Origin of the sequence: Streptomyces sp. NPDC006235, from assembly GCF_040613735.1 — a bacterium.
GTDB lineage: Bacteria > Actinomycetota > Actinomycetes > Streptomycetales > Streptomycetaceae > Streptomyces.
In genome coordinates, this window is the sequence record NZ_JBEXSR010000038.1 from 57,672 (window position 1) to 100,428 (window position 42,757).

Consider the following 42,757-nt stretch of genomic DNA (forward strand, 5'->3'; position numbering starts at 1 on the left):
TCGCCGGGCAGACCGAACAGCAGGGTGTGCACGGGTGCGTAGGGCAGCATGACGCCCAGGTGGGGGCTGCCGGGGCAGACGCCGGGCGCGAGGCCCGCCTGCCCGGCCCGTCGGCGGAGCAGGACGATGGGGCGCCGGGGGCCGGTGAGGGCGGCCAGTTCGGGCGTGGAGAGCACGGCGATCCGCCGTACGGCGTCCAGGTCCGCGCACATCACCGCGAACGGCTTGCCGCCGCGCGCCTTGCGGCTGCGCAATGTCTCGACGGCCCGCGCGTCGGTCGCGTCGCACGCCAGATGGTAGCCGCCGAGGCCCTTGACGGCGACGATCCGCCCGGCGGCCAGCAGTGCGCGCGCCGCCGCGAGTGCGTCGGCGTCCCGCGCAGGGCGGACGTCGCTCCCCGGCGCCGGCAGCAGGCGCAGCCGGGGGCCGCAGCGGGGGCACGCCACCGGCTGGGCGTGGAAGCGGCGGTCGAGGGGATCGCCGTACTCCCGGGCGCAGTCGGCGCACATCGGGAAGCCGGCCATGGTCGTCACCGCCCGGTCGTACGGCATGCCCGTGGCGATGGTGAAGCGGGGCCCGCAGTGGGTGCAGGTGACGAACGGATGCCGGTGCCGGCGGTCGGCGGGATCGGTCAGGTCCCGCAGACAGTCCGCGCAGGTCGCCGTGTCGGGCGGGAGATGGGTGCGGCCGGGGGAGCGGTCGGTGGAGCGGATGGCGAAGCTGCCGTCGGCGCCGCTGACGGGCAGGTCCTCGACCCCGACGCCGGTGACGGTGGCCAGCGGCGGTGGCTGGGCGGCCAGCCGGTCGCAGAAGTCGGCGACCCGGTCCGGCGGTCCCTCCACCTCGATGAGGACTCCGCTCGCCGTGTTGCTCACGAACCCCGCGAGGGCGAGATCGGTGGCGAGGCGGTGCACGAAGGGCCGGAAGCCCACGCCCTGCACGGTGCCGCGCACGGTGACGCGGCGGCGCACCGCCTGTGTGGCGGGCGCTGTCACGAGACGAGGCCGGCTTCGGCGCCCTCAGGGGTGTGGGTGTGCGGGCGGGGCGCCAGCGGGGGCCGGTGCGCCGGCGCCCCGTCCCGTACGGCGAGCACGCGCTCCAGAATCGCGTCGACGCCGGCGCCGGTGCGGGCGCAGGACCGCAGCACCTCCACCCCGGGGTTGACCCGCTGGACGTGGGCGTCGAAGGCGGTCTCGTCGAACCCGGCGGGTCCGGCCAAGTCGGTCTTGGTCAGCACCACCAGCTGGGCGGACCCGAAGGCCGTCGGGTACTTCAACGGCTTGTCCTCGCCCTCCGTCACCGCCATGAGCACGATCCGCAGACTCTCGCCGAGGTCGTAGGACGCCGGGCAGACGAGGTTGCCGACGTTCTCCACGAACAGCAGCGAGGTGCCCCCGGGCAGCCAGCTCTCCACATGGCCGCGCAGCTGCCGCGCCTCCAGATGGCACAGCCCGTCCGTCAGCAGCTGCTTCACCGGGGCTCCCGAGCGGGCCAGCCGGTCGGCGTCGTTCTCGGTCGCCAGGTCGGCGGTGAGCGCCGCCACCGGAAGGCCCCGCTCCACCGCCCTGGCGAGCACCCGCCCGAGCAGCTCCGTCTTGCCGCTGCCCGGGCTGGACAGCAGATTGACCACGCTCACTCCGCGCCGGGCCAGCGTCTCGCGCAGGCCCGCGGCCAGACCGTCGTTCTTCGCCAGGACGGCCTGAGTGACCTCGTCCACGGAATCGCACATGGGCGCCGCTCCTCGCGGTCGGTGGGGAAATTCGGTCCGCCACCGATCCTCGGCGCCGTCTCTCACGGCGCCCGGCAGCCCGGCGGGGACAGGGCGGGGGATTCGTCCGGGCGGCTCAACGACGGCGTGGCCGCAGGGTCGGCCAGCAGCACCGGAACCATGGCGTGCAGGGCGGCGACGGCCCGCCCGACCGCCTCGCGCACCGTCGCGCTGATGCCCGGGGCGATGTCCTCGTCGGCGGGTGCCCGCAGCTCCGGCTCGCAGGCCAGGACGAGGACGCGCGGGAGCGGTTCGCCACCCAGGTGGGCGGCCAGGGCGAGGACCTTGGCCGGGTCCATGCCGTGCGCCTCGGGCGGGGCGCCGGCCGAGGCGCGGTCGGGCAGGTCCGGCTCGATCAGCGACAGGGTGCCCGGCTCGTGCCCGCGTACGGCGGCGTCGACCAGGACGGCCGTGTCGTAGCCGTCGAGCAGTGCGTACGCGAGGTCCATGCCGCGGATGCCGAAGTCCCGGACCCGCACCTCGGGCGGCAGCGGGCGCTGGTCCAGGGCGCGGATCACCTCGGGGCCGAAGGCGTCGTCCGCGAGGAAGATGTTGCCGACGCCCGCCACGAGCAGCCGCGCACTCATACCGCGCCTTCGGGGGCCAGCGGCCGGGCGGAGCCGGTCGGGTTCTTGCGGACGAAGGCGGACCGCAGCTCGTGGTACGGGGCCTGCGGATCGAAGAAGACGGCGCGCATGCGGGCGAGTTCGCTCCGCCGGTATTCGGCGAGGGGGCGCTGGAGCTCGTCCGCGTGACGTGCCGTGGCCTTGGCGGTGATCCGGCGTGCGAGATCCGGGTCGCCTGCCACCTCGGCGGCCAGGCGCTCGACCTCCCCGGTGAACTCCTGGGAGGGAACCGGCACCAGACGATCCACCAGCCCGATCCGCTCGGCCGTCGCGGCGCTCACCGGCGACGCCTCGCTCGTCAGCCGCTCGGCCGTCTCGGCTCCCACACGCTTCGGCAGCGAGTACGTCCAGAACTCCGAGCCGTACAGGCCCATGTTCCGGTAGTGCGGGTTGAGGATGCTGCCCGTGCGGCACCAGACCTCGTCGGCGGCCAGCGCCAGCATGACACCGCCGGCCGCCGCGTTGCCGCCGAGCGCCGCCACCACCAGCCGGTCGGTGGTACGCAGCACGGCCTCCACCAGGTCGTTCATGGCGACGAGGTTGGACCAGGACTCGCCCGCCGGGTCGCTCGACGCCTCGATGACGTTCAGGTGGATGCCGTTGGAGAAGAAGTCGCGGGCGCCGCCGAGCACCAGCACCGAGGTGGAGCGGGTGAGCGCGTACCGGTAGGCGGCGAGCAGCCTGCGGCAGTGGTTGGTGCTCATCGCCCCGCCCGGGAACGAGAAGGACAGGAAGCCGATGTCATCCCGCTGCCGGTAGCGGATGTCGGACCAGGTGGTGCGCTTCGGCGGCAGTTCGAGCGGGGCGGCGATCTCCGGCAGCCAGTACGGGCGGTCGTTCGAACCCGGCATGCCCGGGCCGCTGCCGGGCGGCGCCGGGAAGGAGGCGAGCACCGAGGCCGCCGGGCGGCGGAAGGGGGCCGGGTCACCGGAGTTCTTGCGGGGGCGCAGTTCCGGGATCCACACCGCGCCGTCCCGGGTGGCCCGGCACAGGGCGCCGGACCGGGTCGCGAGCAGCTCGCCCGGCCGGCCGCGCAGCCGGTCCTCGGGATGCCCGCCGTGCAGGAACACCTCCCGGCCGCAGAGTTCGTCCAGGACACCCGGCTGCGAATCGGCCCCGCGGAGCTTGCGCAGCACCGTTGCCGTGCTGTCGTTGTCCCAGTCGATCCGCCGCTGCTCCTGGCGGAAGAAGTCCCGCCACACGACCCGGATCCCGGGATCGCTCTGCGGCCGCGGCTTGAACGATCCGTCGGCGTACCGCCGCACGGCCAGCAGCACGGCGGCCACGGCGGCGTCGGACAGTTCGCCCCGGTACACGTCGCTCTTTCCGGCCGGCGGCACCGGGAAGGACCCCTCCGCCCAGATGTCCCCCGCGTCCATCGCCGCCTCGGCCTGGAGCACGGTCACGCCCCACTCGGGCGTCTCCTCGGCGATCGCCCAGTCCAGCGACGACGGGCCCCGGTCGCCGGGCGGCCCCGGGTGCACGACCAGACAGGCGTGCTCCCGCCACACGTCCTCCGGCAGGGCGGACTTCAGCATCGGGGCGACGATCAGTTCCGGGCACACCTCGCGTACGGCGGCCCGGACCGCGTCGGGCCCGTGGGAGGCGAGGACGACGTCCACGCGGTGCCCGTGGTCCGACAGTTCCGCGTACACGCGCTGGGACAGGCTGTTGAACGCGCTGGCGACGAGCAAGATGTCCATGACATCGCATGGTCGCCGGTACGGGGAGGCCCGAGAAGGACCACGGCGGCGTTTCGCCTGTGTTCGCGGGTCTCTTGCTCCATCCGGATCGCCCGCTGTCCGTTCTCGACGCCCGGGCGGGCTCTTCCCCGCTCGGCTAGGCTGTGCCGCCATGAATACCGGGACGGCATCGCGCCACACACGGATCGGTGACCCGGTGCTCTCCTGAGCGCCGTACGGGCCGGTGCGGGCCCGCTGCGGGAACGAGGGCCTCGCGCCGCCGCGCGGGCTCCGCCTCCGTCGTGTTGATCACAGGTTCGGCACATCAACCACGACAGGAGAACAGAACATGCCCGTCAAGACGCTGCAGATCCCCACCACGGACGGCCGGGCCGACGCCATCGCCGCCTACCCCGACGACGGCGAGCGGCACCCGGGGGTGCTGATGTACGCGGACGGCTTCGGCATCCGTCCCGTGCTGCGGGAGATGGCCCGCGAACTGGCCGGGCACGGCTACTACGTGCTCGTCCCCAACCTCTTCCACCGGCACGGCCCGGCACCGGTGATCGACCTGCCCGAGCACATCGGAGAAGAGGCCCGTCCCGCACTCATGGCCCAGGTGATGCCGTTGATCGAGGCGCACACCACCGAACGGGTCCTCAGCGACGCCGACGCCTACCTCGGATTCCTCGCCACCCGGCCCGAGGCCGGCGCCGGACCGGTCGCGGTGACCGGCTACTGCATAGGCGGCCTCCTCGCGGTGCGCACCGCCGCGGCCCACCCCGGCCGAGTGGCCGCCGTCGCCGCGTTCCACGCACCCGTGGGCGCGGACGGCCCCGACGCCCTCGCCGGGATCACCGCCGACGTCCACTTCGGCCACGCCGAGACCGACCTCACGCCCGAGGCCCTCGCCGAACTCAACCGGGCCCTGGACGCCGCCCGTGTCCGCCACACCTCCGAGATCTACCCCGGCACCGTCCACGGCTTCACCATGTCCGACACCGACGCCTTCGACCCCGCCGGACTGCAGCGCCACTGGGACCGCCTGCTGCCCCTCCTCGACCGCACCCTCGCCGACAGGTGAGGCTCCGGCGGCACGTTCAGCGGCCCTGATTGACGCGGCCCGTTTCACCGCGTACGCATGACTGCGCAGTCCGGCACGGACACCAGGACCCGGGGAGAGACGCATGACGCGAGAGGGAGGACGGGCCGCCGGCGCCGCGCCGCGCAGCGTGGACGTGGCCCGGCTGGCCGGCGTCTCGCAGAAGACGGTGTCGAGGGTCCTCAACGGGGAGCGGTACGTCTCCGAGGAGGTGCGCCGGCGGGTGCTGGAGGCGGCCGGGGAACTCGGCTACCGGCTCAACAGCGCGGCCCGGGCACTGGCCTCCGGGCGGACCCGCTCCATCGGCGTGGTCACGCTCGGGACCGCCCTCTACGGGCCCGCCTCGCTCCTGATCGGCGTCGAGCGGGCCGCGCGGGACGCTGGATACGCGCTCCGGGTCGTCAACACCCTGGAGGGCGACCCGCGAGGTGTCGTCGGCGCCGTGGAGTCGCTGCTGGAGCAGGGCGTGGACGGCATCGTCGTCTCCGAGCCCATCGACGAGGGAGCGGTCTCCCTCAGCGTCGACGTGCCGGTCCTCGTCCTCGGCGCGCCTGTGGCGTTCGGCGGCACCCGGACCGTCGCCACGGGCGTCGGCGCCGAACTCCTCGCGCGCACGGCCACCGAACACCTGCTGGGCCTCGGCCACAGGACGGTCCACCACGTCGCCGGCCCGGAACGGTGGTTCGCCGCCCGGGACCGCCTGGAGGGCTGGCGCGGCGCCCTCACCGCGCGGGGCGCCGAGCAGCCGGCCGTGCTCGTCGGCGACTGGTCGGCCGCCTCGGGCCACGAGGCGGGCCGCGCACTCGCCGCCGACGGTGACGTCACCGCCGTGTTCGCCGCCAACGACGACATGGCCATCGGCGTGATCCGCGCCCTGACGGAGGCCGGTCGGCGCGTGCCGGACGACGTCAGCGTGGTCGGCTTCGACGACATCCCCGTCGCCGCGTACGTGACCCCGCCGCTGACCACGGTGCGCCAGCCGTTCGACGCCGTGGCGCGAGAGGGGCTCCGGCTCCTCGTGCAGGCCATCGAGACGCCCGACGCGCAACCGCAACCGGCGAACGACCCCCCGGTCGAACTCGTGGTCCGGGCATCGACCGCGCCCCCGCCGCCCCGGTAGTCGCCGGGGCGGCAGGGGGCTCGTCCCCGCCCTCCCCCCGCCGTACCCTGGTCCTATGGGTGCGCAAGACGGCCCTACGCTCATCACCTCCGTCCAGCGGGCCATGCGGCTGCTGGAGGCGGTGAGCGCACACCAGAACGGCGCGCCGGCCAAGCAGCTGGCGCGTGAGACCGGCCTGCCTCTGGCCACCGCCTATCACCTGCTGCGGACGCTGGTGCACGACGGCTATGTGCGCAAGCTGGACGACGGCGGGTTCATCCTGGGCGACAAGCTGCAGAACCTCCGGACCACGGGCCGTGCGCAGGCGCTGCTCAGCCGCGTCCGGCCCACGCTCGCCGCGCTGCGGGACGAACTCGCGACCCCCGCCTATCTCACCTTCTACGAGGAGGGCGAGATCCGGGTCGCCGAGATCGTCGACGGCCCCGGCACGCCCCGCGTCGATCTCTGGGTGGGCTTCGAGGACGCGGGACACGCGACCGCCCTGGGCAAGTCCGTGCTCAGGGAACTGGACGAGGAGTCCCGCAAGGACTACCTCTCGCGCCACCACCTCGCCGACCTCACCCCGCGGACCGTCACCAGTCCGCCGGAACTGCTCCGCCGGCTGGAGACCTCGCCCCTGGCCCCGGCCGTCACAGACCTGGAGGAGTACGCCCTCGGCACGGTCTGCGTCGCCGTCCCCGTCTACAGCGGCGACACGCTCGGCTCCCTCGGCGTCTCCCTGCCGGCGAACCGGCTCTCCCGGCTGCCGGAGATCAGCACGCGGCTGCTGCCGGCCGCGAGCCGCGTGACGCGGAGCCTCTCGCTCACTATCTGAAAATCCGCTCCTTGCCGGTGCCCCACCCACCCCGTTTTTCTGGATGAAACAGACATTTCAGGGGTGCGTGCGTCGCCAGGCCGGCGCCCCGCTCACAGGTGAGGACCACGGATACCGACATGAGCCACACCCGAGACCTTGGTGACGACCACTGGGCCGTACGGCCGTTCAGCAAGCGGGTGGCCGGTGCCGGGGGCTCGGCGCGCAGACGCGTCCTCGCGCAGCTGGCCGCCGGTACGCCCGTCCTGCCGGTGCTGATCGTCACCGTCATCGTGCTCGTCGACCTCGCCGGCGGAGGCGGGATGATCTGGCTGCCCCTGCTCGCGGTCGGTCCCGCCCTCGCCGCCACGACCAACGGCCCCCGCGGAGTCCTCTGGGTCGGCCTGCTCGCCGTCGTGTCCGGCCTGACGCTCGGCATCCGGGACGGTATGCCGGGCGGGGAACTGACCGCCGTACTGGCGGCCCTGACGGCCGTCACCCTCGCGAGCGGCCTGGCCGGCGTGCTGCGGGTGCGCCGCGAGCGCGTGCTCGCGGCCGTTCGCTCGGTCGCGGAGACCGCCCAGCACGCGCTGCTCAAGCCCGTGCCGTCGACCGTCGGACCGTTCCAGGCGGCCGTCCGCTACAGCGCCGCCGCGGCCGAGGCCCGGATCGGCGGGGACCTCTACGCCCTGATACCCACACCGCACGGGGTGCGGCTGATCGTCGGCGATGTGCGCGGCAAGGGGCTGCCCGCCGTGGGGACCGCCGCGCTGGTGCTCGGCGTCTTCCGCGAGGCCGCCCACGACGAGCCCGACCTCCTCGCCGTGGTCGACCGGATCGAGCGGAGTCTGGCGCGCAACCTCGGTCACGACGACTTCGTCACCGCGGTGGTAGCCGGATATCCCCGGGACGGGCACCTGGAGGTGGTGAACTGCGGGCACGCGCCGCCGCTGCTGGTGCGCTCCTGCGGGAGCGTCACGCCGGTGGAGCCCGCTCATCCGTCCCCGCCGCTCGGGCTGCGCGCCCTCGCCGGTCACGGGCCCGGCCTGCATGTGCTGCCCTTCGCCGACGGTGACCAGCTGCTGCTCTACACCGACGGCGTCACCGAGGCCCGGGACCAGGGGCGGGCCTTCTACCAGCTCGCCGAAGGACTGGAGCGACACGTGTCCCACGAGCCGGCCCGCACCCTCGGCGCGCTCCACGACGAGCTGCTGGACCATGTGGGTGGCCGGCTGCACGACGACGCGGCCCTGCTCCTGATCCGCAAACCGGCCGCGTCCGAAACCGGCACGCCGGAGAAGGTGACCGCTCCCGAGGTGCGGAGCTGCCTGTGAGGGCAGGGCTGGTCACGGCGTGCCGCGCAGATCCTTGACCCGGCGGAGTTTGCCGAGGGAGCGCTCCAGGGTCTCCGGTTCGACGATCGACACGTCGACGGTGACACCGACGCCGTCCTTGACGTCCTTGGCGATCGCGCGTGCGGCGGCGTCGCGCAGACCGGCGGGCGTGCCGGGGCGGGTTTCGACGCGGACGGTCATGTGGTCCATCCGGCCGCGCCGGGTCAGCTCGATCTGGAAGTGCGGAGCGACGCCGGGCGTGCGCAGCACGATCTCCTCGATCTGACTGGGGAAGACGTTCACCCCGCGCAGGATGATCATGTCGTCGCAGCGGCCGGTGATCTTCTCGATGCGGCGGAAGGCGGGCCGGGCCGTGCCGGGCAGCAGCCGGGTCAGGTCGCGGGTGCGGTAGCGCACGACCGGCAGGGCCTCCTTGGTCAGCGATGTGAAGACCAGTTCGCCCTCCTCGCCGTCGGGCAGCACCTCGCCCGTGAGCGGGTCGACGACCTCGGGGTAGAAGTGGTCCTCCCACACGTGCAGGCCGTCCTTGGTCTCCACGCACTCCTGGGCCACACCCGGGCCGATGACCTCGGACAGGCCGTATATGTCCACGGCGTGGATGTCCAGGCGCTCCTCGATCTCGCGGCGCATCTCCTCCGTCCACGGCTCGGCACCGAAGATCCCGGCCCTCAGCGAGGTCGAGCGGGGGTCTACGCCCTGACGCTCGAACTCGTCGAGGAGCGTGAGCATGTAGGAGGGGGTGACCATGATGATCTCGGGCCGGAAGTCCTGGATGATCTGCACCTGGCGTGCGGTCATGCCTCCCGAGGCGGGGATGACGGTGCACCCCGCTCGCTCGGCCCCGTAGTGCGCGCCGAGACCGCCGGTGAACAGGCCGTAACCGTAGGAGATGTGCACCTTGTGCCCGGGCCGCCCGCCGGCGGCGCGGATCGAGCGGGCGACCAGGTCCGCCCACATCGACAGGTCGTTCTCCGTGTAGCCGACGACCGTGGGGCGGCCGGTGGTGCCGCTGGAGGCGTGGACGCGGCGCACCTGGTCCATGGGGACGGCGAACATGCCGAACGGATAGGTGTCGCGCAGATCCGCCTTGGTCGTGAAGGGGAAGCGGGACAGGTCCGCCAGGGTCCGGCAGTCGTCGGGTCCGACACCGGCCTCGTCGAACTTCCTCCGGTACGTCTCCACGTTGTCGTAGGCGTGGCGCAGGCTCCGGCGCAGCCGGTCGAGCTGGAGCTCGCGCAGCTCCTCGCGCGTCAGGCGCTCGGCGTCGTCCAGCAGCAGCATCACTTCGCACCACCCTGTAGCTCGATCGCATCATCCTGTGACCCGACCGACCATTCGGTCAGCTTCGGCATTGCCAAGTAATCCAGCCGCCCCGGGGCCTGTCAAGAGCCGGTGGGTCTTACCAAGGCGCGCGCGGTCGTTCTATGATGGACCGAACGAATGGTCGGTTGGGAAGTGGGACGGATGGACACGACACACTCCAGCCCCCCGGGGGCGGACGAGACCGAGCCGGTTCTCCGGGAGCACTTCGAGGCGACGATCGCGCGGGATCAGCGCATCGAGCCGCGTGACTGGATGCCGGAGGGCTACCGGAAGACGCTGGTGCGGCAGATCGCGCAGCACGCGCACTCGGAGATCATCGGCATGCAGCCGGAGGGCGAGTGGATCACGCGTGCGCCGTCGCTGCGCCGCAAGGCCATTCTGTTCGCGAAGGTCCAGGACGAGGCCGGGCACGGGCTGTATCTGTACTCGGCGGCGGAGACGCTGGGCGCCGACCGCGCGGATCTGACCGAGCGGCTGATCGAGGGCCGCCAGAAGTACTCCTCGATCTTCAACTACCCCACGCTGTCCTTCGCGGACGTCGGGGTGATCGGCTGGTTCGTGGACGGCGCGGCGATCTGCAACCAGGTACCGCTGTGCCGGTCGTCGTACGGGCCGTACGCGCGGGCGATGGTGCGGATCTGCAAGGAGGAGTCGTTCCACCAGCGGCAGGGCTACGAGCTGCTGATGACGATGATGCGGGGCACCGAGGAGCAGCGGGAGATGGTGCAGGACGCGGTGAACCGCTGGTGGTGGCCGTCGCTGATGATGTTCGGCCCGCCCGACGACGCCTCGCCCAACTCCGCGCAGTCGATGGCCTGGAAGATCAAGCGGCACAGCAACGACGAGCTGCGCCAGCGGTTCGTCGACATGACCGTCCCGCAGGCCGAGAAGCTCGGCGTGACGCTGCCCGACCCGCAGCTGCGCTGGAACGAGGAGCGCGGACACCACGACTTCGGCACGCCCGACTGGGACGAGCTGATGCGGGTCATCAAGGGCGACGGCCCGTGCAACGCCCAGCGGATCGAGCGGCGCCGCACCGCTCACGAGGAGGGCGCCTGGGTGCGTGAGGCGGCCACCGCCCACGCCGCCAAACAGGCCGCCCGCGCGCGGAAGGAAGCCCTGGCATGACCGACGGGAAGCAGAACTGGCCGCTGTACGAGGTGTTCGTGCGCGGCAAGCGCGGGCTGAACCACGTGCACGTGGGCTCGCTGCACGCCGCCGACGACCGCATGGCGCTCACGCACGCCCGTGACCTGTACACCCGGCGCAACGAGGGCGTGAGCATCTGGGTCGTGCGCTCCGAGCACATCGCCGCGTCCACGCGCGACGAGAAGGACCCGTTCTTCGAGCCCAGCGCGGACAAGGTCTACCGGCACCCGACCTTCTACGACATCCCCGACGACGTCCCGCACATCTGAGGAGAGGGCATGAGCGACGACCACGTCTACATGACCCTCGCCGAGGGACACGAGGACGACACCCGCTGGGCCTACGGCACCGGCTTCGAGGACCCCCTGCACGGCGTGGACACCGCCGTCCCCGACGGTGTGGACGCCGGGGAACTGGCCGCCCTCTGCGTCACCCTGGCCGACGACGCCCTGATCTCGGCCCAGCGGCTCGCCGAATGGACCACGCGGGCACCCGAGCTGGAGGAGGAGGTGGCGCTGGCCAACATAGGCCTCGATCTGCTCGGCCAGGCCCGCCTGCTGTACTCCCGCGCCGGGCAGGTCGACGGCACCGGGCGCGGCGAGGACGCCTACGCCTACTTCCGTGACGCCGGCGAGTTCCGCAACGTACGCCTGGCCGAAGTGCCGGGCGGCGACTTCGCGTTCTCGATCGTGCGGCTGCTGGTGTTCGCGAGCTGGCGCCTCGCGCACTTCGAGCGGCTCACCGCCCACCGCGACCCGGTACTCGCGGCGATCGCCGCCAAGGGCGTGAAGGAGCTGGCCTACCACCGGCAGTACGCGGCCGAGTGGGTGGTACGGCTGGGCGACGGCACCGAGGAGTCCCACCGCCGGACGCGCAGGGCGCTGGAACAGGTGGCGCCCTACCTCGGCGAGCTGTTCACGGCGTACGACGTACGGGACGAGGTCGTCGCCGTCCTGCGCCAGGTCACCGAGGCGGCCGGACTGCCCATGCCCGTGTACCGGCCGCTGCCAGGCTCGGGCCGCGCCGGCGAGCACACCGAGCATCTCGCCCTGCTGCTGGCCGAGTTGCAGGGCGTGGCCCGCGCCCACCCGGAGGCGACATGGTGACGACGGCCCTGGACGCGCGACGGGCCCGGCGCATCGCCGAGCAGGTCCCCGACCCCGAGCTGCCCATGCTCACCCTGGCCGACCTCGGGGTGCTGCGCGAGGTGTCCCTGGAGCCGGACGGGACGGTCGTCGCGAGCCTCACCCCGACCTACTCCGGCTGCCCGGCCATGGCCGAGATGCGCGCCGGCGTGGCCGCCCGGCTCCGGGCCGCCGGCTACCCGCGCGTGGAGATCCGCACCGTCCTGGACCCGCCGTGGACCAGCGACTGGATCACCCCGCAGGGCCGCCGCAAGCTCGCCGACCACGGCATCGCCCCGCCCGGGGCGGCCCCCGCCCGCGCTGCCGGACCGGTCCCGCTCGTGCTGTCGCCGACCCGCCGCTCGGTGCCCTGCCCCCGGTGCGGCCACCCCGACACCGAGGAGACCTCCCGCTTCGCCGCCACGTCCTGCAAGGCGCTGTGGCGCTGCCTCGCCTGCCGCGAGCCGTTCGAGTACGTCAAGGAGATCTGATGGAGGACCTGATGCAGCCGGCCCCCGCCCCGGCGCCGCGCACGCGAGCCCGCCGGCGTCCGGTCTTCCACCCCCTGCGGGTCGCCGCCGTGCAACCGCTGTGCGAGGACGCGGTGGCCGTCAGCTTCGACATCCCGGCCGAGCTGGCCGAGGAGTTCGCCTTCGCGCCCGGCCAGTCGCTCACCCTGCGGCGTGAGGTCGACGGCCGGGACGAGCGCCGCTCCTACTCGATCTGCTCGCCCGCCGGCACGGCACCGCGCATCGGCGTCCGTGTCGTACCCGGCGGCCTGTTCTCCTCCTGGCTGGTCCACGAGGTGCGCCCCGGCGACACCGTCGAGGTGATGGCCCCCACCGGAGCCTTCACCCCCGACCTCACCACACCCGGCCACCACGTCCTGATCGCGGCCGGCTCCGGCATCACGCCCATGGTCTCCATCGCCGAGTCCGTCCTGGCCGCCGACTCCCGCTCGACGGTCACCCTCCTCTACGGCAACCGCCGCACGGGCACGGTGATGTTCGCCGACGAGCTGGCCGACCTGAAGGACCTCTACCCGACGCGGTTCCAGCTCGCCCACGTCCTGTCCCGTGAGCCCCGCGAGGCCGAGGTGCTCTCCGGCCGCCTCGACGCCGAGCGGCTCTCGGCGCTCATCGACGCGCTGGTCGACGTGGAGTCCGCCGACCACTGGTGGCTGTGCGGCCCGCACGGCATGGTCCGCGCCGCCCAGGAGGTCCTCGCCGGGCTCGGCGTGCCCAACGACCGCGTCCACCAGGAGCTGTTCTACGCCGACGACGAACCCGTACGCGAGGTCCACCACGCCGAGGCAGGCCCCTCCGGCCCCGTCAGCCAGGTCACCGTCACCCTCGACGGCCGCTCCACCACCTCCGCCCTGCCCCGCGAGCGGACCATCCTCGAAGGCGCCCAGCAGACCCGCCCCGACCTGCCGTTCGCCTGCAAGGGCGGGGTCTGCGGCACCTGCCGCGCCCTGGTCACCGACGGCAAGGCCGACATGCGGCGCAACTTCGCCCTCGAACCGGCCGAGGTCGACGCGGGCTACGTCCTCACCTGCCAGTCGTTCCCGGTCTCCGACGCTCTGACGGTGGACTTCGACACCTGAGCCCGGGTCAGGCCGCCCGCGGAAACCCTCACTCGACAGATCGTGCCGGAGTCTTGACTGCGGCGCGACACGGACCACAGACTCCCCTCTGACTGCGCAGTCATACGACGACGCCGACGGTGGAGGGGCCATGTACGCACGACGACCGGCCAAGGTGCTGGGCAGCTGCGTCGCGGCGGCCGCGCTGCTGGCGCTCCCCATGGCCACCGCCCAGGCCTACAACCCGACGGGCGGCATCGTGTACCGGCTCGGGGACGAGCCGTGCCTGAAGGGCCGGGGCAACTGCGCCGTCTACCCGAAGTCGGTACAACTGCCGGGCGGACGCCTCGTCGCGTCGTTCGAGAAGGCCACCGTCGTACCGCAGTCGGGCAGCGCCGACGGCGAGACGCTGCCGGTCTACAAGAGCGACGACCACGGCACGTCCTGGCAGCCGCTGTCGGAGGTCAAGGCCCCGGCGTACCTCTCCCGGAATCCCGCGTACGCCAAGTACACGAGCAACTGGACCAACCCGTACCTCTACGTGCTCCCCCGGACGGTCGGGAAGCTGAAGAAGGGCACGCTGCTGCTCGCGAGCGTCGTGTCGGGCGACGACCAGTACTACAAGGAGCACAAGGCGGCCGATCCCGCCTGGACGCCGTCCAACGACGGAGACCGCGAGGACCTGGCGATCGCCCTGTACTCCAGCCCGGACGAGGGCAGGTCCTGGAAGGTCGTCAACGTCATCGCCACGGGCGGCTGGCAGGGCGGCAGCGCGGGCGCCGTCGGCCGGAACGTCGCGAGCGCGAACACGCACCGCCAGGTGGACCCCCTCTGGGAGCCGTATCTGATGGTCCACAAGGGTCGGCTCGTCTGCTACTACTCCGACGAGAACGACTACCTCGGCTTTGACCCGGTCACCGGCGTGCCCACGCTGGACCCCGCGAACGACACCGCCCCCGACTCGCACGGCCAGATCCTCGTGCACAAGACCTGGGACGGACGGACCGCCCGGTGGAGCGAGCCCGTCGTGGACGTCGCGGGGCTCACCCAGGACATGGGCGGCGGCAAGACGGAGATCGGCGGCGGACGCCCCGGCATGACGAATGTCGTGCGGACCTCGGACGGCAAGTGGCTGCTCACCTACGAGTACTGGGCCGGCGGAGCCAACACCCGGTACCTGCTCGCCGACGACCCGTTGGCGTTCCACCGCGCCTCGGCGGGCAACCCCGTCACCTCGCTGCCGGTCGACGCCGGGTCCCGCCCCCTCGCCACCGGCGGCAGCCCGGTCGTCATCCGGCTCCCCGACGGGCGCCTGGTCTACAACGCCGCCGGCAGCGGCAACGTCTGGGTCAACGACAGCGGACGCGGCGACGGCGTGTGGAAGGAGTACCAGACGACCTCCCGGCCCGGTTACAGCCGCAACCTCCAGTACGTCGCGGGCACCGGCCGCCTCGTGATCCTCAACAATCAGGACACGTCGGTGATCGCCCACGCCGAGGTCGACCTCGGCCACTCGGACGGCGCCTACTACCGGCTCGTCAACCGCCGCACCGGCCAGGTCGTCGGCACCGGCGGCAAGACCAACGACGCCAACATCGGCAACGGTGACGTCCCCGACGTCCGCTTGGAGGACGCCGGCGCGACCCCGGACCACGACACCCAGTACTGGCACGTGGTGACCCGGCCGCAGGGCGGGGTGACGCTGCTGAACAAGTCGGGCGGCAGGGCGGCGGCGATCTGGACCGGGACGCCATCCGCCGGGCAGCGCATCGGCCAGTGGGTCGACGACAACGCCACCGGCAGCTGGAACGTCATCAGGACCGAGGACGGCTCCTACAGGTTCCAGGCGGCGAGGAACCCGGACCTGTACCTGACCGGCGAGTCCCGAGGGGCGCCGCTCACCCTCCAGAACGAGGCCGCGGACGGCTCACAGGAATGGCGGCTGGTCCGGCAGCCGGGGCCTCGGCCCGAGTGACGCTCACTCGGCGCGCAGGACGCGCAACGCCGTCAGCGCCACGTGGAGTTCGGTGCGCCGCTCACCGGATTCCAGGTCGGTGTCGAGGAGGCGCTCGATGGTGCGCAGACGCTGGTACATGGTCTCCCTGGACAGGCCGCCGCGGCGGGCCGCGGTGGTCTTGTTGCCCGCGGCGTCGAGATAGTGGCCCAGCGTCGTCAGCAGATCCGTGCCGTGCCGGGTGTCGTGGTCGATGAGCCGGCCGAGCCGCCGTTCGGTGTAGTCCTGGACGCGGGTGTCCGCACGCAGGGCGTACAGCAGGCGGCGCAGGTCGATGTCCGGCAGCTCGTGGAAGGAGCGGTCCGCGGGGAGGGGCTGGCCCGGCGGGGTGGCCTCGGTGACCCGGGCCGCCTCCCGGAAGGAGCGCGCGGTGTCGGCGAGTTCCGCCACCTCCGAGCCGACGCTCACGATCGCCTCCGGGACCAGGCTCAGCGCCGTGCGGCTCAGGCGTTCGGCCACGGGACGCCACAGCTGGGAGGGGCGCAGGGCCAGCAGCACGCCGAGGCGGCCGGGGGAGAGCTCCCCGACCAGCGCCGGAACCCCCGCCGATCGGAGCTCCCCGTGCAGCCGGGCCTCGAGTTCACTCCCCGCGGCACCGGTGCCCAGGTCGACGAGGATCGCGAGGAAGTGGCTGTCCCGGGTGGGCAGGCCGAGCGCGGCACAGCGGGCGAGGGCGTCCTCGGGGGAGTGGTGGCGCTGCTCCGCCAGCTCCCGCAGGGCGGAGCGGTGGGCCGTGTGCTCCCACGGCGTGGCGTGGATGAGCCGGGCGACGGTCAGGGCCATCGCCGTTCTCTCCAGGACGGTGACGTGCTCCGGCCCGAAGCCCGGCCCCTCGCCGGGGGACGGGAGCATGGCCAGGCGGCCCCAGCGTTCCCCCTGGTAGGAGACCGGTGCCGTGAGCCAGCCCTCGGTTCCGCCCACCTCCGTGTGGTCGCCGGGCGCGGTGGCCCGGGAGCGCTCCTCCCAGCCGGTGAGCGCCTCCTCCACCGTGCTTCCCGACGGTTCGCAGATCAGCGCCTGGTGCACCAGGTTCTCCAGGACGACCGTCCGGCCGCTCATCTCCGCCGCCGCGCGCACCACGTCCTCCGCGCCCGCGCCGCGCAACGTCAGAGCCGTGAACGCCTCGTGGACACGCTGCGTCCGGCGCATCGCCTCCGCCTGGTTGCCGAGGATGAGGGCGTGCACGACCTGGGTGACCTCCAGGAAGTTGACGTCCCGGGCCAGGGTCACCAGGGGCAGCCCCCGGGCCCGGCAGGCCTGGACGAGGGCATCCGGCGGACGGTGGTAGCGCCGTACCAGCTCGATGACCAGGGCGGCCGCTCCCACCTCCGTGAGTTCGTCGACGTACCGCCGCACCCCCGCGGCGTCTTCGGGCAGCGGCATGCCCGTGGTCAGGACCAGCTCGCCGCCCTTGAGGAAGGAGGCCGGATCCGTCAGCTCGGTGATGTGCACCCAGCGCACCGGCCGGTCCAGCTGGGCCAGCCCGGTGACGACCTGGGGCTGTCCGGCGGCCAGGACGGGCAGGGCGAGGACGTCGGCGACGGTCGGCGCGCGACCGGCCGGGGCCGTCGGATGGTTGTCGTTCACGGTGTCTCCCTGCTCGCCCGGTCACTCTGACAAGCGGCACTGACCTGCGCAAGAGCTGCCCACGGGTGGGGCTGGCGGGAACCGAGGGGTCCGGCGGTTGACACAACGTCCGAACAACGCGTTCCGGCTGGACAGATCACGCGTTGTCGCCTTCAGCGGCGGCTTGGATGCTCGGGTACCGGAGCTGAGCAACCCATCAGACCTCGACGCACGGCCGGGAGACGAAATGACCGCACTGTCGCCGCACCTTCGCCAGGCCACGCCCGTGGTGGCGGCCCGGGGCGAGGGCGTCCACCTCTACGGCGAGGACGGCCGCCGTTACCTCGACTTCACCGCCGGCATCGGCGTCACCAGCACCGGGCACTGCCACCCCAAGGTCGTGGCGGCGGCGCAGGAGCAGGTGGGCACCCTGATCCACGGCCAGTACACGACCGTCATGCACCAGCCGCTGCGCCGCCTCGTCGACAAGCTGGGCGAGGTGCTGCCGGCCGGCCTCGACAGCCTGTTCTTCACCAACTCCGGCAGCGAGGCCGTCGAGGCGGCACTGCGGCTGGCGCGCCAGGCCACCGGCCGGCCCAACGTCATCGTCTGTCACGGCGGCTTCCACGGCCGTACGGTCGCCGCCGCCTCCATGACCACCTCCGGCACCCGCTTCCGGTCCGGTTTCTCCCCGCTGATGAGCGGTGTCGTCGTCACCCCGTTCCCGACGGCCTTCCGCTACGGCTGGGACGAGGAGACCGCCACGCGCTTCGCGCTGAGGGAGCTCGACTACACCCTCCAGACGATCTCCTCGCCCGCGGACACGGCCGCGATCATCGTCGAGCCGGTGCTCGGCGAGGGCGGGTACGTGCCCGCGAACAGCGCCTTCATGGAAGGGCTGCGCGAGCGGGCCGACCGGCACGGCTTCCTGCTGATCCTCGACGAGGTGCAGACCGGCGTCGGCCGCACCGGGCGTTTCTGGGGCCACGACCACTTCGGCGTCACCCCGGACATCCTCGTCACCGCCAAGGGCCTCGCCAGCGGCTTCCCCCTCTCCGGCATCGCCGCCTCCGAGGAACTGATGACCAAGGCCTGGCCCGGCTCGCAGGGCGGCACGTACGGCGCCAACGCCGTCGCCTGCGCCGCGGCCTGCGCGACCCTCGACGTGGTCCGCGACGAGAAGCTCGTCGAGAACGCCGAGGCGATGGGCAAGCGGCTGCGCCACGGCCTGGAGGCGGTGGCCGACCGGACCCCGGGCATCGGCGACGTCCGCGGCCTCGGCCTGATGCTGGCGACCGAGTTCGTCACCGAGGACGGCAGCCCCGACCCCGAGACCGCCGCCCGCGTGCAGCGCGCGGCCATCGACGAGGGCCTGCTCCTGCTGCTGTGCGGGGCGTGGAACCAGGTCGTCCGCATGATCCCCGCGCTCGTGATCGACGAGGCGGGCGTGGACGAGGGCCTCCAGGCCTGGACGAACGCCGTCGAGGCCGGCACCTCCGGAGCGGCGGAGCGATGACCACCGCCACCCGCGACCTGGCGGGTCTCACGGCCCGGATCGCCGAGATCGCGCCCGGTCTGCGGGTGGAGACCGGCCCGGGGGCGACGGGTCCCTACGCCTACGACGCCTCCAACTACCGTGTGCTGCCGAGGGCCGTGGCCTTCCCGCGCACCGCCGACGACGTGGTCGCGGTGCTGCGGGTCTGCCGCGAGGCGGGCGTCCCGGTCACGGCCCGGGGCGGCGGCACCAGCATGGCGGGCAACGCCGTCGGGCTCGGGGTCGTCCTGGACTTCTCGCGGTACATGAACCGGATCCTGGACATCGACGTCGAGGGCCGTACCGCGCGGGTTGAGGCCGGTGTCGTCCTGGACGCGCTGCGCGGGGCGACGGCGTTGCACGGGTTGGACTTCGGACCGGATCCGTCCTCGCACAGCCGCTGCACGCTCGGCGGCATGATCGGCAACGACGCGTGCGGGAACCGGTCCGTGCGTGACGGGCGGACCAGCGGGCACGTCGAGGCCCTGGAGATCGTGACGGCCGACGGCGTGCGGGCCGTCGCCGACCACTGCGGGCTGCGTGCCGCGGAGCCGGGCGACGCGGAAGCCGTGCGGCGCGTCGCCCGGCTCGAAGCCGGCCTCAGGCGGCTGGTCGAGGACAACTTGGCTCTGATCCGCACCGAGCTGGGCCGCATCCCGCGCCAGGTCTCCGGCTTCCAGCTGCAGCACCTGCTGCCGGAGAAGGGCTTCGACCTGGCCCGCGCCCTCGTGGGCACTGAAGGCACCTGTGCGGTCGTCACCGCCGCGACGGTCCGCCTGGTGGCGACCGCACAGGCCTCCGCACTGCTGACGCTCGGCTACGAGGACGTGGTCGAGGCGGCCGAGGACGTGCCGGAGATCCTGCGCTGGTCGCCCAGCGCAGTGGAGGGCATGGACGAGGCGATCGTCGCCACCATGCGCGCCCGGCGCGGCCCGGACTCCGTCACCGGACTGCCGGAGGGACGGGCCTGGCTGTACGTCGAGCTCGAAGGCGACGACCAGGCCGCGGTGCACGCCCGCGCCGCCGAACTCCTCGACGCTCTCAAGGCCCGGGGGCGGATGACCGGCGGCCGGGTCGTCGAGACCCCGGCCGAGCGGCGCTCGTTGTGGCGGGTCCGCGAGGACGGGGCCGGGCTCGCCGCCCGCCTCGTCGACGGCGGGGAATCCTGGCCGGGCTGGGAGGACGCGGCCGTCGCGCCCGAGAACCTGGCCGCCTACCTGCGCGACTTCCGCAAGCTGCTGGCCTCGCACGAACTGACCGGTGTGATGTACGGGCACTTCGGCGCGGGCTGCGTCCACGTGCGCATCGACTTCGACCCGGCCACCGAGGCCGGCCGGACGGTCATGCGGCGCTTCCTGACCGAGGCGGCCGCGCTGGTCGTCGGGCACGGCGGCACGCTGTCGGGAGAGCACGGCGACGGACGCGCGCGCAGTGAGCTGCTGGAGGTCATGTACAGCCACCGCATGATCGCCGCGTTCGCCGCGTTCAAGAAGACCTTCGACCCCGACGGGCTGCTCAACCCCGGCGTGATCGTCGACCCGGCCCCCTTGGACGCCGACCTCGCGCTGCGGGAACTCCCGCTGCTGGACACGACCTTCGGCTTCCCCCATGACGAGGACGGATTCGCGGGCGCCGTGCGCCGCTGCGTCGGTGTCGGCCGCTGCCGCAGTGACGCGGGCGGGGTGATGTGCCCCAGCTACCGGGCCACCGGCGAGGAGAACGCCTCCACCCGCGGCCGGGCCCGCATGCTCCAGGAGATGGTGCGCGGTGAGGCCGTGCAGGACGGCTGGCGCTCGACCGAGGTCAAGGACGCCCTCGATCTGTGCCTGTCGTGCAAGGCCTGCTCCAGTGACTGTCCGGTCGGCGTCGACATGGCCACGTACAAGGCGGAGTTCCTCCACCAGCACTACAAGGGCCGCGTGCGCCCCCGTTCCCACTACTCCCTCGGCTGGCTGCCCCGGACCTCCGCCCTGGCCGGCTACGCCGCCCGGCCGGTCAACGCACTGCTGCGCGGGCCGCTCGGCAAGCTCCTGGCCCGTCTCGGCGGCGTCACGACCAAGCGGAGGATCCCCGCCTTCGCCTCCCGCCGCACCCTGCGCAAGATCCTGCGCGCGGCCAGGACGCCAGGGCCCGCGAAGGCCGTGCTCTTCGTCGACAGCTTCACCCGCGCCTTCCGCCCCGAGGTCGCGGGCGCGGTGAGCCGTGTGCTGGCCGACGCCGGTGTTCCCAGCACGCCGCGTGACGGACTGTGCTGCGGGCTGACCTGGGTCAGCACCGGACAGCTGAACGTCGCCCGCAAGATCATGGCCCGCACGGTCGCCGCGCTCGACGACGGTGACGACCGGCCGATCATCGTGGCCGAGCCGAGCTGTGCGGCCGCGTTGAAACGTGACGTCCCCGAACTGCTCGGCACCGAGGCCGCCCAGCGCGTGGCGAGCCGCGTCCACACCTTCACCGGGGCCCTCACCGACCTCGCCGACCAGGCCTGGGGCCCGCCGCCGCTCCCCGAGAACGTCGTGCTCCAGACCCACTGCCACGAGTACGCCACCTTCAAGGGACGCCGCCCCGCCGACCTGCTGCGCCGGCTCGGCGTACGTGGCGTCGACGAGGCCGAGGGCTGCTGCGGACTCGCCGGGAACTTCGGCTTCGAGGCGGAGCACTACGACACCTCGATGGCCGTCGCCGACCTCGCCCTCAAACCCCGCATCGACCACCTCGACGGACGCACCGTCGTCGCCGACGGCTTCAGCTGCGCCACCCAGATCGACCATCTCGCCGGAGACCGGGACATCCGCGCCCTGCACCTCGCGGAACTCCTCGACCCCGCCGCCGACCGACCAGGAGAGACGACATGACCGAGGTACTGACTCAGCTGTTCATCGGCGGTGCCTGGGTGGACGCCGCGGACGGCGCCACCATGCCCGTCGACGACCCCGCGACCGGCGAGATCCTCTGCGAGGTCGCCGACGCGGGCCCCAAGGACGCCCGGCTCGCGGAGGAGGCGGCCGTCCAGGCACAGCAGGAGTGGGCCCGTACGGCGCCCCGGGCGCGCAGCGAGATCCTGCGCCGCGCCTACGAGCTCATCCTGGAGCGCACCGACGAGCTCGCCCACCTGATGACGTCGGAGATGGGCAAGCCTCTCGCCGAGGCCAGGGGAGAGGTGGCGTACGCCGCCGAGTTCTTCCGCTGGTTCTCCGAGGAGGCCGTCCGCATCGACGGCGACTGCGGCACGCTGCCCGACGGGCGCAACCGCATGCTGCTCTCCCGCCGCCCGGTCGGGCCCTGCCTGCTGATCACGCCGTGGAACTTCCCGCTGGCCATGGGCACCCGCAAGATCGGCCCGGCCATCGCGGCGGGGTGCACGATGATCCTCAAGCCGGCCCCGCAGACCCCGCTGTCCAGCCTCGCACTGGCGGGCATCCTCAAGGAGGCCGGCCTGCCGGACGGCGTGCTGAACGTCGTCACCACCTCCCGCGCCGGAGAGGTGTGCGAGCCGCTGCTGCGCGGCGGCCGGATCCGCAAGCTCTCCTTCACCGGCTCCACCGGTGTCGGCCGCATCCTGCTCGCCCAGTGCGCCGACACGGTCGTCCGCACCTCGATGGAGCTGGGCGGCAACGCGCCGTTCATCGTCTTCGACGACGCCGATCTGGACGTGGCCGTGGACGGCGCCATGGTCGCCAAGATGCGCAACATGGGCGAGGCGTGCACCGCCGCGAACCGTTTCTTCGTCCACCGGTCGGTCGCGGACGAGTTCGGCCGCCGGCTCGCCGAGCGGATGGGAGCGCTCGTGGTCGGCCCCGGCACCCGCGACGGTGTCGACGTCGGCCCGCTGATCGACAGGATCGGACGCCGCAAGGTCGAGGAACTGGTCGCCGACGCGCTGGAGCGCGGCGCCCAGGTGCTGGTCGGTGGCCGTACACCGGAGGGGCCGGGCTGCTTCTACCCGCCGACCGTGCTCACGGACGTCTCTCCCGAGAGCCGCCTGATGGACACGGAGATCTTCGGGCCCGTGGCCGCGATCCTCACCTTCGACGACGAGGACGAGGTGCTGCGCCGGGCCAACGACACGCCCTGGGGTCTGGTCGGTTACGTCTTCACCCAGGGCCTGGACCGCGGGCTGCGCGTCAGCGAGGGTCTGGAGGTGGGCATGGTGGGCCTGAACACCGGCCTCGTCTCCAACCCGGCCGCGCCGTTCGGCGGGGTCAAGCAGTCCGGCCTCGGCCGTGAGGGCGGCCGGGTCGGCATCGAGGAGTTCCTGGAGTACCAGTACGTCGCGGTGCCCGTGCGGTGACGGCGCTTCCCGCCTGACACACGTCTCCCCTCGCGCACCGCGCGGACAGCCCCCGCGTTCCGTCCCACCCCCCGGGCCGCACGCGGGCGCCCCGTGCCCGGCCTCTCCCTCCCCCCGGCCGGGCACGGGGCACACGGCCGGTACGCCCGGGGCACCGGCCCCATGACATCGGAGAAAGCATCACGGCGAGTCACACCCCCGGCCCGGACGACTTCTGGGAGCACGTCCGCGCGGCTTATCCGGAGCAGCAACCCCTGCTCAACCTGAACAACGCGGCGGTCAGCACGCCGCCCCTGGTCGTCGAGCAGGCGACGATTGACGCCTACCGGCTGATCAACCGGAACCCCGACCGCAACATGTGGAGCAACCTCGACCTGGCGCTCCCCGAGGCCAAGGAGGAACTCGCCGAGCTGATCGACTGCGACCCCGGCGGGATCGCACTGAACCGGAACTCCACCGAGGGCCTGTGCACGGCGATCTTCGGCATCCCGCTGGCCGCCGGCGACCAGGTCGTCGTCTCACCCTGGGACTACCCGAGCGTGCGCGCCGCCTGATTCCAGCGGCAGGCACGCGAGGGTATCGAGGTCGTCAGCGCCGACGACGACCTCATGGACAGCGACGACGAGATCGTCGAGGCGTACGCGGCGGTCCTGACACCGCGCACCCGTGTCCTGCAGATCACCCACATGTCCCACTGGACGGGGCGGGTCGTACCGGCGAAGCGGCTGTGCCGGCTGGCGAAGGACAACGGGACGCTCACCGTGGTGGACGGCGCCCAGACCTTCGCGCAGCTGCCGGTGAGCTTCCGTGACCTGGACTGCGACTTCTTCGTCACCAGTCTGCACAAGTGGATGGGCGCGCCGGTCGGCAACGGCATGCTGGTCGTCAGGGAGGGAGTCATCGACCGTACGTGGCCCCTGCTGCCCCCCTTCGATCAGCCGCCCCTGCGCGTCGACAAGTTCGACCACTGGAATCTCGGCACGTACAACTCGGCCCTGCAGGCCGGAATCCTGCCGGCGGCGCGCTTCCACCGGGAGATCGGGGCCCGGGCCGTCCACGCGCGCGTACGGGAGCTGACGCGGTACTGGGTGGAGCGCGCCGCCGCGATCCCCGGGTTCAGGCTGCACACTCCGCTGGACACGGAGACCCTGGGCGCGGTGAGCCTCTTCTCCGTCGACGGCATGGACGCCAGAGCCGTGGAACAGGAGCTCCGGGACGCGCACCAGGTGCACGTGAAGTACCGGGAGGTACGGCACCTGAGCGGCCTGCGCGTGTCGCCCCACATCTACATGCGCGAGAGCGAGCTCGACCGCTTCGTGGACGCTCTCGCGGAGGTGGTGGACAAGCAGAGCACGGGCCGCCCCTGACGCGGAAACGCGTCACGCCCCCCGCCGGCCGTCGGCGGCAGGGGGCGCCGTCATGCGTGCCGGGCTGTCACGCACCCAGTCGGCGGTCGCTGATGCCGGACGCCGTGTCGGCGACCAGGCGGCCCCACTCGGGCAGCCGGTCGGCGTCGTAGCGGGAGTCGGGCATGGAGACGGCCACGGAGGCGAGCGGTGTGCCGTCCTCGTCCAGGACGGGTGAGGCGATGGCGCAGACATCGGGGCGGTACTGGTTGCGGTTGACGGCGTAGCCGTCCGTGCGCACCCGCTCCAGCTCGGCGCGCAACTCGGCCGGGTCGACCGTCGTCGCGTCGCTGTAGCGCTCCAGCCTGTGCGCGACCAGTTCGTCCACGTCGGCGGGCGGCAGATGGGCCAGGATCGCGCGCCCGGTGGCGGTGGCGTGCAGGGGAGAGGTGTCGCCGATCGCGTAGTACGTCCGCACCGCGTGAGCGCAGTCGACGCGGTCGACGACGACCATGCACTGCAAGGCGTCCGGCACCGACAGGTGGATCGTCTCGTTCAGCGCGTCGCGCAGCCGGATCATGGGCTCCCTCGCCGCCGCGAACAGGCTGGAGCCCTGAAGTGCCGCCGGACGTACGGCGAGCACCCGGGCGCCGATCTCCCAGCGGGTGGTGTCCTGGCGGTTCGCGCGCAGCCATCCCGCCTCGTTCAGGCTGACCAGCGTGCGCTGCACCGTCGACTTGGGCAGACCGAAGAGCTTCGTCAACTCGCCCACCGTCACGGGCTGGTGGTGGGCGACCGCCTCCAGGATGCGCAGCGACCTGGTCACGCTCTTCATTTCCATCGAGGCCCCGTCAGTCTTCGTTCGTCGGTCTCAACCTCTTGACTCCCTCTCGGGGTCACAGGCATGATCGTGCCGGATTCTAGCATAGCATTCCACCATGTGGCACGCATGCGGGATCCTCCCGCGGTGATGAACGGTGGTAGCGCCCTGACTGCGCCTGCCCCCGCGGGGCGGCCCCCTGTGCCCGGCCCTTCTCTCGGTCGGGCGCAGGGTGGTGGTTGTCGGTCGTCCGAACGTGAGAAAAGGGCCGGCCCCCGCGCTGATGCGCGAGGGCCGGCCCTTGCCGGTGCCCGGTCAGGTGCCCATGCGGCGCCCCGAGATCTCCGCGGCGGCGTCGGCGACCAGGCGGCCCCACTCGGGCAGCCGGTCCGCGTCGTAGCGCGAGTCGGGCATGGAGATGGCCACGGTCGCCAGTGGCGTACCCTCCTCGTCGAGGACGGGCGCGGCGATCGCGCAGACGTCCGGCCGGTACTGGTTGCGGTTGACCGCGTATCCGTCGACGCGGATCCGGTCCAGTTCGGCGCGCAGTTCGTCCGGGTCGGTGGGTGTCGTCTCGCTGTAGCGCTCCAGCCCCTGCGCGATGAGCTCCTCGACGTCCTGCTTCGGCAGATGGGCCAGGACGGCGCGCCCGGTCGCGGTGGCGTGCAGGGGCGAGGTGTCGCCCACGGTGTGGAACGTCCTCACGGCGTGACTGCAGTCCACGCGGTCCACCACGACCATGCACTGCAGGGCGTCCGGCACCGACAGGTGGATCGTCTCGTTCACCGTGTCCCTCAGGCGGACCATGGGCTCGCGTGCGGCGGCGAACAAGCTGGATCCCTGGAGCGCGGCGGGCCGTACGGCCAGGACGCGGGCGCCGATCTCCCAGCGGGTGGTGTCCTTGCGGTTGGCCCGCAGCCAGCCGGCTTCGGCCAGCGTGACCAGGGTGCGCTGCACGGTCGACTTCGGAAGGCCGAAGATCTTCGTCAATTCCCCGACGGTGACCGGCTGATGCTGGGCGACCGCCTCCAGGACGCGCAGCGACCTGGTGACGCTCTTCATTTCCATCCGGTTTCCCCCTGTTAATCCTCAGAATCTCTGGCGGACACCTCTTGACTCCCCTGGGAGCCGCTGTCATTCTCTGTGCCAGATACTAGCACAGCATTCCACAATGTGGCACGGCTCGCCGGAAGATCCCGAGACGCAGCCGGAACTCCGAGACAGGGCGTTCGTGAGCCGAGGTCCCCCGAAGGACCTGCCCCCTCCGCCCAAACCGCCTCGAATCGAACAGCCTCACGCAGGGGCTCAGCATGCGCCCCGGCGATACGAAAGGAAAGCCCGTGTCAGCTGGCAGGAAGCGAGTCGCCGTCGTCGGCGTGGGAACCATGGGCAGCCAGGCCGCCTGGCGCCTCGCGGCCCGTGGCGCGGAGGTCGTCGCCTACGACCGCTTCGCCCCCGGCCACGACCGCAGCGCCGCCGGCGGCGAGACCCGCATCTTCCGCAGCGCGCACTTCGAGGACTCCCGGTACGTCCCGCTCCTCCAGCACGCCGACACCCTGTGGGAGCGGCTCCAGCAGGAGACCGGCCGCGAGCTGCGCCGCCTGACCGGATGCCTGCTCATGGGGTCCACCGATCACCAGCAGATGGTCACGGTCCTGCAGTCCATCGCCGAGCACGGCCTCGATCACGAGGTGCTCGACGCCGAGGCCCTGGCCAAGCGCTTCCCGCAGTACCGGCTGGAGGACGGCGACGCGGCCGTGCTCGACCGCCGCGCCGGCTTCATCCGGCCCGAGCTGACCGTCCAAACCGCGGCCCGGCGCGCCGAGCAGCTGGGTGCCCGTATCGAGCGCTACACGCCGGTGCGCGAGATCACCCCGGCCGGTGGTGGCGTGGAGGTACGCACCGACGCCGGCAGCGAGCGCTTCGACGCGGTCGTCGTCACCGTCGGCCCCTGGGTGAACGATCTGCTCCCCGACCTGCCGTGGGAGGTGGACATCCGCCGCCTGATCAGCGCCTGGTACGTGCCCACCACCGACGCCTGGTTCGGCGAGGAGCGTCCCGCGTTCATCCGCACGACCCCCACGCACTGCTACGGACTGCCCTCCCCGGACGGCGTCTCCGTCAAGCTCGGCCTCTCCCGCGCGCTTCACAAGCCCGCCGGCGACCCCAACGCGCTGGACCGCACCGTCCAGCCGGAGGAGCTGGACATCTTCACCGAGCAGATCCGCCGCCACCTGCCGGACCTGCACCCGGACCCGACCCGCCTGGCCGTCTACATGGAGGGCTACACCGAGAGCAGCCGCCCTCTGATCGGCCCGCTGCCCGGCGCCGACAACGTCGTACTGCTCGCGGGCTTCTCCGGCCACGGCTTCAAACTCTCACCCGCCTTCGGGGACATCGCCGCCGACCTGGCGCTGGACGGCACCTCCTCCCAGCCCATCGACTTCGTGTCCACCGTCGGCCGCACCACGGCCTGAACCGGCCCCGGCCGCCCTCCGGTCCATCGGCACAACTGGCACATCCGGCAAGGAGAACCACATGGCGAGGAAACGCGTCGCGGTCGTCGGCACCGGCACGGTCGGCAGCCAGGCCGCCTGGCGGCTGGCGGCCCGCGGAGCCGAGGTCGTCGCCTACGACCGCTTCGCCCCCGGCCACGACCGCGGCGCCGCCGGCGGTGAGACCCGGGTCTTCCGCAGCGTGCAGACCGACGACGGCCGGTACGTGCCGCTCGTGCGGCACGCCGATGCCCTCTGGAAGCAGCTCCAGGCGGAGACAGGCCGCGAACTGCGGCGGCTCACCGGATGCCTGTTCACGGGGCCGGCCGACGACCCCGAGATGCGCACCGTCCTCGACGTCGTCGCCGAGCACGGTCTCGACCACGAGGTCATCGACGCCGAGGCATTGGCAAAGCGTTTCCCTCAGTTCCGCGTCGACGACGGGGACCTGGCGGTCCTCGACCCGCGTGCGGGGTTCGTCCGCCCGGAGCTGACGGTCCAGACCGCGGCCCGCCGTGCCGAGGAACTGGGTGCACGGATCCGCCGGTACACCCCCGTGAGGGAAGTCGGCCCCGTCGCCGGGGGCGGAGTCGAGATCCGTGCGGACTCGGGCACGGAGCGCTTCGACGCCGCTGTCGTGACCCCCGGGCCGTGGGTGGGTGACCTGCTGCCCGACCTGCCGTGGGAGGTGGCCGTCCACCGTGCGCTCAGCGCCTGGTTCCTGCCCCACGAGGACCATCAAGCCGGCGAGGAGCGCCCCGCCTTCATCCGACGCGGCGGCCCCGTCCCCTTCTACGGCATCCCGTCCCCGGACGGCCTCTCCGTCAAGCTCGGCGTGTCCCAGGCCCACCACCGGCCCGTGGACGATCCGAACCGGCTGGAGAGGACCGTCGCGGCCGAGGAAGTGGAGATGTTCAGCGAGATCGTGCGGCGCCACCTGCCCGGTCTGAACCCCGACCCGGTCCGCGTCTCCGCCTACATGGAGGGCTACACCGGCAGCACCCGGCCGCTGGTCGGCCCCCTGTCGGGCTCCGACGACATCATCCTGCTGGCCAGCTTCTCCGGCCAAGGCTTCAAAGTCTCGCCCGCCATGGGCGACATCGCCGCAGACCTCGCCCTGGAAGGCCGCACCTCCCAACCGATCGACTTCATCAGCACGCTCGGCCGCACCACCGCCTGAATGAGGAACGACATGACACTCACCGTAGGCCCGCTCCGGGCCGAGCCGGGCCGCAAGACCCGCGGGGTGATCCCCGTGGACCTCGAACTCACGACCGTCGAGATCCCCCTCGTCCTCGTCAACGGCTCCCGCCCCGGGCCCCGGGTCGTCATCACCGGCGGCGTCCACGGCGGCGAGTTCGTCGGCATCGACGCCGCCACCCGCCTGGCCGGGTTCCTGGAGCCGGACGACGTCACCGGCCAGGTGGTGATCTGCCCCGTGGCCAACCCACCGGCCGTGTACGACGGCCGCCTCGGCAAGTCCCCGCTGGACGACGTCAACATCAACCGCGTCTTTCCCGGCGACAAGGACGGCGGACCCACCGAGCGGCTGGCGGCCTGGCTCTTCGCACACGTCATCTCCGGTGCCGACGCCTACGCGGACCTGCACAGCGGCGGTATCGACGAGACCCTGCTCGACTTCGTCGGCTACCGCCTGACCTCCGACGCGGAACTGGACGCCAGGACGCGGGCCATGGCCCACGCCGTCGGCTACGAGCGAGTACTGTTCGGCCGCAACGCCGAAGGCGGCAACAGCCACGCCGCGGCCGCCCGGCAGGGCATCCCCGCGATCCTCATCGAGACCGGCCAGCTCGGCGAACGCGACCCCGCCCAGGCCCGGGCCCTGCTCGACGGCCTGTACCGGCTGCTGCACCACCTCGGCGTCATCGATGCGCCACAGCACGTCGCACCGGTGACCGCGCAGCCGCGCGACTGGGTCTGGACCGGCTCCGTCGTCTCACCGGCCACCGGCCTGTGGTACCCGGACACGACGACCGGCGACGAGGTGACCGCGGGTCAGCCCATCGGCCGCGTCATCGACCCGGCCGACGGCAGCGAACACAAGGTCACCGCCACCGCCGCCGGACAGATCCTCTACGGCATGAACGGGCTCACCGTCGCCCCCGGCGCCGAACTCGCCGCCATCGCGGTGCCGCACGACTGACCGGCACCGCACACAGACCCGCCCCCCGAACCACCACTCACCTCGAACAGCTGGTCCCCACGCGCCAATTTCAGGAGATTTGTCATGAGTGATCCCATGATCGGCCGCAGAGCGCTCCTGCGCGGAGCAGGCGGCCTGGCCGCCCTCGCCGCCGTGCCCTCCCTCGCGGCCTGCGGCACCGGCACCAGCCGCGCCTCGTCCGGCAGCGCCAAGGGCGGCGGCAAGTCGGTGGTCGTCCGCGACAGCGGCGGCACCTTCGGGGAGGCCCTCCAGAAGGCGATCTACACGCCGTTCACCCAGGAGACCGGAATCAGCGTCCAGGTCGTCAACCTCCAGGGCACTCAGATGCTGGCCCAGATCAAGCAGGGCCGCCCCCAGTTCGACCTCATCAACAACTCGATGATGGACCACATCAAGTTCGCGGCCCAGGACGCCCTGGAGCGGCTGGACACCGACAGGATCAAGAGCCTCAAGAGCGCCAAGATCCCTCAGAACCAGATCACCGACCATGCCGTCGGCAACAGCTTCTACGGCCAGTGCATGGCGTACCGCACCGATGCCTTCGGGGGGAAGAAGCCGGAGACCTGGGCGGACTTCTGGGACACCGGGGCGTTCAAGGGCAGCCGCTCGATGTGCAACCCGGACGCCGACCTGCCCGAACTGGAGTTCGCGCTGCTGGCCGACGGTGTGCCGATGGACAAGCTGTACCCGCTGGATGTGGACCGCGCCTTCAAGGTGCTGAGCCGGCTCCGGTCCGACATCAAGAAGTTCTGGGACAGCGGCCCGCTGCCGGGTGTGCTGCTCAGCCGCCAGGAGGTGACGATGTCCACCGTCTGGGACGGCCGGATCGCCGATCTGCAGAAGCAGGGCGTGCCTGTAGCGCGGCAGCTCAACGGCATGCGCCGCCAGTTCCAGGGCTACGGCATCGCCAAGGGCGCCGCCCATGTGGACGCCGCCTACAAGCTCATGGACTACTCGCTGCAGCCCGAGGTCCAGGCCCGCCTGGCGAAGACCTTCCCGTCGAACCCCTCGTCCCCGGTGGCCTACGAAAAGCTCACCAAGGACCAGCGCAACGCTCTCGCCGGTGCGCCGCAGTACTACGACAAGGGCTTCGACGCGGACATCGGCTGGTGGCTGAAGAACGAAGCGGCCGTCAGCAAGCGTTGGTTGGAGTGGGCTCGTGGCTGAATTCGGTATCGCCGCACCGGCCGTGGAGGTGGCCGGTGGCAAGCTGCCCACCGCGACGGGCAAAGCGCTGTCGGTGGTGGCCCTGCGCAAGACCTACGGGGACGTCGTCGCGGTCGACGAGGCGTCCATGGAGATCGCCGCCGGGGAGTTCGTCACCTTCCTCGGCGCCTCCGGGTCGGGCAAGACCACGACCCTGATGATGATCGCCGGTTTCTGCGAACCGGACTCCGGCACCATCACCGTCGGGGACCGCGACGTCACGAAGCTCGCCCCGCAAAAGCGCAACCTCGGCTTCGTGTTCCAGCAGTACCTGCTCTTCCCGCACATGACCGTGAGCGAGAACGTCGCCTTCCCGCTCACCCTGCGCGGGGTGCCGAAGGACGAGATCCGCAGAAGGGTCGGGGAGACCCTGGAGATCGCGGGCCTGTCCGGGTTCGGCAGCCGTCGACCGAGGGAGCTGTCGGGTGGTCAGCAGCAGCGCGTCGCCTTGTGCCGCGCGCTGGTCTACCGCCCGCCGGTCATTCTCATGGACGAGCCGCTCGGTGCCCTGGACAAGAAGCTGCGCGATCAGCTCCAGGTCGAGATCAAGGCCATCCAGCAGGAACTCGGCCTGACTGTCATCTATGTGACGCATGATCAGGAGGAAGCGCTGGTGCTGTCGGACCGGATCGCGGTGATGCGCAGCGGTCTGATCGAGCAGTTCGACACGCCGCGCGAGTTGTTCGAGCGGCCCAGGACCCCGTTCGTGGCGGACTTCCTCGGCGCGGCCAATTTCCTGCCCGGCCGCATCGAGCAGCACACCGACGCGCACACCGTTGTCCGCCTCGACCAGTCCGGCGGTCTGTTGACGGCGCGACGCCATGAGCTGGCCTCCGGCACGCCGGTGAAGGTCGCCGTGCAGCCGGGCCGGCTGCGGGCCTGCGCACCGGACGACGGTTTCTGTACCGGCACCGTCGAGACCGCCACCTACGTCGGCACTCTGGTCCGCGCGGGCGTACGCATCGACGGCGCGGACGCCCCACTGCTGCGCCTGGAGGTACCGGCCGGCCGCGGTCCCGTCACCGGCGAACGCATCGGGATCTCTGCCGATCCCGAGGACGTCAACCTCTTCCCCGTCGAACAGGACGGGTGACTCATGGCCGCCACCCTCACCGCCAACGCCCCCGCCCGTCCCCACAAGCTCCTGGCCTCCCGCCGCACCCGCGTCGGGATCCTCTACGCACTACCGGTCGTGGTCTACCTGCTGGTGCTGTTCGTCTACCCGATCCTCAGCACGCTGTTCCTCAGCCTGAAGAACGCCGACGGCTCCCTCACCCTGCACTGGTACGTCGAAGCTCTGACAGGCCTCAACCTCTCCGTTCTGTTGACCACCGTACGGATCTCCGCGGAGACGGCGCTGTTCAGTCTCGTCTTCGGCTTCGTCCTGGCCAATGCGATCTCCCGGCTGAAGCCCGTGTGGGCGGGAGTGGCGATGCTGATCGTGGTCGTGCCGCACTTCATCAGCGCCCTGGTGCGCACCTACGGCTGGATCATCCTGCTCGGTGACAAGGGCCTGGTGAACGAGGCCCTGGCCAAGTTGTGGGTCCCCGGGGCGCCGTTCCAGCTGCTGTACAACGAGATCGGCGTGGTCATCGGCACCACCTCGGTGATGCTGCCCTACACCGTGCTGCTGCTGTACGGCGTGATGCGCGGCGTGGACCGCAGGCTGCTGGCCGCCGCGGCCAGCATGGGCGCGGGCCGTATCACGATCTTCCGCCGGGTCTACCTGCCGCTGGTCGCCCCCGGGCTGGCCAGTGCCGGACTGCTCAGCTTCATCCTCTCGCTGGGCTACTACATCACCCCCGCCCTGATGGGCGGCCCCGACCAGACGATGATCGCCTCGCTCATCAACCAGCAGGTGATGAAGCAGAACCAGTGGAACGGGGCGGCCGCCGAGGGCGTCGTGCTGCTGCTGCTGACCTTCGCGGGACTGCTGCTGGTCAAGGTCGTGACCTCCTTCGGCGCCAGCCGTAAGAAGAGGAGGACGTCATGATGGAGCTGCGCAGAACCCTCGCCGGTCGGATCGCCCTGACCGCCGTCGCCACCATGATCCTGCTGTTCCTGGCGCTGCCGATCGTCGTCATCCTGGTCACCTCCTTCAGCAACAACGCCTTCGCAGCGTTCCCCCCGGACTCCTGGACGCTCGGCTGGTACAAGGCGCTGTTCGCCGACGGCAGCAAGTGGCCGGCGGCCCTGTCGCTGAGCGCCCTGGTCGCCGCCATGAGCACCGTCTTCTCGCTGGTCATCGGCGTGACCGCGGCGACCGCGCTGACCCGCAGCGAACTGCCGCTGCGCTCCGCGGTCTACGCCCTGGTCCTCGGACCGCTGCTCATCCCGCAAATCGTCACCGCCCTGGGCCTGTTCCTGCTCTTCGAACCCGCCTCCATGCTCGGCAGCCCCATCGCCATCGCCCTCGGCCACACCGTCCTGGCCTCACCGATCGCGGTGCTGATCCTGGTGGCGACCCTGCGCGGCATCGACGAACGCCTCGAAGACGCCGCCGCCAGCATGGGCGCCGGACGCCTCACCATCGCCCGGCGCATCACCTTCCCCCTCGCCGCACCCGGCATGATCGCCGCCGCGATCTTCTCCTTCATCACCAGCTTCGACGAGTTCTACATCTCCCAGTTCCTGTCCTCGGTCGACACCGTCACCCTGCCGGTGCAGATCTACAACTCCCTCACCTTCGACATCGACCCCAGCGTCACCGCGATCAGCGCCATCCTCATCGCCTTCGCGATCCTCGCCCTCGCTCTGGTGGCCCTCGTGCGCTGGCTGGGCTCGGGGCGGCAGGACTCCCTGCTGTCGGTCGAGAACACGGCAGGGATCGCCGCACCTGGAGGTGAGGCCGTATGACCGCCACCGCACAGCGGCACCTGCTGCTGAACATGACCGCCAACGGATCGCTCGCCAAGCCCGGCAAGGACCTCTTCGTCGTGCGCCACGGCGAGGGCCCCTACGTCGACGACGCGGCCGGCAACCGCTACATCGACGGCCTGTCCGGGCTGTACTGCTGCCAGATCGGCTACTCCTACGCCGACGAGATCGCCGAAGCGGCCCAGAAGCAACTGCGCGAACTCTGTTACAGCCCCCTGTGGTCGGATTCCGCGCACCCCACCGGCCTGGCCCTCGCGGAGCGCCTCGCCGCCCTGGCCCCCGACGGCATCGAGCACGTCTTCTTCAGCGGCGGCGGCGCCGAGGCGGTGGAGACCGCCTGGAAGATCGCCCGCAGGTACCACACCCTGCGCGGTGAGCCGGGCCGGATCAAGGCGATCGCACGGCGCGGCGCCTACCACGGCCTGACCCTCGGGGCGCTGTCCTTCACGGACGACCCCGGCCTCACCGAGCCGTACGGGCCGCCCGCCGTGGAGACCCATTTCGTCGCCAACACCAACCGGGCCGCCCTGCGACAGCCCCTCGACGAGGCGGCCTTCACCGAGCACCTGCTCGCGGACGTGGAGGCCACGGTCCTCGCCGCCGGACCGGAAAGCGTCGCCATGCTCATCGCCGAGCCGGTGCAGAACCGGGGCGGCTGCATCACCCCGCCGGAGGGCTACTGGCAGGGACTGCGGCGACTGGCCGACCGTTACGGCTTCCTGCTGGTCGCCGACGAGGTCATCACCGCCTTCGGTCGGCTGGGGGAGTGGTTCGGCGGCGAGTGCTACGGCGCCCGCCCGGACATCGTCACCGCCGCCAAGGGCATCACCGCCGGCTACGCCCCCATGGGCGCGACCCTCGTCTCGGACCGTGTCGCGGAGGTGATCAACCAGCCGGGCGAGGTCCTCAACCACGGCTACACCTTCAGTGGTCATCCGCTGAGCGCGGCCATCGCCCTGCGCAGCCTGGAGATCATGGAGCGGGACCGGATCCTGGAGAACGTCCGCGGTCACCAGGGCCACTTGGCCGGGCGCATGGCGTCCCTGGGCGAACTGCCGATCGTGGGCGATGTCCGCGGCGCCGGATACTTCTACGCCCTCGAACTCGTCGGCGACCTCGACGGCGGCGGCTTCGGCGACACCGCGCGCGCCGCGCTCGTCGCCGACCTGATCCCGCGCCGGCTGCGCGAGGCCGGGCTGCTCGCCCGCGTCTACAACCGCGCTGCCCCGCTGGTGCAGATCGCGCCCCCGCTGATCAGCGACCGCGCGCTTCTGGACCGTATCGCCGACATCCTCGCGGACACCCTCGCCGAGGCCTCCGCCCGCCTGTGATCCACCCTTTCGAAAGGAACGACATGTACTCCATCGGCTCCCTGACCGTCGCCCCCGGCGAGCGCGCCCAGGGTCTGATCCCGGTCGGCACCAGCACCTACGGCGTGGAGCTCGGCATCCCGCTCATCGTCGTCAACGGCACCGAGGACGGCCCGGTGCTGTGCGTGGACGCCGGTGTCCACGGCGACGAGTACGACGGCCAGGAGGCCATCCGCCGCGTCCTCGCCGACATCGACCCGGCCGGTCTGCGCGGCACCCTCGTCGGGATCCCCTGCATGAACACCCCCGCCTTCGAGGCGGCGGCCCGCACCAGCGGCCTGGACTACCTGAACCTGAACCGGATCTTCCCGGGTGACGCGGACGGCTCGTACTCGCTGCGGCTGGCCGCCACCTTCGTCGAGCAGGTCGTGCCCGCCATCGACGCCCTGGTCGACCTGCACACGGGCGGCACGTTCGGCGAGATCGCCCCGCTGGTCATCCTCCAGGGCGGCTACGAGGAGCTGACCACGGACCTGGCTCTCGCGGCCGGACACGAACTGGTCTGGAAGGGCGGCAAGTGGGGCGGCACGGTCCGCCACCCCACCCTCGCGGCCGGCAAGCCCGCCGTCACCATCGAGGCGGGCGGCGGCACCTACCGCGAACAGAACGTCGCCCTGCACGTCCACTCGATCCGCAACATCATGCGCCAACTCGGCATGATCGACGGCGAGGCGGAACTGCGTGACAGCTACACCACCGTCTCCGGCACCTTCGCCCGGTCCGCCGCCGGCGGCTTCTTCCTCGGCCACGCCGAGCCCGGCGAGACCTGCAAGGAAGGCGACTTGATCGCCCAGATCGTCGACCACTACGGCAACACGCTGGAGGAGGTCCGCGCCCCGCAGAACGGCATCGTGCTCTGGGTGCGCCGGATCCGCACCGTGCGGCCGGGCGACGAGGTGGTCATCTTCGGCGAGGTGCAGGGAGAGATCCAGCCATGAGCGGCGACACTCGGTTGCTCCTCGTCGACGGCAAGCAGGTGCCCGCCGCCGACGGCCGCACCTTCACCGTCCTCGCCCCGTCCGACGGCACGGCCATCACCACGGTGGCGCTGGCCGGCCGCGCGGACGTGGACCAGGCGGTGGCGGCGGCGCGCGCGGCGTTCACGGCACGGGAATGGGCGCGGATGCGCGCCGCCGACCGGGGCCGGCTCCTGTACCGGATCGCCGAGGCGATTCGCTACCAGGGCGAGCGGCTGGCCCGGCTGGAGAGCCAGGACGTGGGCAAGCCGCTCAGCCAGGCCAAGGCCGACGTCGAGTCCGCCGCCCGCTACTTCGAGTTCTACGCGGGCATCGCCGACAAGCTCGGCGGGTCCACGATCCCGTTGGGCCCCGGTCTGCTCGACTACACCGTCCGCGAGCCGATCGGCGTCTCCGGCCAGATCATCCCCTTCAACTACCCGCTGCAGAACACCGCGAGGGGCTCCGCCCCGGCACTGGCGGCGGGCTGCACGGTGGTGCTCAAGCCCTCCCCGGAGGCACCGCTCACCCCGCTGGAGATCGGCAGGATCGCGCTCGAATGCGGTCTTCCGCCCGGCGTGCTGAACGTCGTCCCCGGTGACGGTGAAACCGGCGCCGCTCTCGCCGGACACCCGGGCATCGACCAGGTCACCTTCACCGGCTCGGTGCCGACCGGCATCAAGGTCGCCCAGGCCGCGGCCGCCAACGTGGTGCCGTCGGTGACCGAGCTGGGCGGCAAGTCGCCGTTCGTCGTCTTCGCCGACGCCGACTTCGACCTGGCGCTGACCGCGATCCTGGGTGCCTCGTTCAGCAACGCGGGACAGATGTGCTCGGCCGGCACGCGGCTGCTGCTCCAGCGGGGCGCGGAGGAGTTCCTGGACCGGCTGGTGGAGAAGATCGCCACCCTGCGCGTCGGCCCCGGCCTGTCCGATCCGGACATCGGCCCGCTGGTCGCGGCCCGGCAGCGCGACCGGGTGCTGGACTACCTGGACCTGGCCCGCCAGGAGGGCGCGACGGTCCGTGCCGGCGGCGGTGCGCCGTCCGACCCGGCCCTGGCCGACGGCTACTACATCGAGCCGACCGTCCTCACCGGCCTGACCAACCAGGCCCGTTGCGCCCGCGAGGAGATCTTCGGCCCGGTCGTCACGGTCATCGACTTCGAGCACGCGGACCAGGCCCTGGACATCGCCAACGACAGCCCGTACGGCCTGTCCTCCTACGTCTGGACCCGCGACATCGACAAGGCGATGCGCATGGCCGAAGGCATCCGGGCCGGCCAGGTCTATGTCAACGCCACCGGCGTCGGCACCGGAGTCGAGCTGCCCTTCGGCGGCTACAAGCACAGTGGCTGGGGCCGGGAGAAGGGCCTGGAGGCGTTGGCGAGCTACACGCAGACCAAGAACGTCTGCATCGGATTCGGGAGCCGGTCATGAGCGTCGTGAGAGGAACCCGGTCATGAGGTATCGCACGCTGGGCGAACGCGGCCCCGCCGTCTCCGTCGTGGGCGTCGGCGGCAACAACTTCGGCTCCCGTCTCGACGAGGACGGGACGAAGGCCGTCGTCCACGCGGCCCTCGACGCGGGGATCACCCTGTTCGACACCGCCGACATGTACGGCGGGTTCGGCGAGAGCGGTGGTGCCCGGGGTGACGGTGAACGCCTGCTCGGCGCCGCCCTCAAGGGCCGCCGTGACGATGTCGTCCTCGCCACCAAGTTCGGCATGGAGATGGGCCCCGAGGCCGACCGGTACGGCCGGCGCGGCGCCCGCCCCTACATCCGGTACGCCGTCGAGTCCTCTCTGCGCCGGCTCGGCACCGACCGGATCGACCTGTACCAGTACCACGAGCCGGACGGCGACACCCCGCTGGAGGAGACGATCGCCGCCCTGCGGGAACTCGTGGACGAGGGCAAGATCGGGTACATCGGCTGCTCCGACCTCCCGGCCGAGCAGCTCACCGACGCCTTCGTCAGCACCCAGGCCCGCTACCACCTGCTCGACCGGGGTGTGGAGAACGACCTGATCCCGGCCTGCCTGCGCCACGGCCTGGGCCTCCTGCCGTACTACCCGCTGGCCAACGGCCTGCTCAGCGGCAAGTACCGGCGCGGTCGGCAGCCCCCGCCCGGCAGCCGGCTGTCCTGGCGGCAGGGCTGGCTCACCGACGCGGCCCTGGACCGCGTCGAGGCACTCACCGCGTACGCCGCCGAGCGCGGCCTGACCCTCCTCCAGGTCGCCGTGGGCGGACTGACCGCACTGCCCGCGGTCGGGTCGGTCATCTGCGGCGCCATGACCCCCGCACAGGTCACCGCCAACGCGGCGGCGGCCGACTGGATCCCCGACACGGCCGACCTGGCCGCCCTCGACACGATCGTCACGCCCGGCGAACGCGTCGTCTGAAGCCACCGCATCCCCTTCGAAATCCGTGAATTGAGGCTAGCCACCATGCGAGAGATCGTCACCTTCGACGCCTACGGCACCCTGGTCGACTTCCAGCTCGGCCCGACCACCCTGAAGGTCCTGTCCGACCGGCTGGACCTGGACAACCTGGACGTCGACGAGTTCCTCGACGACTTCCGCGTCATGCGCTTCCAGGCCGTCCTGGAGGCCTACCGCCCCTACCACGAGATCCTGCACTCCAGCCTGCGCAACGCCATGCGCCTGCACGGCCTGGAGTACCGGGAGTCCGACGGTGACGCCCTGGTCGATGCCGTCCCCACCTTCGGCCCGTTCCCGGAGGTCCCGGACGCCCTGCGCGCCCTGAAGAGCAGGTACGAGATCGCCATCATCTCCAACACCGACGACAACCTGATCGCGCGCAACGTCGAGAACATCGGCGTGGAGTTCGACCACGTCATCACCGCCCAGCAGGCCGGCGCCTACAAGCCGGACCGGCAGACCTTCGAGCACGCCTTCAGGACCCTGGGCGTCGAGCCGTCCCAGGTCATCCACACCGCCCAGGGCTGGGAGTACGACCACATCCCGACGCGCGACCTCGGCCTCAAGCGCCGGGTGTGGATCAACCGCTACGGCCACCCGGGCAGCGCCGACTACCAGCCGTACGACGAACTGCCCGACCTGTCGGGCCTGCCGAAGCTCCTCGGCTGCTGACCGACGGCCCCACGGCGACCCAGGACCGAAAGACAGAGGACGCACGCCATGAAGCAGATCCCCTACTGGCTCGACACCGCCCCCGCCCTGCCCGACCGTTCCGGAAAGGACCTGCCCGACGAGGCGGACGTGGTGGTGATCGGCGGCGGCCTCACCGGCCTGTCCACCGCCTACCACGCCGCCCGCAAGGGCGCCCGGGTCGTCCTCGTCGAGAAGGACAAGGTCGGCTCGGGCGCCTCCGGGCGCAACGGCAGCATGTGCACCCAGGGCCTGACCATCAGCCCCGCCGAGGCCCGCAAGCGCTACGGGCAGGAGCGGGCGCGCGAGTTGTACGACGCGTTCCGCGAAGCGGTCGACGTGGTCGAGGAGATCACGCGGACGGAGCGGATCGACTGCGACTTCCACCGCGCCGGCAGGCTCGGAGTCGCCTTCAAGCCGCAGCACTTCGAGTCGATGCGGGCCACCCAGCGCGACCTGGCCGACAACTTCGGCCACGAGACACGGCTCCTGACCCGCGGTGAACTCAAGTCCGAACTGAGCTCGGACTATTACCACGGCGCCCTGCTCGACCCGCTGAGCGCCGCCCTGCACGTCGGCAAGTACGTGCACGGACTCGCCGAGGCCGCGGAGCGGGCGGGCGCGGAGATCCACGAGCGCAACGCCGCGACCGGCCTCATCCGCCTCCCGGGCGGCGGCTTCGTGGTCGAGACCCTGAACGGCACGATCCGCGCCAAGCAGGTGATGGCGGCGACCGACGCCTACACCGACAAGTCGATGCCCTGGTTCCGCAAGCGGCTCATCAACGTCGGCAGCTTCATCATCGTCACCGAGCCGCTCGGCGAGGCGCGCGCCAAGGCGCTGATCCCGAACGGGCGCCTGGTGGTCGACTCCAAGAACATCGGCCACTACATCCGCCTCACGCCCGACCACCGCCTCGCCTTCGGCGGCCGGGTCCGCTTCGCCCCCTCCAACCCGGCCTCCGACGTCAAGAGCGGAGACGTCCTGAAGGGGGAGATGACCGAGATCTTCCCGCAGCTCGCCGGGGTGCGGATCGACTACGTGTGGGGCGGCATGGTCGGCTTCTCCTGGGACCGGCTGCCGCACGCGGGTGAGGCGAACGGCCTGTACTACTCGATGGGTTACTGCGGCCACGGTGTCCAGATGGCCACCTACATGGGCCGTGCGGTCGCCGAGATGATGGACGGCCGTCCGGAGGCCAACCCCCTGCGCGGTCTCGGCTTCCCGAAGGTCCCCGTCCCGTTCTACAACGGCACCCCCTGGTTCCTGCCGTTCGGCGGCGCGTACTACAAGGCGAAGGACCGGCTGCGCTGAGCAGGCTCCGGCCCCGGTGAACCGATGACCCGTCAGTAGGTCATCGGTCACGGGCTCTTGACTCGTGACGCGGCAGTGGCCATCCTCGTCGGACCCTTGGATGAGGTCATGACAACCCGGCCGGTCGGTCCCGGACCTCCGGGGCCCGGGCGGCCGGGACGTCGACCCCGCCACCCCCCGACCGAGGACGTGGGCCGTGACCAGTGCAGGACGCCCGTACCACCGACGCAAGAACGTCACCGTCGTGTCGCTTCTCCTGTTCGTCCTGGCCGTCGCGCTGGGCCCGACGCCCAGTTCGGCGGCCGGATCCGACTGGTGGAACCCGACCGCACGGCCCGCGCCGGACTCCCGGATCAACGTCACGGGCGAGCCCTTCACCGGCACCGATGCCAAGGGCGACGTGCGCGGCTTCGTCGACGCGCACGACCACATTTTCGCCAACGAGGGCTTCGGTGGCCGTCTGATCTGCGGAAAGCCGTTCTCCGAGCAGGGTGTCGCCGACGCGCTCAAGGACTGCCCCGAGCACTACCCGGACGGCTCGCTCGCGATCTTCGACTTCATCACCAACGGAGGCGACGGCAAACACGACCCGGTGGGCTGGCCCACCTTCAAGGACTGGCCGGCCCACGACTCGCTGACCCACCAGCAGAATTACTACGCCTGGGTCGAGCGGGCCTGGCGCGGTGGTCAGCGGGTGCTGGTGAACGACCTCGTCACCAACGGCGTCATCTGCTCGGTGTACTTCTTCAAGGACCGCGGCTGTGACGAGATGACGTCCATCCGGCTCCAGGCCAAACTGACGTACGACATGCAGTCCTTCGTGGACAAGATGTACGGCGGGCCCGGCAAGGGCTGGTTCCGGATCGTCACCGACAGCGTGCAGGCCCGTGAGGTGATCGAGCAGGGCAAGCTGGCGGTCGTCCTCGGCGTCGAGACCTCCGAGCCCTTCGGCTGCAAGCAGGTCCTCGACATCCCGCAGTGCAGCAGGGCCGACATCGACAAGGGCCTGGACGAGTTGTACGCGCTGGGCGTGCGCAGCATGTTCCTGTGCCACAAGTTCGACAACGCGCTGTGCGGTGTCCGCTTCGACTCGGGCACGCTCGGAACGGCCATCAACGTCGGGCAGTTCCTGTCGACGGGCACCTTCTGGAAGACGGAGACGTGCAAGGGCCCGCAGCACGACAACCCCATCGGCGACGCGACGGCGGCCGCGGCCGAGAAGAAGCTCCCGGCGGGCGTGGACGTGCCCTCGTACAAGGCGGACGCCCAGTGCAACGTCCGGGGACTCACCGGACTCGGCGAGTACGCCGTCCGCGGCATGATGAAACGCGGGATGATGCTGGAGATCGACCACATGAGCGTCAAGGCCACCGGCCGGGTGCTCGACATCTTCGAGGCCGAGTCCTACCCGGGCGTGCTCTCCTCGCACAGCTGGATGGACCTGAACTGGACCGAACGGGTTTACCGCCTCGGCGGGTTCATCGCTCAGTACATGCACGGCTCCGAGGGATTCATCGCGGAGGCCAAGCGCACGGAGGCCCTGCGCGACAAGTACGGCGTGGGCTACGGCTACGGCACCGACATGAACGGCGTCGGCGGCTGGCCGGCCCCACGGGGTGCGGACGCCCCGAACAAGGTCACCTACCCCTTCAAGAGCGTCGACGGCGGCTCCGTCATCGACCGGCAGACCACCGGCGAGCGCACCTGGGACCTGAACACCGACGGCGCCGCCCACTATGGCCTCGTCCCGGACTGGATCGAGGACATCCGCCGGGTCGGCGGCCAGGACGTGGTGGACGACCTGTTCCGCGGCGCCGAGTCCTATCTCGACACGTGGGGAGCCACCGAGAAGCACTAGGTCGTTTCTGATGGCTCTTGGTGGGCTGGGTGATCTCGTAGTTGACCGGGCAGGACGCCCGTATGGTGCGGCGACACGAGCTCACGGACGCGCAGTGGCGGAAGATCGAACCCCTCCTGCCCGGCAACGGCAAGCCGGGTGGGCAGTGGGCGGATCACCGCAGGGTGATCAACGG

At 71.6% G+C, this 42,757-nt stretch carries 37 protein-coding genes and 1 pseudogene (1 of these 38 running past the window's edge); 30 read left to right on the forward strand and 8 right to left on the reverse strand.

The features are described from left to right. The 4 genes from hypF to ABZ192_RS33045 all read right to left on the reverse strand — a co-directional run. A protein-coding gene (hypF, locus tag ABZ192_RS33030; protein WP_356928149.1) for a carbamoyltransferase HypF crosses the window boundary here: on the reverse strand, positions 1 to 995 show its 5' end (the start). Its footprint begins 1,318 nt before the window's first position; the window shows 995 of its 2,313 coding nt (coding positions 1-995); its start codon is at positions 993 to 995; its stop codon lies off the left edge, out of view. Next, entirely contained in the window at positions 992 to 1,729 is a 738-nt protein-coding gene (hypB, locus tag ABZ192_RS33035) for a hydrogenase nickel incorporation protein HypB (RefSeq protein WP_356928150.1), read from the reverse strand. The genes hypF and hypB overlap by 4 nt, the downstream gene beginning before the upstream one ends. 62 nt (positions 1,730 to 1,791) lie before the next feature. Then, the gene (locus ABZ192_RS33040) at positions 1,792 to 2,355 is read right to left on the reverse strand and encodes a hydrogenase maturation protease (RefSeq protein WP_356928151.1); all 564 of its coding nucleotides are present in this window, start codon (positions 2,353 to 2,355) and stop codon (positions 1,792 to 1,794) included. Beyond that, positions 2,352 to 4,097: an enoyl-CoA hydratase-related protein gene (locus ABZ192_RS33045; protein WP_356928153.1), complete on the reverse strand. Its 1,746-nt coding sequence runs from the start codon at positions 4,095 to 4,097 to the stop codon at positions 2,352 to 2,354. Before ABZ192_RS33045 ends, ABZ192_RS33040 begins: the two co-directional genes overlap by 4 nt. A 328-nt stretch (positions 4,098 to 4,425) precedes the next feature. Here ABZ192_RS33045 and ABZ192_RS33050 point away from each other — a divergent pair, with 328 nt between their 5' ends. The 4 genes from ABZ192_RS33050 (at position 4,426) to ABZ192_RS33065 (ending at position 8,425) form a co-directional block, all read left to right on the forward strand. Continuing rightward, positions 4,426 to 5,160, forward strand: a complete 735-nt coding sequence (locus ABZ192_RS33050; RefSeq protein WP_356928154.1) for a dienelactone hydrolase family protein — start codon at positions 4,426 to 4,428, stop codon at positions 5,158 to 5,160. Positions 5,161 to 5,263: 103 nt separating this feature from the next. Then, positions 5,264 to 6,298: a LacI family DNA-binding transcriptional regulator gene (locus tag ABZ192_RS33055; RefSeq protein ID WP_356928155.1), complete on the forward strand. Its 1,035-nt coding sequence runs from the start codon at positions 5,264 to 5,266 to the stop codon at positions 6,296 to 6,298. A 55-nt stretch (positions 6,299 to 6,353) separates the two neighbouring features. Beyond that, positions 6,354 to 7,112, forward strand: a complete 759-nt coding sequence (locus tag ABZ192_RS33060) for an IclR family transcriptional regulator C-terminal domain-containing protein (protein WP_356928156.1) — start codon at positions 6,354 to 6,356, stop codon at positions 7,110 to 7,112. A gap of 119 nt (positions 7,113 to 7,231) precedes the next feature. Beyond that, the gene (locus tag ABZ192_RS33065) at positions 7,232 to 8,425 is read left to right on the forward strand and encodes a PP2C family protein-serine/threonine phosphatase (RefSeq protein WP_356928157.1); all 1,194 of its coding nucleotides are present in this window, start codon (positions 7,232 to 7,234) and stop codon (positions 8,423 to 8,425) included. Between the two features lie 12 nt (positions 8,426 to 8,437). Here ABZ192_RS33065 and paaK read toward each other — a convergent pair whose 3' ends face one another. Further along, on the reverse strand, positions 8,438 to 9,727 hold the full coding sequence (paaK, locus tag ABZ192_RS33070) for a phenylacetate--CoA ligase PaaK (RefSeq protein WP_356928158.1): 1,290 nt from the start codon (positions 9,725 to 9,727) through the stop codon (positions 8,438 to 8,440). 183 nt (positions 9,728 to 9,910) lie between these two features. On the opposite strand from paaK, the gene paaA reads away from it, so the two are divergent. The 6 genes from paaA (at position 9,911) to ABZ192_RS33100 (ending at position 15,602) form a co-directional block, all read left to right on the forward strand. Next, the gene (gene paaA / locus ABZ192_RS33075) at positions 9,911 to 10,897 is read left to right on the forward strand and encodes a 1,2-phenylacetyl-CoA epoxidase subunit PaaA (RefSeq protein ID WP_356928159.1); all 987 of its coding nucleotides are present in this window, start codon (positions 9,911 to 9,913) and stop codon (positions 10,895 to 10,897) included. Continuing rightward, positions 10,894 to 11,187: a 1,2-phenylacetyl-CoA epoxidase subunit PaaB gene (gene paaB / locus ABZ192_RS33080; protein WP_020274713.1), complete on the forward strand. Its 294-nt coding sequence runs from the start codon at positions 10,894 to 10,896 to the stop codon at positions 11,185 to 11,187. Before paaA ends, paaB begins: the two co-directional genes overlap by 4 nt. Positions 11,188 to 11,196: 9 nt before the next feature. Then, positions 11,197 to 12,024 (forward strand): 1,2-phenylacetyl-CoA epoxidase subunit PaaC, encoded by an 828-nt coding sequence (gene paaC / locus ABZ192_RS33085; RefSeq protein WP_356928160.1) that lies wholly within the window; start codon positions 11,197 to 11,199, stop codon positions 12,022 to 12,024. Continuing rightward, complete coding sequence (gene paaD / locus ABZ192_RS33090) at positions 12,018 to 12,533, forward strand: 1,2-phenylacetyl-CoA epoxidase subunit PaaD (protein ID WP_356928161.1); 516 nt, start codon at positions 12,018 to 12,020, stop codon at positions 12,531 to 12,533. Before paaC ends, paaD begins: the two co-directional genes overlap by 7 nt. Before the next feature lie 11 nt (positions 12,534 to 12,544). Continuing rightward, a complete protein-coding gene (gene paaE, locus ABZ192_RS33095) occupies positions 12,545 to 13,648 on the forward strand; it encodes a 1,2-phenylacetyl-CoA epoxidase subunit PaaE (RefSeq protein WP_356928185.1) in 1,104 nt (367 codons plus the stop codon). Between the two features lie 130 nt (positions 13,649 to 13,778). Beyond that, the gene (locus ABZ192_RS33100) at positions 13,779 to 15,602 is read left to right on the forward strand and encodes an RICIN domain-containing protein (protein WP_356928162.1); all 1,824 of its coding nucleotides are present in this window, start codon (positions 13,779 to 13,781) and stop codon (positions 15,600 to 15,602) included. Between the two features lie 3 nt (positions 15,603 to 15,605). On the opposite strand, the gene ABZ192_RS33105 is transcribed toward ABZ192_RS33100, so the two are convergent. Continuing rightward, positions 15,606 to 17,228, reverse strand: coding sequence for a PucR family transcriptional regulator ligand-binding domain-containing protein (locus ABZ192_RS33105; RefSeq protein WP_356928163.1), 1,623 nt, complete (start codon positions 17,226 to 17,228; stop codon positions 15,606 to 15,608). Positions 17,229 to 17,454: 226 nt separating this feature from the next. On the opposite strand from ABZ192_RS33105, the gene ABZ192_RS33110 reads away from it, so the two are divergent. The 5 genes from ABZ192_RS33110 (at position 17,455) to ABZ192_RS33130 (ending at position 24,399) form a co-directional block, all read left to right on the forward strand. Next, positions 17,455 to 18,723, forward strand: a complete 1,269-nt coding sequence (locus ABZ192_RS33110; RefSeq protein ID WP_356928164.1) for an aminotransferase class III-fold pyridoxal phosphate-dependent enzyme — start codon at positions 17,455 to 17,457, stop codon at positions 18,721 to 18,723. Then, positions 18,720 to 21,596 carry an FAD-binding and (Fe-S)-binding domain-containing protein gene (locus ABZ192_RS33115; RefSeq protein ID WP_356928165.1) on the forward strand — a complete coding sequence of 959 codons (2,877 nt, stop codon included), beginning with the start codon at positions 18,720 to 18,722 and terminating at the stop codon, positions 21,594 to 21,596. Before ABZ192_RS33110 ends, ABZ192_RS33115 begins: the two co-directional genes overlap by 4 nt. Further along, on the forward strand, positions 21,593 to 23,032 hold the full coding sequence (locus ABZ192_RS33120) for an NAD-dependent succinate-semialdehyde dehydrogenase (protein ID WP_356928166.1): 1,440 nt from the start codon (positions 21,593 to 21,595) through the stop codon (positions 23,030 to 23,032). The genes ABZ192_RS33115 and ABZ192_RS33120 overlap by 4 nt, the downstream gene beginning before the upstream one ends. Before the next feature lie 356 nt (positions 23,033 to 23,388). Beyond that, the gene (locus tag ABZ192_RS33125; RefSeq protein ID WP_356928167.1) at positions 23,389 to 23,586 is read left to right on the forward strand and encodes a hypothetical protein; all 198 of its coding nucleotides are present in this window, start codon (positions 23,389 to 23,391) and stop codon (positions 23,584 to 23,586) included. Between the two features lie 54 nt (positions 23,587 to 23,640). Beyond that, complete coding sequence (locus ABZ192_RS33130) at positions 23,641 to 24,399, forward strand: aminotransferase class V-fold PLP-dependent enzyme (RefSeq protein WP_356928168.1); 759 nt, start codon at positions 23,641 to 23,643, stop codon at positions 24,397 to 24,399. A 67-nt stretch (positions 24,400 to 24,466) separates the two neighbouring features. Here the strand turns inward: ABZ192_RS33130 and ABZ192_RS33135 are convergent, their stop codons facing one another. Both ABZ192_RS33135 and ABZ192_RS33140 read right to left on the reverse strand, forming a co-directional pair. Then, entirely contained in the window at positions 24,467 to 25,213 is a 747-nt protein-coding gene (locus tag ABZ192_RS33135; RefSeq protein ID WP_356928186.1) for an IclR family transcriptional regulator, read from the reverse strand. Between the two features lie 300 nt (positions 25,214 to 25,513). Continuing rightward, entirely contained in the window at positions 25,514 to 26,260 is a 747-nt protein-coding gene (locus ABZ192_RS33140) for an IclR family transcriptional regulator (RefSeq protein WP_356928187.1), read from the reverse strand. 278 nt (positions 26,261 to 26,538) lie between these two features. Here ABZ192_RS33140 and solA (ABZ192_RS33145) point away from each other — a divergent pair, with 278 nt between their 5' ends. The 15 genes and pseudogenes from solA (ABZ192_RS33145) to ABZ192_RS33215 form a co-directional block, all read left to right on the forward strand. Continuing rightward, on the forward strand, positions 26,539 to 27,675 hold the full coding sequence (solA, locus tag ABZ192_RS33145) for an N-methyl-L-tryptophan oxidase (RefSeq protein WP_356928169.1): 1,137 nt from the start codon (positions 26,539 to 26,541) through the stop codon (positions 27,673 to 27,675). 61 nt (positions 27,676 to 27,736) lie between these two features. Continuing rightward, positions 27,737 to 28,873: an N-methyl-L-tryptophan oxidase gene (gene solA, locus ABZ192_RS33150; protein WP_356928170.1), complete on the forward strand. Its 1,137-nt coding sequence runs from the start codon at positions 27,737 to 27,739 to the stop codon at positions 28,871 to 28,873. A 12-nt stretch (positions 28,874 to 28,885) separates the two neighbouring features. Continuing rightward, the gene (locus tag ABZ192_RS33155) at positions 28,886 to 29,857 is read left to right on the forward strand and encodes a succinylglutamate desuccinylase/aspartoacylase family protein (RefSeq protein WP_356928171.1); all 972 of its coding nucleotides are present in this window, start codon (positions 28,886 to 28,888) and stop codon (positions 29,855 to 29,857) included. An 84-nt stretch (positions 29,858 to 29,941) separates the two neighbouring features. Then, a complete protein-coding gene (locus tag ABZ192_RS33160; RefSeq protein WP_356928172.1) occupies positions 29,942 to 31,045 on the forward strand; it encodes an ABC transporter substrate-binding protein in 1,104 nt (367 codons plus the stop codon). Continuing rightward, positions 31,038 to 32,177, forward strand: coding sequence for an ABC transporter ATP-binding protein (locus ABZ192_RS33165; protein ID WP_356928173.1), 1,140 nt, complete (start codon positions 31,038 to 31,040; stop codon positions 32,175 to 32,177). Before ABZ192_RS33160 ends, ABZ192_RS33165 begins: the two co-directional genes overlap by 8 nt. Positions 32,178 to 32,180: 3 nt before the next feature. After that, positions 32,181 to 33,077 carry an ABC transporter permease gene (locus ABZ192_RS33170; RefSeq protein ID WP_356928174.1) on the forward strand — a complete coding sequence of 299 codons (897 nt, stop codon included), beginning with the start codon at positions 32,181 to 32,183 and terminating at the stop codon, positions 33,075 to 33,077. Further along, positions 33,074 to 33,940 carry an ABC transporter permease gene (locus ABZ192_RS33175; RefSeq protein WP_356928175.1) on the forward strand — a complete coding sequence of 289 codons (867 nt, stop codon included), beginning with the start codon at positions 33,074 to 33,076 and terminating at the stop codon, positions 33,938 to 33,940. Before ABZ192_RS33170 ends, ABZ192_RS33175 begins: the two co-directional genes overlap by 4 nt. Continuing rightward, positions 33,937 to 35,292, forward strand: coding sequence for an aminotransferase class III-fold pyridoxal phosphate-dependent enzyme (locus tag ABZ192_RS33180; protein ID WP_356928176.1), 1,356 nt, complete (start codon positions 33,937 to 33,939; stop codon positions 35,290 to 35,292). Before ABZ192_RS33175 ends, ABZ192_RS33180 begins: the two co-directional genes overlap by 4 nt. A 23-nt stretch (positions 35,293 to 35,315) precedes the next feature. Continuing rightward, positions 35,316 to 36,269, forward strand: a complete 954-nt coding sequence (locus ABZ192_RS33185; protein ID WP_356928177.1) for a M14 family metallopeptidase — start codon at positions 35,316 to 35,318, stop codon at positions 36,267 to 36,269. Next, complete coding sequence (locus ABZ192_RS33190) at positions 36,266 to 37,720, forward strand: aldehyde dehydrogenase family protein (protein ID WP_356928178.1); 1,455 nt, start codon at positions 36,266 to 36,268, stop codon at positions 37,718 to 37,720. The genes ABZ192_RS33185 and ABZ192_RS33190 overlap by 4 nt, the downstream gene beginning before the upstream one ends. 22 nt (positions 37,721 to 37,742) lie before the next feature. Continuing rightward, positions 37,743 to 38,681 (forward strand): aldo/keto reductase, encoded by a 939-nt coding sequence (locus tag ABZ192_RS33195; protein ID WP_356928179.1) that lies wholly within the window; start codon positions 37,743 to 37,745, stop codon positions 38,679 to 38,681. A 45-nt stretch (positions 38,682 to 38,726) separates the two neighbouring features. Further along, on the forward strand, positions 38,727 to 39,392 hold the full coding sequence (locus ABZ192_RS33200; protein ID WP_356928180.1) for a haloacid dehalogenase type II: 666 nt from the start codon (positions 38,727 to 38,729) through the stop codon (positions 39,390 to 39,392). 48 nt (positions 39,393 to 39,440) lie between these two features. Beyond that, positions 39,441 to 40,724 (forward strand): FAD-binding oxidoreductase, encoded by a 1,284-nt coding sequence (locus tag ABZ192_RS33205; protein WP_356928181.1) that lies wholly within the window; start codon positions 39,441 to 39,443, stop codon positions 40,722 to 40,724. A gap of 196 nt (positions 40,725 to 40,920) precedes the next feature. After that, positions 40,921 to 42,582 carry a hypothetical protein gene (locus ABZ192_RS33210; protein ID WP_356928182.1) on the forward strand — a complete coding sequence of 554 codons (1,662 nt, stop codon included), beginning with the start codon at positions 40,921 to 40,923 and terminating at the stop codon, positions 42,580 to 42,582. Between the two features lie 65 nt (positions 42,583 to 42,647). Beyond that, positions 42,648 to 42,757: pseudogene (locus tag ABZ192_RS33215) on the forward strand (IS5/IS1182 family transposase); the annotation flags it as partial.

What these genes read in the sequence shown, in the direction of transcription:
- ABZ192_RS33115 (WP_356928165.1), top strand. Translation starts at nt 18,720, where the DNA reads ATGACCACCGCCACCCGCGACCTGGCGGGTCTCACGGCCCGGATCGCC.
- paaE (WP_356928185.1), top strand. Translation starts at nt 12,545, where the DNA reads ATGCAGCCGGCCCCCGCCCCGGCGCCGCGCACGCGAGCCCGCCGGCGT.
- ABZ192_RS33110 (WP_356928164.1), top strand. Translation starts at nt 17,455, where the DNA reads ATGACCGCACTGTCGCCGCACCTTCGCCAGGCCACGCCCGTGGTGGCG.
- solA (WP_356928170.1), top strand. Translation starts at nt 27,737, where the DNA reads ATGGCGAGGAAACGCGTCGCGGTCGTCGGCACCGGCACGGTCGGCAGC.
- ABZ192_RS33160 (WP_356928172.1), top strand. Translation starts at nt 29,942, where the DNA reads ATGAGTGATCCCATGATCGGCCGCAGAGCGCTCCTGCGCGGAGCAGGC.
- paaC (WP_356928160.1), top strand. Translation starts at nt 11,197, where the DNA reads ATGAGCGACGACCACGTCTACATGACCCTCGCCGAGGGACACGAGGAC.
- paaB (WP_020274713.1), top strand. Translation starts at nt 10,894, where the DNA reads ATGACCGACGGGAAGCAGAACTGGCCGCTGTACGAGGTGTTCGTGCGC.
- ABZ192_RS33040 (WP_356928151.1), bottom strand. Translation starts at nt 2,355, where the DNA reads ATGAGTGCGCGGCTGCTCGTGGCGGGCGTCGGCAACATCTTCCTCGCG.
- ABZ192_RS33155 (WP_356928171.1), top strand. Translation starts at nt 28,886, where the DNA reads ATGACACTCACCGTAGGCCCGCTCCGGGCCGAGCCGGGCCGCAAGACC.
- ABZ192_RS33200 (WP_356928180.1), top strand. Translation starts at nt 38,727, where the DNA reads ATGCGAGAGATCGTCACCTTCGACGCCTACGGCACCCTGGTCGACTTC.
- ABZ192_RS33125 (WP_356928167.1), top strand. Translation starts at nt 23,389, where the DNA reads ATGTGGAGCAACCTCGACCTGGCGCTCCCCGAGGCCAAGGAGGAACTC.
- ABZ192_RS33195 (WP_356928179.1), top strand. Translation starts at nt 37,743, where the DNA reads ATGAGGTATCGCACGCTGGGCGAACGCGGCCCCGCCGTCTCCGTCGTG.
- ABZ192_RS33060 (WP_356928156.1), top strand. Translation starts at nt 6,354, where the DNA reads ATGGGTGCGCAAGACGGCCCTACGCTCATCACCTCCGTCCAGCGGGCC.
- paaA (WP_356928159.1), top strand. Translation starts at nt 9,911, where the DNA reads ATGGACACGACACACTCCAGCCCCCCGGGGGCGGACGAGACCGAGCCG.
- ABZ192_RS33120 (WP_356928166.1), top strand. Translation starts at nt 21,593, where the DNA reads ATGACCGAGGTACTGACTCAGCTGTTCATCGGCGGTGCCTGGGTGGAC.
- ABZ192_RS33180 (WP_356928176.1), top strand. Translation starts at nt 33,937, where the DNA reads ATGACCGCCACCGCACAGCGGCACCTGCTGCTGAACATGACCGCCAAC.
- ABZ192_RS33045 (WP_356928153.1), bottom strand. Translation starts at nt 4,097, where the DNA reads ATGGACATCTTGCTCGTCGCCAGCGCGTTCAACAGCCTGTCCCAGCGC.
- ABZ192_RS33190 (WP_356928178.1), top strand. Translation starts at nt 36,266, where the DNA reads ATGAGCGGCGACACTCGGTTGCTCCTCGTCGACGGCAAGCAGGTGCCC.
- ABZ192_RS33100 (WP_356928162.1), top strand. Translation starts at nt 13,779, where the DNA reads ATGTACGCACGACGACCGGCCAAGGTGCTGGGCAGCTGCGTCGCGGCG.
- ABZ192_RS33130 (WP_356928168.1), top strand. Translation starts at nt 23,641, where the DNA reads ATGGACAGCGACGACGAGATCGTCGAGGCGTACGCGGCGGTCCTGACA.
- ABZ192_RS33065 (WP_356928157.1), top strand. Translation starts at nt 7,232, where the DNA reads ATGAGCCACACCCGAGACCTTGGTGACGACCACTGGGCCGTACGGCCG.
- ABZ192_RS33135 (WP_356928186.1), bottom strand. Translation starts at nt 25,213, where the DNA reads ATGAAGAGCGTGACCAGGTCGCTGCGCATCCTGGAGGCGGTCGCCCAC.
- hypB (WP_356928150.1), bottom strand. Translation starts at nt 1,729, where the DNA reads ATGTGCGATTCCGTGGACGAGGTCACTCAGGCCGTCCTGGCGAAGAAC.
- ABZ192_RS33175 (WP_356928175.1), top strand. Translation starts at nt 33,074, where the DNA reads ATGATGGAGCTGCGCAGAACCCTCGCCGGTCGGATCGCCCTGACCGCC.
- ABZ192_RS33205 (WP_356928181.1), top strand. Translation starts at nt 39,441, where the DNA reads ATGAAGCAGATCCCCTACTGGCTCGACACCGCCCCCGCCCTGCCCGAC.
- paaD (WP_356928161.1), top strand. Translation starts at nt 12,018, where the DNA reads ATGGTGACGACGGCCCTGGACGCGCGACGGGCCCGGCGCATCGCCGAG.
- ABZ192_RS33055 (WP_356928155.1), top strand. Translation starts at nt 5,264, where the DNA reads ATGACGCGAGAGGGAGGACGGGCCGCCGGCGCCGCGCCGCGCAGCGTG.
- ABZ192_RS33185 (WP_356928177.1), top strand. Translation starts at nt 35,316, where the DNA reads ATGTACTCCATCGGCTCCCTGACCGTCGCCCCCGGCGAGCGCGCCCAG.
- paaK (WP_356928158.1), bottom strand. Translation starts at nt 9,727, where the DNA reads ATGCTGCTGCTGGACGACGCCGAGCGCCTGACGCGCGAGGAGCTGCGC.
- ABZ192_RS33140 (WP_356928187.1), bottom strand. Translation starts at nt 26,260, where the DNA reads ATGAAGAGCGTCACCAGGTCGCTGCGCGTCCTGGAGGCGGTCGCCCAG.
- ABZ192_RS33170 (WP_356928174.1), top strand. Translation starts at nt 32,181, where the DNA reads ATGGCCGCCACCCTCACCGCCAACGCCCCCGCCCGTCCCCACAAGCTC.
- ABZ192_RS33050 (WP_356928154.1), top strand. Translation starts at nt 4,426, where the DNA reads ATGCCCGTCAAGACGCTGCAGATCCCCACCACGGACGGCCGGGCCGAC.